Origin of the sequence: Pseudarthrobacter sp. PS3-L1 (assembly GCF_030063285.1) — a bacterium.
GTDB lineage: Bacteria > Actinomycetota > Actinomycetes > Actinomycetales > Micrococcaceae > Arthrobacter.
This window is the reverse complement of sequence record NZ_JASISU010000009.1, coordinates 1-47,835: the sequence shown is the minus strand read 5'-3', so window position 1 is coordinate 47,835 and position 47,835 is coordinate 1. Positions and strand designations below refer to the sequence as shown.

Genomic DNA, 47,835 nt, shown 5'->3' with positions numbered 1-47,835 from the left:
ACCAATTCATATAAAAAATTGGTATCAATAAACTTGGCACACTATTGAGTTCTCAAACAACAGACACACCCGGCACCACCCAAACAAACGTTCAGGATCGCTCCGGAGCAACTTTTCAAACTTACCCGCTGGACTCTCCGGTGTCAAACCGAGATTCTCAACCCGATTCAGTACAGAACTGGCGGATCTTTTTCTCTTCTGACTCCGTGGAGCAGCGCGGAAATAAACTGTACCACCGGTTTTGCCAGATGCCAACTCAGCCTGTTGGTGCACCCTTCCCCAGGCATCAGCTCCAGCCAAACAGCAAGGCCCCAACCACAAGAATGCGGTTGGGGCCTTGCCTGGAAACGGGTTCGCCTAGGACTTCGTCGGCCGGAAGTAAGCTCCGCCCAGTGGCGGCAGCGAAACTGTCACGGACGCTGGCTGCCCGTTGATGCCCTTGCCTTCAGCAGTCAATTCCGCTGGATTTAGCACACCTGAGCCGCCATAATCCGGGTGGTCCGTGTTGAGTACTTCCTCCCAGGCACCGGATGTTGGAACACCAAGCTCGAAGCCGTGGTGTGGGGAGCCAGAGAAATTGATCGCACAGACCAGGGGACTGCCATCTGTTCCCCACCGGATGAAAGTGAAGACGTTGCGGTCAGCGTCTCCTCCGTTGATCCATTCGAATCCCTTGGAGTCATTGTCCTGCGTATACAGGGCGGGCGTCTCTTTGTAGGCCGCATTAAGATCTTTGGTAAGCAGCTGAATTCCACGGTGCGCAGGGATGTCGGCAAGCCACCAGTCCAGCCCATACTGCTCCGACCATTCGGCTTCCTGCCCAAACTCCGTGCCCATGAAGATGAGCTGCTTGCCTGGGTGCGCCCACTGGTAGGCAAAATACGCACGCAGGTTAGCAAGCTGCTGCCACCTGTCACCAGGCATTTTGCGCAGTAGCGAACCCTTGCCGTGCACTACCTCATCGTGGCTGATGGGAAGCAGGAAACTTTCGGTGAATGCATACACCAGGGAAAAGGTCAGCGAACCGTGATGCCACTTGCGGTTGATGGATTCCTCGGCGGCATACGCCAGGGAATCGTGCATCCAGCCCATATTCCACTTGATGCCAAAGCCCAGTCCGCCCTGGTCCGTGGGAGCGGTGACCCCGGGGAAGGCCGTCGACTCCTCGGCGATCATGACAGCGCCTGGATGTGACTTGTACACAGTGGCATTGACTTCCTGAAGGAAGGAAATAGCTTCCAGATTCTCCCGGCCGCCAAATCGGTTGGGGCTCCACTCCCCCTCATTGCGTGAATAGTCCAGGTACAGCATGGACGCCACCGCATCCACACGAAGTCCATCGATGTGGAATTCCTCGAACCAGTACAGCGCATTGGCCACCAGGAAGTTACGCACCTCGCGACGGCCAAAGTCGAAGATCAGCGTTCCCCAGTCCGGGTGTTCGCCAAGGTTCGGGTCACCGTGTTCGTAGAGTGTTTCACCATCGAAGCGGGCCAGCGCCCACTCATCCTTGGGGAAGTGCGCCGGAACCCAGTCCAGCAGCACACCAATCCCGGCCTGGTGCAGTGCATCTACCAGGTAGCGAAACTCGTCAGGGTGGCCGAATCGCGAGGTTGGCGCAAAGTAGGACGTGACCTGGTAGCCCCATGAGCCACCAAATGGGTGTTCGGCCACCGGCATGAACTCAACGTGGGTGAAGCCGAGCCACTGCGCATACTCCACCAGCTCCTTGGCAAGTTCCCGGTAGCCAAGGCCTAGCCGCCACGATCCCAGGTGGACCTCATAGACGCTCATGGCCGAGTTGTGCGGATCCCGGCCGGCCCGGGCCGTCATCCATTCCTTGTCCTTGAAGGCATACCGTGGATCCACCACGCGCGAGGCAGTCAGCGGTGGAACCTCTGTCCCAAAGGCCATGGGGTCAGCTTTCTGCACCCATTCCCCGGATTTAGTCCGGATCTCAAATTTGTAGCACGCACCTGCCACAACTCCGGGCAGGAATACTTCCCAGACCCCGGAAGAGCCCAATGAACGCATCGAGTTGGCACGGCCATCCCAGCCATTGAAGTCGCCAATAATGCGCACGGATTCCGCGTTGGGAGCCCACACTGCGAAAGAGACACCATCAACATTGCCCAGGGACGACGCATAGTGCTGCATGTGCGCACCCAGGACAGTCCAGAGTTTTTCGTGCCGGCCCTCTCCGATGAGGTGCAGGTCCATTTCGCGCACAGTCGGAAGGTAGCGGTAGGGGTCATCCACGGTTACCGGGTCCGACTCCGGGTATGTGACCTCCAGGCGATAGTCCGGGACATGGCCAGCATCCAGCGCCTTCGCGACCCCTGTCCACACGCCGTGCGCCTCATGGGCAAGCGGGTATGAATGCTCTGCTGTCACAACATTCACTGCCGAAGCAAGGTGCTTCACTGTCCGGAAGGTCACGTAGCCGTCATCATCCAGGTGTGCGCCAAGGATGGAGTGCGGCGCGTGATGCTCACCGTTGGCCACTCGGCCCAGTACGTCGGGATCCACCTTGATGGGTGCGGGCACATTGTCCGCCGAAACTGAGCTGGTCATATCTTCACCTTCCACTGCCGCTGCCGGCTGGGCGCCGGAGCGGGTACTGCTGAGAATATTTCGGGCCGCGTTGACCGGGATGTCCAGCCAACTAGGCCTGTTGCGCAGCTCATAGACAACCTCGTAGAGGGCCTTATCAAGCCATAGGGCTGCAAAGAGGGGCGATTTCCTGTCCACCGTATCCGGGCTGAGAGAGGCATATCCGTCCAGGAATGCCTCGGCGCACTGGTTTACCCAGCCGTCCGGAACCACGGTCCCGGGGTTTTCGCGGATTGCAGCTCCCGCGGCGTAGTCGAAGGAGCGGAGCATTCCGACGACATCCCGCAGTGGCGCATCCGGGACGTTGCGCTCGGCAACGGGACGCAGTGGCTCTCCCTCAAAGTCAAGGATTGCCCAACGTCCGCCTGGGTTCGCTGGGCTTGCGACCCAGAGGATCTGGCCGAGGTGCAGGTCGCCATGGATACGCTGAAGCGGGCCGGCTGCCTGGCCAACAAGATGAACCAGGAGCTCATCAAGTTCATCCTGGAACGGACCCACGGCATCTGCCGCTTCCGTCCATGCCTGCCGGACACGCTGGCCGACTGCTGGAGCAACATCGGCACCGGGCCGGCTTTCCTCTGACCGGCCAAGGGCCTTAGCCAGCAGGTGGTGGACAGTTGCCGTGGCAGCTCCGAGCGCCCTGGCTTCCTCGCTGAAATCTGTTCCGGCAACAGCCGCGGCAACGGCCAGCCGCCAAGCGTCACGCCCACCCGCCAGGAACTCATGGGCCACTGCCAGTTCACCGTTGACGACGCCGGACGCAGCGGTAGCCCCGGAGTTCCACTCCGCACGCACCCAACCTAGGGTCGCGGGAACCTCGGTGCTGCCGGCGAAGGTAAGTGCGGCGCCGATTTCAACCTCGGGATTCTCGCCAGCAGAGAGCACCCGGAAGAATTTTACGATCGCTGGCAACCCGCCGTCGTCCACTATTACTGAACTGTTGGACTGCTCGCTGGTGAGGACCCGCACGGTGCCACTTGCCGATGGCAGGCGGTGCCCGCCAGGACCGGGGTGGCCCGTCATTCCGGAAGGGACCGCGGAGCCCGGCCGCATCAGGTCCAGCCAGGCGCTGACAAACTCCGGATCGTGGACTGCGTCATACATCCACAGGGGGCCACCGTCCGGAGCAATTGCCTCGCCCACCAATGCCCGTTCCAGGCCAGGGACCGCAATCTGGTGGAAGCTCAGCGGAACCTGGAGGACATCCGTGCGCTCCGCACCATCGGTGCCCCTTGAGGTGATGGCGAGGATGGATACCGAAAGCGTGACTCCCGGTGCGTTGCCGGCCAACGTGAATCCACCGGCCTCCACCAGATCAAAACCACCCGATTTCACGGGGAACCAGCGTTGCCTAGGAAGCCACTCGCGCAGAAGGTCGGTTGCCACCGCTGTCAGTGAGAAGGTCATGTCAGCCCTCGATGGACAGGACAGGCATGGCCTGCGTGTAGGGCGAGGACGGATTGGAGGCGGCATTACGGACCCGCAGCCAGAAGAAATCGTGGCTGCCCAGCGTCAGGGTGAGTGTGCCGTCCTCCTTGATGCTGGGGAACGGCTGGCCACCAAAGACGTCGCGCAGTCCACGGCCCGCAAACTCGGGAATCTGCAGCGTTGCCGCAACCGGGTGCTGCGAGAGGTTGAAGGCGCAGAGGATTGTTTCGCCGTCTTCACCGGCAATATTGTCCTCGGGCAGGTCGCGCAGGTAGGACAGCACAGCGTCATGGTCCGCGGGGACGTGTCGGAATGCGCCCAGCCCGAATGCGGGGTGGTTCTTGCGGACGCTGAGGATCTGGCGCGTCCACCTGAGGAGAGATCCTGAGTGCGCCGCCTCTGACTCAACATTGGCCATGTTGTAGTTGTAGACAAGCGACTGGATCACCGGCAGGTACAGCTTGCCAGGATCAGCACTGGAGAACCCGGCGTTGCGGTCCGGATTCCACTGCATGGGCGTCCGGACAGCGTCACGATCGTCAAGCCAGATGTTGTCTCCCATGCCGATTTCATCCCCGTAGTACAGGAACGGACTCCCGGGCAGGGACAGGAGCAGGGCGTTGATGAGCTCGATTTCCGCGCGGGAGTTATCCAGCAGCGTCGCCAGCCGACGGCGGATGCCAATGTTGGCACGCATGCGGGGGTCCGGGGCGTACCAGCCCAGCATGGCGGCCCTTTCGTCGGGGGTCACCATCTCCAGCGTCAGTTCGTCGTGGTTACGAAGAAAGGTCCCCCACTGCGCCCCGGCCGGGATCTCTGGGGTTTCCTTCATGGTTTCAATGATCGGCGCTGCTTTCTGGTCGCGCAGTGCGTAGTAGAGGCGCGGCATGATCGGAAAGTGGAACGCCATGTGGCATTCGGGTTCCTCTTCGGTGCCGAAGTACTCGACCACTTCCTCCGGCGGCTGGTTTGCCTCGGCGATGATGACGCGGCCCGGGTAGTTGTCATCCACCATTTTGCGAAGGTCGCGCAGGAAGCCGTGCGTCGCGGGAAGGTTCTCGCAGTTGGTCCCCTCCTCCTCGAAAAGGTACGGGATGGCATCCGCGCGGAAGCCGTCAATACCCTGGTCCAGCCAGAACTTCACGACGTCGAAGATTGCGTCAACAACCTTGGGGTTTTCGAAGTTCAGGTCCGGCTGGTGTCCAAAGAACCGGTGCCAGAAGAACTGCCGGCGGATGGGATCGAAGGTCCAGTTGGACTCTTCGGTGTCCACGAAGATGATTCTCGCGTCGTCATACTTCTCATCGGTATCGCTCCACACGTAGAAGTCTCCGTAGGGACCCTCTGGGTCCTTGCGGGATTCCTGGAACCAGGGGTGCTGGTCCGAAGTATGGTTAAGCGGCAGGTCGATGATGACGCGCATGCCGCGGGCATGGGCCTCTGCGACCAGGCGCCGGAAGTCACTGATGGTGCCAAATTCGTCGAGGACGGAGTTGTAGTCCGAGATGTCGTAGCCACCATCGCGCAGCGGCGACTGGAAGAAGGGCGGCAGCCACAGGCAATCGATGCCAAGCCACTGCAGGTAGTCCAGCTTGCCGATCAGGCCGCTGAAGTCACCGGATCCATCGCCGTTGGCATCGGAGAAGGCACGGACCAGGACTTCGTAGAACACGGCCTTCCGGTACCAGTGTGGATCGTGCTGCAACCCGGGACCATTGAGGTCAAAGTTGTTCTGCGTGGAGTAGTGGTGGCTTGCGCCTTGGGTGTTGAAGCTCACGGGCGGCTTCTCCTCACGCTCAGGATATGGGCAGGTTCATAGTGCGGGTCGAGGCGGACGTAGTTGCTGTCCCCCCACTCCCAGCTGTCACCGGTGATCAGGTCATCAACCCTGAAGCCACCGCTGGCAGTGAGATCCTGCGGATCGAGGTCCAGTGCGGCCAGGTCAAGGCCTACTGTGCTCTCGCGGGTGCCGTGCGGGTCCACGTTCACCACAACGATGATGGTGTCCTTTGACCCGTCGGCGAGGGTCTTGTGTTTTGAGTAGACCACTGTGGAGTTATCGGTACTGGTATGCACTGTCAGGTTCTGCAGGTCCAGGAGCGCCGGGTGGTCCCGGCGGATCTCATTAAGGCGCTTCAGGTAGGGGGCCAAAGTGCGGCCAGACTGCGCTGCCGCCTCCCAGTTGCGGGACTTGTACTCGAACTTTTCGTTGTCGATGTTCTCCTCGGCACCAGGCCGGGCAACGTGTTCGTAGAGCTCGAATCCCGCGTAGACGCCCCACAGCGGGCTGGCAGTAGCTGCGAGTGCGGCACGGATGCGGAAGGCGGCCGGTCCACCAAACTGCAGATATTGACTGAGGATGTCCGGGGTGTTGACAAAGAAGTTGGGCCGGAAGAACGCCGGTGACTCGTGGCTGACCTCCTGGAAGTACTCCTCCAGTTCTTCCTTGGTGTTCCGCCAGGTGAAGTAGCTATAGGACTGCTGGAAACCGGCTCGTCCGAGGGCATGCATCATGGCTGGGCGGGTAAAGGCCTCGGCCAGGAACACGACGCCCGGGGTAGCCGCCTCAACCTTGGCAATCAGCCACTCCCAGAACCACACAGGCTTTGTGTGCGGGTTGTCCACACGGAAAATCCTGACCCCGTGACTGACCCACAGCTGCACAATGCGCAGGATCTCCTCGGAGATGCCAGCCGGATCGTTGTCGAAGTTCAGCGGGTAGATGTCCTGGTATTTCTTGGGCGGGTTCTCGGCATAGGCAATGCTGCCGTCCACGCGGGTGGTGAACCATTCCGGGTTGGTCTGCACCCAGGGGTGGTCCGGGGCTGCCTGCAGGGCAAGGTCCAGGGCTACTTCCAGGCCGAGTTCATTGGCCCGGGACACGAAGGCATCGAAGTCCTCAAACGTGCCCAGGTCCGGGTGGATAGCGTCGTGGCCGCCTTCTTTGGCCCCAATCGCCCAGGGCGAACCGGGATCGTGCGGGCCCGCTACCAGGGTGTTGTTGGGTCCCTTCCGGTGCTGCACGCCGATGGGATGAATGGGCGGCATGTACAGGACGTCGAAGCCCATGTCGGCAACGGCATCGAGCCTGAGTGCCGCCGTACGGAAGTTTCCGGACGTCCAGGCGCCGGTCTCAGGGTCACGGGTTGCGCCCTCGGAGCGCGGGAAGAACTCGTACCAGGAGCCGCGTCCGGCGCGTTCACGCTCCACCAGCAGCGGATAGGGCTGGGACGTAGTGGCCAGTTCGCTGATGGGCTGGCGGACGACGGCGGCACGGACGTCTGCGCCGAACCCGGCGGTCAGACGTGCCTCAACAGTGAGGGAGGTATTGGAGAGCGTCTCTGCGGCCTCTCCGAAAATGCTGCGGTCGGAATCAGTTCGCGTCACATCAGCGGCGGCATCCCACAGGAGGGCCGCGCCCTCTGCAAGCATGAGCTCCTCGTCGATGCCCGCAGCGATCTTTACCTCGGCGTTGTGGTGCCAGGTACCGTACCTGTCGTGCCAGGCCTCAATCACGAAGGTCCAGTTGCCAGGTTCGCCAGGGGTCAGGATTCCTTCCCAGCGGTCGGTGCCCATCCCGCGCTCTCCACGCGGTGGTTCAAGGCGTACGCGCTGGGTTTGCCTGCCCTGGGGATCAAGCAGGATGGCACTGACGCCTAGCTGGTCGTGGCCCTCGCGAAAGGACGTGGCTCCCACCACTATCCCTTCACCCGTTACAGCTTTGGCGGGGAACCTTCCACCCTCCACCACTGGCTCTACGGCGGTGATCGGGAACCGGCCAAAACGCAGCCCGTCCGTGATGTGGCCTTTCGGCGCCGGCTTGGGGGTGGCTTTGCTCACTCGATTTTTGGTCACATGCTCGACGTTAGCGAGAATCTGGGCAGAATGCTAAGCCTGCGATCTTTTTCCTGCTCTACGACGCCGCATTCATCCATTTTGGGCACTGGGCCAGCGCTGCAGTTGAACTGCGCCTGTCATTTAGCACAAAGATCGGTAAACCTGTTCCGGCGCTCAATGTTGTCCGTTATTGTGGCGCTGGTGAAGGCAATCCGAAGGTTTACAGTCCGCAGTGTCCTCCCCGAGCCCCTCAGGCCGCTGGCCGGAATTGCGGCCAACCTCCGCTGGTCCTGGCATCATCCCACGCGTGAGCTGTTCGCGAGCCTGCACCCCGGTGTGTGGTCTGAGTCGGGGCACGATCCCATTAAGTTCCTGGGCCAGATCGGCCGCGGGGACCTCCACGCGCTAGCTGCGGACCCTGAGGTAGTTGCTCGAATCACCACTGCAGCCGATGACCTGAAGCGCTATCTGGAGAATCCGCGCTGGTATCAGGGGCTTGGCGACGATGCACCACAGGCCATTGCCTATTTTTCTCCGGAATTCGGCATCACAGAGGTTCTGCCGCAGTACTCTGGTGGACTCGGCATCCTGGCTGGCGACCACCTCAAGGCAGCTTCTGACCTGGGAGTACCGCTGATCGGGGTAGGACTTCTCTACCAGGCTGGCTACTTCAAGCAGTCGCTCTCCCGCGATGCCTGGCAGCAGGAGACCTATCCCGTCCTTGATCCCGACGGCCTGCCCCTGACGCTGCTGCGTGAACCGTCTGGGGACGGCAACGGCGCGGAAGTGCAGATCGCGCTGCCACTGCCCAACGGCAGGCGGCTGCTGGCGCGGATCTGGCGAGCCGACGTCGGACGCGTTCCCCTGTTGCTGCTCGATTCCAACGTTCCAGGCAACGACGACGCCGCACGCGGCATCACGGACAGGCTTTACGGTGGCGGTGGTGACCACCGCCTGCAGCAGGAATTGCTCCTGGGCATGGGTGGGGTAAAGGCACTGCGGGTCTACCAGCGCCTTACCGGTTCCCCCGCGCCCGAGGTCTTCCACACCAACGAGGGACACGCTGGTTTCCTGGGGGTGGAAAGGATCCAGGAACTCATGGCCGGCGAGTCCCTAAGCTTTGAGGAGGCCTTGGCCGCGGGCCGTGCGTCTACCGTTTTCACCACCCATACCCCGGTACCTGCCGGGATTGACAGATTCGAGATCGCCCAGATCCAGCACTTCTTCCAGGCTGGGCTGGCACCTGCGGTCCCGGTGGACAGGATCCTGGGACTGGGCCGGGAAAATTTCCAGGACGGCAACCCCTCCGTGTTTAACATGGCAGTCATGGGGTTGCGGCTGGCCCAGCGGGCCAATGGTGTGGCCAAGCTGCATGGTGAAGTATCGCGCGGCATGTTTGCAGCACTCTGGCCAGGCTTTGACCACGCCGACGTGCCCATCACGTCCGTGACCAACGGCGTGCATGTGCCCAGTTGGGTGGATGGCAGGGTCTCTGCCCTGGCGCGCCAGCAGTTTGGCAGCGACGCGGAGAGCCAGGGCCGCTGGGACCTGGCGTACAACGTCAGCGACGAGGACCTCTGGGCAGTCAGAAGGGAAATGCGCTCGGCTCTTGTGGATGACGTCCGACGGCGGCTACGCGCGTCGTGGAAAAAGCGCGGCGCTGCGGACGCCGAATTGGCCTGGACGGACAGCGTCCTGGACCCCGATGTCCTGACAATCGGATTCGCACGGCGGGTGCCCACGTATAAGCGGCTCACCCTGATGCTGCGCGACCCCGCGCGGCTGAAAGCACTGCTGCTTCACCCGAACCATCCGCTGCAGCTGGTGATTGCCGGAAAGTCCCATCCGGCAGATGACGCTGGCAAGAAGATGATCCAGGAGCTGGTGCGCTTTACCGATGATCCAGAGGTCCGCCACCGGATTGTTTTCCTGCCCAACTACGACATCGCCATGGCCCGGACGCTGTTCCCGGGGTGTGACGTGTGGCTGAACAACCCGCTGCGTCCGCTGGAAGCCTGCGGTACCTCTGGAATGAAGGCCGCCATCAACGGCTCCCTCAACCTCTCGGTCATGGATGGCTGGTGGGACGAAATGTATGACGGCGAAAACGGCTGGGCCATTCCAACAGCAAACAATGACGCCTCCACGGAGGAGCGCGACAACATCGAGGCCGCAGCACTCTATGAGCTGTTGGAAAACCAGGTAGCACCAAAATTCTACGGAACCACGGTATCCAGTGGTGCTGGTGCTGCAGGGCCTTCGGAGCCAGGCGCGGAGCAGGTTCCCACACACTGGGTGTCGATGATCAAGCACACGCTCGCCACCCTCGGACCAGCTGTATCGGCCGAGAGAATGCTGCACGACTACGTCAATACGCTGTACCGGCCAGCAGCAGTGGCTGGCCGTGACGCCGTCGCCGATTCCTTCGCCCAGGCCAAAGGTTTGGCTGCGTGGATCTCGAAAGTCCGGAGCTCGTGGCCCGGAGTCCATGTGGAGCATGTGGATTCCATGGGCGTTTCCGAGGAACCGCAGATTGGCGACGTCCTGCGTGTTAATGCCTACGTGTCACTGCAGGCCCTGGGCTCGGCGGATGTCTCTGTTGACGTTGCGTTTGGGCGAGCTGGCGAGTCCGACGAGCTCAGCGACGTAACAATCCTGGAGCTCGCCCCGGCCGAGGATCTGGGCAGCGGCAGGCATCTGTTCAGCGGAGACCTGGTGATCGACCGTTCGGGCCCCTTCGGCTACACAGTGCGGATCCTGCCACAACACCAGGCTTTGGCATCCAAGGCTGAATTGGGCCTCATAGTTAATGCCTGACCACCGGGTGTGAAGGGTGGTGCCGTGGCACCATCCAAGCACCACCCTTGTGAAGCGTTCCGGCGTCCGGCTGCGGTGGTCTTGCCTACAGGCAGACGGCAATGATGGCCAGGTCCTGGCCGGCGTATGACTCGGCGTCCTGGAGCGTTTCGCAAACCAGGCCGAAGGCACGGCGGGTCCGGAACTCTGCGGAGACCTCCCAGATGATGGTCACTGGCGCATCCTCAGCAGCGTCACCGAGGTCATGCAGGGCATCATTCAAGCCATCCAAATCTGCCTCAGCATCAGCTGGGAACTCCAGTACGGTGCCAAAGGCGGCGATGACCTCACTCTTCGAATCGGCTGCGGACACCACCAAGCTCCGGCGATCCGCACCGTGGATCTGCTCTTTGAGTTCATCGTGGGTCCAGGTCTCGGCGGCAAAAATTCTCATGGGCTGGTTCCTTTGGATTGGGGAAAGTCGTGCTCACAGTTTGCCCTGTGACTGCACTTGGGTATGAATCGGCGTGATCCTCAGGCCATGGACGTGGGCGGACTCCATGAATTAGCGCAATCCAGTCCACCGGGCTAATTTGAAGCATGACCAACAGCAGTGACACCACGTTCTTCGCAGAGCTCGACGATCTTGTGCTGGGTGCTGACACGGTTGCTGACTTCCTCACCGAACTTTCAATTGTCGCGGCACGGGCGCTCAGCGCGGACGTCGGATCAGAGGTTTCCTGCGGCGTGACCCTCAAGCGCGTGCGCTCCACGCGGACTGTTGGCGGCAGCAGTCCGCGCGCTGTACACCTGGACAGGATTGAGCATCGCATTGGCGACGGTCCATGCATTGCCGCTATCCGGGTTGGTGAAACTATCCTGATGGATGACGTCGAAACGGACTCCCGCTGGCCCGAATACCAGAAGGCCTTGGTCTCCGAAAACTGCCTTAGTGCGCTGGGGGTTCCGCTTTACCTCGACGGCGAGGCCTCTGCAGCGCTCAACTTCTTTGCTGAACCACGGCGTGCATTCACGCCTGACGTTATTTCCGCAGCAGAAGGTTTTGGCATCATCGCCTCACGGGCGCTGCGCCTCATGGTGAAGATTGGCACGTCACAAGATGCCGCAGCCAATCTTTCAGCAGCCATGGCCAACCGCACGGCCATTGACCTGGCCTGCGGAATCGTTGTGGCACAAAACAACTGCACCCAGGCGGAAGCCATGGAAATCCTTCGCAAGGCCTCCAGTAACCGCAATCAAAAACTCCGTGACCTCGCGGAAGAAATGGTTTTTACCGTGACAGGCGAGAAACCGGTCACGCACTTCACCTGATTTTTTGATCTGGAACTTACTGAAGAGTAAAGTTCTGTCCCTAGGGTTTCCCTTCGCGCCTCCCGGCTTCCTGGCCAAGTCCCTCCGGATGTTTCCAGGAATTGCGGGCCGTGACGTGCGCGCTGCTGTAGCAAAACGGCAGTATTTTTCCCGCATGTAGAGAAAGCTGGCCTCCGTGCAAGCTGCAGATTTTGATCTCTTCCTCCGAGAATCCACCATTGAAAGCCCCCAGGCCCAGACAACCCTTGGCCGCGAGTCCCTGTACGGGCTGTACCTGAGCTGGTGCTCCATCACGGGAAATATCGCTGGAAGCGAGCGGACGTTCTGGGCAGCCATGAAGACCAGGATCAGCTCCACCCGGAACAACAATCTGCGCATGACGGGCCCCGCGGCCATTGACTACCTCTTGATGTCCCGGAGCGCACTCGTCTGAAAAATCCGGGCCCTGTGGGTGCGCTGGCCCTTGTCGCCCCGCCCGGGCTGGCCGAAGCCGGGCTCCAAGCTGGCCCGTATCCGGTCCACCCACTCCATCAGTCATTCAGTGAGTCAGGAGCGTCCTTGAGACCCCATATACCGAACACCATCGATAAAAAATTGCTGGGCATTTATCTTGCCGATCACGCAGCAGGAGCCACAGCTGGCCGGAATCGAACCCGCAGCATGGCAAAGGCACTTGCCGGAAGCCCCGTAGGACCGCAACTCATGGTCATTGCCGAGGAAATCCACAATGAACTCCGGAACCTCGAATTCCTGATGAGTGATCTTGGGCTCCCCCGCAAACTGTCCCTTTCGTTGGGTGCGGCACTTGGGGAACGTCTTGGCCGGCTGAAGCTCAACGGACGTGTCACCGAGGCATCGCCCCTGACGCCAGTGGTGGAAAGCGAATTCATGCGCTCGGCAGTCCTGGGCAAGATCGGGCTATGGCGGACCCTTCGCGACCTGTCGCCCTACCTGGGCCTGGAACCCGCGAACTTCGAGAACCTGGAAGCACAGGCAGAGGCTCAGTTGGCGGTGTTCAATGACCTGCACGCCATATCCACAGTGAACGGTTTCCTCCGTGAAGAGACTGTGTCCCCCCGCAAAGATTAACACCATAACGATCAGTATGCTTATCATTATGGAGTGTGATTCGTCCGTACCTGCACGGCAGATGCGTTCGTTTCGCCATCGGGGATTGCCGGTGTGACCATCCGCTGCACAACCATCAGGGCTGCAGGGTCACGCGGACCTAAGGAGTGTCATGAAGGCCGTAGTTTACGAAGGAACCAAGAGCGTCAGCGTCAAGGATGTCCCTGATGCAAAAATCGAGCGCCCCACAGACATTTTGGTCAGGGTGACCACCACCAACATTTGTGGGTCCGACCTTCACATGTATGAGGGACGCACCGACTTTGAAGTAGGACGGACCTTTGGCCACGAGAACATGGGCGAGGTCGTGGAGGTGGGCAACGGCGTGGACAAGGTGAAGATCGGTGACCGCGTTGTCCTGCCCTTTAACATCTCCTGCGGCTTCTGCCAGAACTGCGAGCGTGGGTTCACAAGTTACTGCCTGACCAACCAACCTGATCCCCAGAAGGCTGGGGCCGCCTATGGCTTCGCCGGTATGGGCGACTTTGGTGGCGGCCAGGCAGAACTGCTCCGTGTTCCATATGGCGACCACAATGCCCTACGCCTGGGCGAGGATGCCGTGGAGAAGGAAAATGACTATGTCATGCTTTCTGACATCTTCCCCACCGGATACCACGCCACAGAAATGGCAGGGGTCCTTCCCGGCGAGACAGTCGTCATTTATGGAGCCGGCCCAGTGGGCTTGATGGCCGCTCTTTCAGCGCAAATCAAGGGTGCCGCAAAAATCATGGTGGTGGACAGGCATCCAGACCGCCTCCGCCTGGCAGAACAAATTGGCGCCATCGCCATTGATGACTCAAAGGTCGATCCTGTGGAATTTGTCCTGCAGGAAACCAAGGGACTAGGGGCGGACCGGGGCTGTGAGTGCGTGGGCTACCAAGCTCATGACCACCAGGGTGTCGAGGACCCTGCCCTGACCATGAATCGATTGATTCAATCCGTGAAGTTCACTGGCGGCATCGGCTCCGTGGGTGTTTTCCTACCTGCTGACCCCGGCGGCCCCACCGAGGACGCCAAGCAGGGCAGGATCGCATTGGACTACGGTATGCACTGGCTCAAAGGTCAGACGCTCGGTAGCGGCCAGGCTCCGGTCAAGAAATACAACCGCCAGCTCCGGGACCTGATCTCAGCTGGCAAGGCCAATCCGTCCTGGATCATTTCCCATGAAATCTCGCTGGACGAGGCCGCCGACGCGTACCGCCACTTTGACGATCGTGATAACGGCTGGACAAAGGTTGTTATCAAGCCAGGCATGACCAAGAAGTAAGGAACTTCCCAGCCAAGCCCGCTGCCATCCCCGAAGCCCCTGCCGATTCATCAGCAGGGGCTTTGGTTTTGACGGCAACTATCGGTGTGTCGCTATGCACCTCACCTGCATCAGCTACCTTGCCCGCGGCCTTCTTCCGCGTGGACCGCCGACGCCGGAGCGCCGTCGTCAATGTCTTGGTCTGCAGGTGCTTCTGCAGGGTGTTCAGCCTCTTGGGACTCCTTGAGGTGTTGGGCGAGTTTTGATTCGGCGTCGGCCCGGCGCGACCCCATGGCCCGGACCTGCGTTGCCGTTGGGTGGCGGTGCTCGCATTCCCATACATGGTCATTGCCGCCTGTGCGCAGGCTCTCGCTGGTGCTTCCGTCTGACGTGGTGTTGCCCATAGTGGACATCCCCTCTCCATCGATTCGAGCTTCAAGGCGCTCGAGGTCACCAAACGGCAAGGATACGTTGAACAGTGCAGTGCCGTACAGGGCCGGGCGGTCTCTCCGACGCGGAACAAGTTATGGCGCGGTGGCCGAGTGGCCCCTCGACCCTGCAGATCAGGAAAGGGAGAGCAACACCCTGAGCGTCTGGCCCAGAGGTTCCACCAGGTCTGCGTAGACGGCTGAGCCGATGGCGTCGCAGAAGCGTCCCGGCCCACGCGAATCCCCTCGACGGACGCAGCGGCGCCAGTGCCGCCGTCGGACTCTTCTCTTGCTTCACAGGTGTGCACTTGAACCTCTCCAGCGTCCACCCTCAGTCACCACTGAACACTCCGGGCACCCCTCCGGTGCACCGTTGATCGCCAGCAGCGATGCCAGCTGGGTCCTAACGGCATACCTCCTGGCGGCAGCCGTCCTCACCCCCCTCCTTGGGCCCCTGGGGGACAGGGTGGGCAAGCGGAAGATCCTGATCGTTGTCCTCGTTCTGCTGCTGGCTGGCACCGTCTCCGCCGCTCTGCCACCGAACCTCATCGTGCTGATTATTGCCCGCGTACTCCATGGCGCCGCCGGCTGGTGGATGTCCGGCTGTTCCGTTGTCGGGCGGTCTGGACCTCACACACGGTGGCCTTCGCTTTCGGGTTTGCCATGTTCGGCACTTTCATCCTCATTCCTACGCTCCTGTAACTGCCATCGGCTCTTGGCTACGGCTTTGGTAGATCTGTCTCCAAGTCAGGACTCTTCCTCCTGCCGACCATTGGCGCCATGGTCGTTTCAGGTCTGGTCGCTGGGGCGCTCATCCGCAAAATGGGTCCCAGAATTCCCTTGATTGTCGGCGCCGCGGCCGTCGCTGCATCCTTCACTATCCTGGACCTGGGTCATTCGGAAGGGTGGCAGATCATTGTTTCCGGGCTGCTGACCGGTGTGGGTATCGGCATGGCACTGGCAGCAACGCGTCCAACGCCATTGTTGAAAACGTTCCGGCAGCACAGACAGGCGAGGCAATCGGCGCCAATACCGTCCTGACGGCGGGCCCACACCTCGTTCGGTGGGACCGCCGTCGGGAACAACTCCGTGCAGACAACCGTTGGCATAGCCACACACTACTTCGGGCGCACGATGCCGGAACTGACAGGACGGATGATCATGGTCAAGGCAATCTGGAATGGAAAAGTCATTGCTGACTCCACAGACACGGTCATGGTGGAGGGCAACCACTACTTCCCGCGCAACTCGGTCAATGCCGATTACCTGCGTGACGGTGACATGCACACCACGTGCCCGTGGAAGGGAAAAGCGGATTACCACACCCTGGAAGTCGACGGGAAGGTGAATCCGGATGCAGCCTGGTACTACCCCACTCCCAAAGAGAAGGCCCTGAACATCACGGACCGGATCGCATTCTGGCGCGGGGTAACCATCGAGGAGTAACGGCGACGCAAGCCATCATGCCGGGGCCTCCCGTGCGGCGGCCAGCACCATCAATCTGCCAGACGGCCGTAGGCTTGCAGGGACTGCACCAGGCTGTGGTGTGGTCCCTGACTCAGGGGGACATTCGTGGACGTGTTGGGAATTGACATTGCTCCGGACCTGCTCCGACAACAAGCATCCTGGTTTGCACCTCCCCGCCAGCCGTTCCTGGTCCCACGGGAGTCCGCAATCACGTTTCCCCGGATCACTGCCGAACACCTCCCGCCAGAATCGCGGGATACCTTCGAGATCTACCGTCTTCCAGATCACCTGGACTGCGTTGTGCTCTCCGAAGCCGAGTTCGCCGCGCTGGAAGGGCCTGAACGTTCGGCGCTGGTCCGCGACCAGGTAACACTAGGCCGAGCGAACGTACCCTCGGTCCGCAGCGCACCTCCCACACTGCGTCCCCATGCCGCGGCACAGGCCGATGGGCACCGCTTTGTCTGGTGGCCTTCACTCCTGGATGGCTGTGGGGACCTGGTCCTGAACGAGTATCTTCGCCTGGGCCGCCGCGCCAGTAGGCATGCCCAGGTGCCAGAACATGTCTGGGCCAGGGCGCATGCCCTGGTACCAGACGCCCGCGAACTCGCTGGCGCTTTTCCCCATGCCAGCGGCCCCAATTGTTTCGGTACCGTCATGGCAGCAGCCGGGGTGACAGACGCTGCCGGAGTGTGGATGCAACAGGCGCCCTTTGAGTCATGGGTGGCGGCCTCGGCCACTACGGGCGGCGACGACGGCCTTCCGGGGACGGTGATGGTTTGGCGGACTCCGGACGGACTCGCCCAGCACGCCGCCATCACCATTGGTGGTGGCTACGCGCTGCACAAACCGTCTCAGGGGTGGATGAGTCCGCAAAAAATCCTCACTGTCCAGGAGGTTATCGCCAGCGCCCGTCAACCCGGCAGGCGTCTTCACCGCTATACGCTGGCACGCTGACTAGCCCTCGAGGGCATTATTCGCAGTGCGGTCGGTGGCAGATTCCGAGCCCGCAGGCGCGGCCTCGGCTGGAGCCTTGGCCTTGGGCGTCGCAGGCATAGCGAGTACCGCAACAACAGTAAGTGCTGCACCGATCAGGACCGCGATGAACACCGCGCCCGACGCCGCCACAACAGTCTGCGGATCGGTATTGCCGCCTGGTGTACCGGCGTAGATGGCATTGGCGACTGCCCCAAAGATGGCAACGCCTATGGCGCTGCCGATCGAGCGGGCAAACAGGTTGGTACCAGTGACAACCCCGCGCTCATTCCACTCCACGCTTGACTGGGCGGCAATCAGGCTTGGGGTCGCCACGAGCCCCAAACCGAGGCCGACAATGAAACAACTGACAGCTGTCAGCGCAATGTTGGGCGTCGAGGAGGTAAGGGCCAATACCGCCGTGCCCAGAACGGTGATGGAGATGCCGATCATGGCGGTCCTCCGGAACCCGATTCGCAGATAGATCCGACCGGACTGCGATGCTGAGATGGGCCAGCCAATGGTCAGGGCCGCCAACGCCAGTCCCGCGAGGATCGGCGACGTGGACAGGGCCCCCTCGAGGAACGTGGGTACGTAGGACGTCAGTCCCAGCATGATGGCGCCCACCCCAAAAGAAACCAGTGCCGTTGTCGCCAGCAACCGGCGCGACACCACCCACGGCGGCAGGACAGGCTCCACTGCCCGACGTTCCACAAGGACAAACGCCGCGAACAGAACGGCGCCCGCAGCAAACACGCCGATACTGATACCCGAACCCCAAGCCCAGGCCTGGCCACCCTCCAGGGCCCCGAGGATAATCAGGCTGAGCGAAAGCGTCAGGAGCCCCGCACCGACATAATCCACCTTGTGCTTTACGCGCTCTATGTCTTCGTGGAAGGACCGGAGCAACATCCACCCGGCCAGGAGGCACAGCGGAATGTTGACCAGGAAGATCCCACGCCAGATGCCGAGGGAAGAAAAGACGCCACCCAGTGTGGGCCCCACCACTGAGGAAATAGCCCAAACACTGGCCAGATAGCCCTGGACCTTGGCCCTTTCCTTCAATGTATAGATGTCCCCGGCGATGGTGATTGCCATGGGCTGCACGGCCCCGGCGCCCAGGCCCTGCAGGACACGGAACGCAATGAGGGCGGGCATGCTCCACGCAATGCCGCACAGGATGGAGCCGAGCAGGAACAGCCCGATACCGATCAGGATAAGTGGTTTGCGGCCCACGATGTCGGAGAGCTTGGCATATACCGGTACCGAGACCGCTTGAGCCAGCAGGTAGGCGGAAAACAGCCACGGGAAGGATGAGAATCCGCCCACGTCGTTCACAATCGACGGCACCGCGGTGGCAACAATCGTCGAATCGATGGCTACCAGGCCAGTTGAGAGCATCAGGGCGATCAGGATGGGTCCGCGTTTTGAGCGGAAGCCCACTCCTTCTGCAATTGTTGTGGTCACGTAGTTGTCTTTTCCCGTCCGCGCTGCAGCGCGTAGCACCCGGAACCGGTTGCGGCTCCTGCTCCATAACTCCTTCGGAGCCAGAAATAGTCCCTGGCGCAGGAGCGTGCAGGGATCAGGCCTGGCGGTACACCCGGCGTGTGACGATCAGGCTGCCCGCAGCGATGATTGCGATAGTCACCAAATAGAACCCCGGTACAAGCAGCGAGCCCGTGCTGCCGATCAGCCAGGTCAGGACAAAGGGCGCGAACCCACCAAACACTGTCACGCCAATGTTGTAGCCCAGGGACAGTCCCGTGGACCGGATCCGAGCCGGGAACATGGAAGCCATGATGGCTGGGAGGGGCGCAAAGTAAGTGGTGGCCAGAACGGAAAGCACCAGCTCCACCAGAATCATGGTGGGTAGCACCGGTGCTGCAATCAGCAGCATGAATGCTGGAAGGCCGACGACGATAGTTCCAGCGGCGGCCCAACTCATCACCCGCGCAGGGCCCACTTTGTCCGCCAATTTTCCGATAAAGGGGGAACCTACACTCATCACAATGCCGAAGATTAGGGTGGACAGGAAGGCGACAGTCTTGGGCATGCCCAGGTTCACGATCGCATAAGTGGGCATGAAGAGAGCGATATAGACACCTACGGAGCCCAGGGAAACCACTCCCACGATTGCCCAGAGCCGGCCGCCGTTGCCGATGAAAGTTTCCCGGAGCGGCGACGCGGAACGCTCCGTAGCCAAGAATTCTGGCGTTTCTTCCATTTTGGAGCGGATGTACCAGCCGACTGGTCCGATCGCCAGGGCAAAGATGAACGGCAGTCGCCAGCCCCACGATTCAAGGGACTGGGTACTGAGGTAGGAGTTGAGTACGAAGCCAAAGATCCCGGCCAGCAGGATACCGCCCCCCTGGGTCGCAACCTGCCAGCTACCGTAAAATGCTTTCCGATTGGGCGCGTATTCGATCAGATATGCGGTTGCGGTGCCAAATTCCCCTCCGGTGGCGAAACCCTGCAGCAACCTGGCAACCAGCACCAAGATGCTCGCTGTCACGCCAATCATCGCTGCCGTGGGTGAGACAACAATCAACAGGGTGCCAACAAACATCACCAGAATGGAAACCAGCATGCCCGCTTTGCGGCCCGCCCTGTCGGCGTAGCGGCCAATAATGATGCCGCCCAGCGGACGCATGATGAACGAAACGCCAAAGGAGGCGAAAGTCAACAGCAGGGAAGCTGCTTCATTGCTGGTGGGGAAAAAAAGTTTGGAGATGGTGACGGCGAAGGTGCCGTACACAATCAGGTCAAACCACTCAAGTCCGTTGCCGATTGATGCGGCAACAACAGCCTTGCGGGCGTTCTTTTCTTCCTCTGCCGAGGCGATTTGTGGCCCGTGGTCAGCAACCTTGCTATCCGGGCCGCGGCTGGGGGCTGTTGGTTGGCTCATGGCTGCATGGTCCGTTCTGTCGTGGAAAGGTGGCTGGAAAGTGCCCGCAAGAAGCGTTCGCAGGCGGCAATCTGGGACAGTTCTATGTATTCGTTGGCGGTATGCCCCTGGTCCATGTTTCCGGGGCCGCACACCACAGTGTCGATGCCGGCTTGCTGGAAGAGACCGGCCTCAGTGGCATACACAACCGTTTCTTCCGCTCTGTTGCCGGTGAGTTTCTGGGCTAGGTCCAGGGCGGCACCCGGACCAGCTGGGCTCAGACCTGGGACAGTGCCCAGCTGGATCATCGCAATATCAGCCACCGGATTTTCCTGCTGGATCTCGGCCCGAAGTTGCGCCAGGTGGGCACGGATGCTGGAGATCACCACTGCAGGGTCCTCGCCTGGAATGGTCCGGAATTCAAAATCGAAGTCACACCTTTCGGCCACAGTGTTCACGGCTGCTCCGCCGGCGACCAGGCCTACATTGGCAGTGGTGTACGGGACCACAAAAGTCTCATCGAAAGGACCAGACAGCCTGCGTTCATCAGCAAGGGACCGGATGAAGGCGATGGAACGGGCGGCATACTCGATGGCGTTTACACCAGTTGTGGTCATGGAGGAATGAGCCGCAACGCCGCTGACACTAACTCGGAACAGCTGGCTACTCTTGTGCGCAGAGACAGCCCGCATACTGGTTGGCTCACCAACAAATGCGATCCTGGGGTGAATGCCACGGCCAGCGAGAGCAGCAAGGAGAACCACTGCACCGTGGCAGCCGACTTCCTCGTCGTAGGTCCACGCGAAGTGCAGAGGTTCGCTCATTGTCGTGGACAGAAAGTCAGGCACAAGGCCAAGAATCGCACCACTGAAGGCTTTCATGTCCGTTGTGCCTCGACCATAGAGCCGGTCGTCCCGAATCTCGGGAGTGAACGGATCGCTGTGCCAGTCTTGGCCGTCCACAGGCACAACATCGGTGTGGCCCGCAAGCATGATGCCGCCAGTGATGGTGCCGTCGGCGGCGGGAATCGTGGCAAAAAGGTTCGCTTTGGTGCCGTCTGGGCTGGGAACCAGTTCGCAGGCGACGCCGTGGGCCGCGAGCTCATCCGCCATGCACTGGATCATTGCAAGGTTGGAATTGCGACTCGTTGTGTCGAACGAGATGAGCTTCTGGGTCCATGCCAGTCCAGCAGCGCTGGGTGCAGCAGCCTCAAGAATGGAATCGTTAAGTGCCTGGGCAGCGGTGGATGTCATGCGCATAGTCCTCGCAGTGGGTGACAGGAAGGGTGCAGTGGGTGACTTCGGCCGCTAATCCCCGGCCGGCCGTCTCCACTTTCTTCCCCAAGCTTTGACCCACATGACTGTCATGTCAACACTTTGAGTGTCATTTATTCATTAAATTGAATGAATTCCCATGCTGAGGGCCTGCTTCCGCTAGAAGGATGGCGGTGTCATGGCTCCTATCAACGCCGCATCTTCGGACGTAGAGTTGCGGTACCAATGCGGTAGCGAGGAGTCGTAGGTCAATGAATCACCTTCCTCAAGGTGATAGCCGACACCGTTGACAGAAACAAACAATTGCCCCTGAACCATGGTGACGCACTCTTCCCCAGCATGTTTGAAAGGTGCATCCTCGTTGTTCCAGCCGGGTGCGATCTGTGCGCGAAGCATGCCCAACTGGCCGTTCATGTGTGGAGTGAGAAGTTCATAGATGAGATTGTCCTCGGCGACTTCGAGCCGCCGTCGGTCCTGCCGCTTGACCAGAGCGCCTGCCTGATCCTTGACATCGAAGAAACGGCTTACCGGCACCCGAAGGGCCTGGGAGAGTTTGATCAGCGTAGTGAGGGACGGGTTGCCCTGGCCGCGCTCAATCTGGCTGAGTAGCCCGGGGCTGAGTGCTGCTGCAGCAGCAAGGCTACCGAGGCTTTGGCCAGCCTCGCGTCGCAACTGCAGGACGAGGGCCCCCACGGCAGTCATGGCCCGTTCCGCTTGATCCTCCACGCCGATAAGTTCCTGGACCGCTGCGGGGTGGACGCCGTGATTCTCCATTCAACGATCGTCCGTCATAGTGAAAGTATCGTCAAGATAATGAATCAGGCCGCCAGCTGAAGATCTCCTACTGAGCCCAGTCCGAGTCCCCATAGGGCCGGCCGCGGAAATGCGCACGCAGGTACTCACCCACGACGGCGGCACCCAGGTCATCGGTTTCCGGTGACACCACCCGACCGTCAATCCGCTTGGCCATCCGTTCCACAAAGCGTTCAAGGCCCGGGTCGTCTCCCAGGCGGAAGAACGTCGACTGCGCATGTGCGCGGCCCACCTTGTCCAGCTCATCAACAGTGCGGCGGATAGTCTGCGGGTGTGGCGGCCAGGAGAACACCGATTCGCCGTCGGGGAGCAGGTGTGCGGTTGGTTCGCCGTCGGTTACCACCAGCAGGACTGGCTGCATGGAGGAGTGTTTGCGGAAAAACCGGCTGGCCAACATGAGCCCGTGATGCAGGTTGGTACCTTGCTCCCGCACGGCTGGCATGGACGTGAGCTGCCCAATGTCCATGGATTGGGCATAGCGCCCAAACGTGATCAGTGCCAGCCTGTCACCGCGAAACCTGGTGGAGATCAGGTGGTGCAGTGCCAGCGCTGTACGTTTCATGGGAACCCAGCGGCCCTCTGCCGCCATGGAGTAGGACACGTCCACGAGAAGGACGACGGCGGCCTGGGTCCTGGCCTCGGTCTCCGTCACCTCAATATCATCCACAGCCAGCCGGATTCCGTGGGAGGTATCCCCGCCATCGGCGATGGTCCTGCTGATCGCGTTGGTGATGGTCCGGGTGACGTCCCAGGGGGCAGCGTCACCGAACTCCCACGGGCGGCTGGAGCCGGTGGGCTCCCCCGCGGCCCCCGACTCCCTGGTTTCCCGGCGGCCCTGTCGGCCAGAGAGCTGCTTGGCTGCGTCACGCAACAGCGACCTGCCCAGCCGCCGCATGGCCTGGGGCGAGAGCTGAAGTGTGCCGTCGTCGCCGCGCGTGAGGTAGCCGCCGTCATGCATGGCCTTTTCAATAGCGGCAAGCGTGCGAGCTGAGACTGCCGCATCATCGCCGAGCTGGCGCGCCAGTGCCTTGAGATCAAGGTCATCCATGTGGGTACTGTCGAAGTCCTGCTCCAGCTGCGCGGCCAGGTCATCAAGTTCCGCGAGGTCCTGCAAGACGCCCGTGCCATCGCCCAGGCCCATACCCTCCTGGCCCTCAAACTGTTCAGAACCATCCCAGTCCTCACCGGGACGCAGCGCCTGCAGTGTTTCGTCGAGTTGCCCTAGCTGTGCCATGAGATCAGGCGATCCGAAGGCCTGCGCGGAGAGCTGCATCAGTTCCTCACGCTGTTCCGGCGACATGGACGCCATCAGTCGCTGGGCAGCGGCGGCACGCTTGGCAAGCGCATCCACCAGTTCCGCCACGGTCTGTGGGTTCTCAGGGAAGTGCTGGCCATGCTTGGCCATGAACTGAGCAAAGTCTTCCTGGGTGTCCACACGGCGCCGGTACTTGTCCAGCAGGGTGTTCAGGTCACCCAGCATCTCGCTGATGGCGGCGCGGTCTTCCTCCGTGGCACTCTCCAGCGCCTGTTTCATGCCGGCAAAACGCTGATCAAGGACCTCGCGGCCCAGGAGGTCCTTGATGTGATCGTAGGTTTGCTTGGCAGTGCTCGACTGCCAGTCGTAGGTGGAAAGTTCCTTGACTGCGGCTGCTGTGGACTTGGGCAGGTTCTGCATCTGCATCTCACGGAACGCCCGGTCCGTGTTGTCCATCAAGGCGTCCCGAGCTAGCTGCTTGCGTTCTTCGAGCACAGCCTCATTGAGGAGTTTTTTGACCTCGTTGAGGGTGCCGTCCAGGTTGTGTTTGCCCAGCAGGTCCTTGCGGCGCTGCTGGATGCGGCCGGCAAGGTCATCCAGGCCCTGCTGATCGGGACCGCCGCGCCGCAGGAATTCCTGCAGCGCGCGGCGCGGCGAGTAGCCGGCCATAACGTCCTCAGCAACAGCATCCAGCGCCTCCGTAAGGTCCACCGGCGGTGCCATCGGGTCCGGTCCGCCGGCGTAGCGGCCGTACCTGGACCGGTTGTGAAGGCTCATGGCAAAACCTGTTCCTTAGCCGTAGATGGTGGCTTCATCGTCGGACTCCTTGGAGATCCGGCGGCTGAGGTAGAGCCCTTCAAGGGCCAACTCGACGGCCGCGGCACGCTGGCCGTCGTTTTCGGCACCCAATCGGGCGGCAATGTCGTCGTAAAGGGTGGATTCTTCCAACGCCGGGAGGTTCTCAAGGAACTCCTTCGCCGTAACCAGCTCACCCGTGGTGACAGTGGAGCTGCCATCCAGTGCGGTGACCAGAGGATCCAGGTTCAGGCCGAGGAAGTGCTCGCGGACCGCATCAAACACTGCGGTGCGCAGAAGGTGGTCCAGGATGTCCTGTTCGCGGCCTTCCTCGCCGGATTCGAATTCGATCTTGCCACTGAGGACTTCAACGGCGGCGTCGAGGTCAATGATCCGTGCCACAGCACTGTCCTCCGCACGGATACTCGCCCTGCGACGGGCCGCGGCGGCCACTGTTTCGGCGCCGGCAATCGCAAACCGCGCTGACACTCCGGAGGTCTGATTAATGGCGGGCGATTCGCGCAACGCACGGGTATAACGGGCCAGAATCTCCAGGATGACCGGCGGCACGCTGGCCACCAGGTCTCCCTCCTGGGCAATCACTGCCACCTCGTCCTCAAGTTCCAGAGGGTAGTGCGTGCGGATCTCGGCGCCAAAGCGGTCCTTGAGCGGGGTGATAATCCGGCCACGGTTCGTGTAATCCTCCGGGTTGGCCGAGGCTACCACCAGCACATCCAAGGGCAGGCGCAGCACATAGCCGCGGATCTGGATGTCACGTTCTTCCATGACATTGAGCATTGAGACCTGAATGCGCTCGGCAAGGTCGGGGAGTTCATTGATAGCAACAATTCCGCGGTTTGAACGTGGAATCAGGCCATAGTGAATAGTTTCTGGATCGCCCAGGCGGCGGCCCTCGGCAACGCGCATGGGGTCGACGTCGCCAATCAGGTCAGCTACTGACGTATCTGGTGTTGCGAGCTTCTCCACATAGCGTTCGGCACGGTGCCGCCAGGCCACACGCAGCCTGTCGCCCTCGGCCTGGACCAAGGCGCGGGAGTGTGCGGTGATGGGTTCGAATGGGTGCTCGTTAAGCTCGGAACCTTCGATGATCGGCGACCATTCGTCCAGCAATCCAGCCAGGGTGCGCAGCAGGCGGGTCTTGCCCTGGCCGCGCTCACCCAGAAGCACAATGTCATGCCCGGCAATGAGTGCGCGTTCGAGTTGGGGCAGCACGGTGCGGCCAAAGCCGAAGATTCCGGGCCACGGATCGCGACCCTCTGCCAGCGCTTCCAGCAGATTGTCACGGAGTTCCTGGCGCAAGTCCTTGAGGACATGGCCGGAGGCACGCAGTTCACCAACAGTAAAGATCTCAGGGCGTTCAGTCACTTCTCCACCGTAGACCTGTTCGGTCTGCTGGTCAGCGCTTTAATTCAGCTTCAAGCGGACCGGCTAAAGTCCGGGACAATTGCCAGGTGATGGGCCTAGGCTGGTACTGATGACTGCTGCAGCCCAGCCGGCACCGCCGGCTTCCCCGTCAGAATCCGCCCCGATGCCGCCCAGCACGCTCCTGCTCCTGGTGCGCCACGGTGAGACTCCCACCACTGGTACAGTGCTGCCGGGCCGTGCCCCGGACCTGCACCTCTCGGACCGTGGCCGCACACAGGCCGAGCGCGTTGCCGAGCGGCTCACCGGGCTGCCCGTGACTGCCATCTATTCCTCCCCACTGGAGCGCGCGTGCGAAACGGCGGGTCCGACGTCGGCCGCCACGGGACTGGAGATCATCCGGGAACCGGGACTGCTGGAGTGCGATTTTGGCGAGTGGACCGGGCGGCGGATCGCTGATCTGGCGGCGCTCCCAGAGTGGAAGACAGTGCAGTCCAGCCCGTCGACGTTCCGTTTTCCGGGCGGGGAGAGTTTCACCGAGATGCAGGACCGCATGGTAGGCGCCCTCCAGGGGCTCTGCGCAGCGCATCCGGGTGGCGTTGTGGTGTGCTTCTCCCACGCAGACACCATCAAGGCTGCGGTGGCACATGCGCTGGGGACCACGCTGGACCTGTTTCAGCGGATCATGATCAGCCCCGGATCAGTATCTGCTGTGACGTTTGTGGACGGTCAGGCCGCATCGGTACCGATGGTGAACTCGCATTCGGAGCCGCTGAGCAAGCTGAAGCCATAGTGAGCTCATCGCGTGGGTAGCACGCCTGAGCGTGAGTTGCGGCTGTTGACTGAGGGCGGTCTAGAGTTGGTTGGCCAGATTGTGCGCAGCAGCAATGAAACGTTCCTGGTGAACCTGAGCCTCGGCGAGCAAACAGGGCAGGCTGTGTACAAGCCGGTTGCTGGCGAGCGTCCGCTCTCTGATTTTCCGCCGGGCCTGCACCGGCGTGAACGCGCGGCATACCTGCTGAGCGAGGAATTGGGGTGGGGCCTGGTGCCACCTACAGTAATTCGGGAGGATGCGCCGCTGGGTGAGGGCTCGCTGCAGTGGTTTGTGGACTGCGACTTCCGGGAACATTACTTCACCATCTCCTCCGAGGATCCGTCAACGCATCCGGACATGGCCCGGATGGCGCTCTTTGACTACCTTGCCAACAACACCGACCGCAAAAGTGGGCATGTGCTGCGCGGAAATGACAAACGGATCTGGGGCATTGACCACGGGCTGTGCTTCTCCGCAATTTTTAAGCTGCGGACCGTGATCTGGGACTTTGCTGGAGAGCCAATCCCTGAGGCCCTGCTGGCTGACATTGCGCCCCTGGCTTCTGCCGTTCCGGCCGCCCTCGCGGAATTGCTAGACGGGGACGAGGTGTCCGCTTTACAGCGGAGAACCCAACGGATGCTGGACGGGGCGATCCTGCCAGTGGATCTGACAGGGTCGCGGTACCCGTGGCCGCTCGTTTAGCATCCGCACCGACGTGAGGAGCCACAGCGATTCGATGAGCACCCGACGCCGCGGCTAAACCTGCCCCAGCTCTGCCCCACCGGTAACGGCTACCGCCTTTCGATCAGCGTTTAACCAGGTCCGCGTGGTGCGCTGCAACAACGTTGGGGTGCGCGCGGAAACGGTACCGCAGGGCGTTATCACCGTAGGTCTGCAGGATGGGGCTGTTGGTCGGATCGACCGACAGGCCCCGGGCCTTGGCGGAAAATTGCGGGGCCACGGCAAGCTGCGGCATCGTCGCGTCCAGAGCCGGGTTAAAGAAGAACGGCAGCGAAATCCGGTCCGTCCCGCGCAGCGGCGAGATCACGCGGTGGAGCGTTGCTTTCAGGTACCCATCCGTAGCCAGTTCGAGCATCTCGCCGATATTGACCACAAACGTTCCCGGAACCTGGGGGGCGTCGATCCACTCCCCCTTGTAATCCACCTGCAGTCCACCCTTTTCCGGTTCGACCAGCAGGAGCGTCAATACCCCGCCGTCACGGTGTGATCCCACGCCCTGTACCGGATCGGGGTCCGACTCCCCCGGATAGCGCACCACCTTGAGCAACGGGAACGCCTGAGCAGCAAACGCCTCATCAAACGTATCTTCCGGCGCACCAAGGGACACGGCAAGGGCTCGCAGGAGCGTCAAGGAAATCTCGCTCAATTTCGCAGTCCACTCCGCTGCGATCTTCTGCATTTCCGGGAGCTCGGCGGGAAAAAGGTTAGGGCCCTCCAGGCGCCAATAGTCAGCAACACCGGCTCCAGGCTCTACGGCAGGACGTTCGACGCCAATATCGATCTGTTCACGCCAGTCAACGGCATTGTCTGTAAGTTCGCCACCCACGCGCGTGTAGCCGCGAAACTGGGGACTATGGATGTTTTCTACAGCAAGTTTCTGTTCCTCGGGGAGGTCGAAGAACCGGCGCGACACGCCAAGCATGGAATCTGTGAGCTCCGGCGGAATTCCGTGCCCGGCCAAGTACAAAAACCCAACCTCGTGCATCGCATCACGCAGGTCGTTCCGGAACTGGGCAGCTTCATCCGGACCTGCACTCAGGCGGGAGAAGTCCAGGATAGGAAGCGATTCGAGTGACATGTTCTATAGCCCTTCATTGCGATCCAAGCAAGCCGAAGCCTGTACTTTCTCCAATGTTACGTACGCAGGGTTCAAGAGGGATCATTTTCATGACGTAGTAAGACGGCCCCGCCGGGGTTGTGCGCGCCGACACCGAGGTGCCGGGCTAGACCTCGGCCACGGGGGCTGCGAACTGCGCCGCGTAAAGAGCCGCATAGGCTCCGCCCGACGAGAGCAGCCCAGCATGATTACCCTGTTCCACGATCCGCCCGGCCTCCATGACCAGGATGAGGTCTGCATCGCGGATGGTGGAAAGGCGGTGCGCAATGACAAACGAGGTCCGGTCGGAGCGCAGCGCGCTCATGGCCTTCTGTACCAAAACCTCGGTCCGCGTGTCCACCGAGGACGTCGCCTCATCCAGGATCAGCACCGACGGCCGCGCCAGGAACGCCCGCGCAATGGTCAGCAACTGCTTCTCACCCGTGGAAACGTTGGCCCCCTCATCATCAAGGACTGTGTCGTAGCCTTCCGGAAGGGACCGTACGAACCGATCCACGTAGGTGGCTTTCGCTGCCTCCATGATCTCGGATTCAGACGCTGAGGGCCGCCCGTAGGCAATGTTGTCCCGGATGGTCCCGCCAAAGAGCCACGTGTCCTGAAGTACCATCCCCATCCGCGAGCGCAGTCCATCCCTGGTCATCGCTGTGATGTCCACCCCGTCCAGGGTGATCCTGCCGCCATCGAGCTCGTAGAAGCGCATCATCAGGTTCACGAGCGTTGTCTTGCCCGCGCCTGTGGGCCCAACAATCGCCACAGTCTGCCCTGGTTCGGCCACCAGATTCAGGTTGGCAATGAGGGGCTTATCCGCCGAGTATGCGAAGGACACATCCTCAAAGACCAGCTTCCCCCGCGTAGACTCCGGCTCCAGCGCGACATCAGGATCAGCCAGCTGTTCCTCCGTATCCAGCAATTCGAAGACCCGCTCGGCAGAAGCCACGCCTGACTGCAGGAGGTTTGCCATGGATCCCAGCTGGGCCAGCGGCTGCGTGAACTGCCGCGAATACTGGATGAAAGCCTGCACGTCGCCAAGCTGCATGGCTCCGGAAGCAACTTGCAACCCACCCACCACAGCGATCCCCACGTAGACCAGGTTCCCAATAAACGTCATGGCCGGCATGATCAGTCCGGAAATGAACTGTGCACCGAAACTGGCCTGGTACAGCTCCGCATTTTTCTCCCGGAACCGGCCCTCCACCTCGCGCTGCCTACCGAAGACCTTCACCAGCGCGTGCCCGGTGTATGTTTCTTCGATCTGCCCGTTCAGCTCCCCCGTGTGCTTCCACTGCGCCACAAAGAGACGCTGCGAACGCTTGGCAATAAGCGCCGTTGTCACCAGCGTCAGCGGGACGGTGACCAGCGCAATCAACGCCAGGGTGGGCGAGAGGATGAACATCATCACCAGCACACCCACCAGTGTCAGTAGCGAGGTGACCGCCTGGCTGATGGATTGTTGCAGGCTCTGCGAAATATTGTCGACGTCGTTTGTCACCCGGCTGAGCAGCTCACCACGCTGCACAGAATCAAAGTAGCGCAGGGGCAGCCTGTTGATTTTGGCTTCGATCCGTCGCCGCAGCCGGAACACGGTGCGCTGCACAATCCCGTTGAGCACATAGGCCTGAACCCAGCTGAACGCCGAGGCCAGCACATAGAGCGCCAGTGCCCACAGCAGCACATAGGAGAGGGCTGCAAAGTCGATCCCCATGCCCGGGGTCAGCGACATGGCACTGAGCATGTCCGCTTTCTGGTTGTCCCCCGCTGCCCTGAGCTGGGCAATGAGCTGCGCCTGGCTTACCCCCGCAGGCAAATCCTTGGACACCACGCCGGCGAATATCAGGTTGGTCCCTTCGCCGAGCAGCCGCGGCCCAATGACGGAAAAGGCAACACTTACGACGGCGAGACCAAGGACCAGCATCAGCCAGGACCGCTCGGGGCGCAGCTGGCCCACCAGCCGTTTGGCCGAGGGCCAGAAATTCAGCGCTTTCTCCGCAGGTACGTTCATTCCTGCAAAAGGACCACCGCGGCCGGGGCCGCCTTGCGGCCTGGGGATACGGGCACCTTCGACTGGTTCTCCCGGTGCGCCGGGTCCTGCGGCTGACGTTTCTGCGCCTGCCAGCCCCCGGCCGCCGCCATCGGCCGCCCGGCTGCCCTTCATGTCGCTCATGCTGATTCCGCTGCTGCGAGTTGGGAGTTTACAATTTCCTGGTACGTCCCAGAACTTTCCAGCAGTTGCTCATGCGTGCCGTCGGCGACGATCCTGCCGTCGTCGAGCACCAGGATCTGGTCCGCATCCACAATGCTGGAGACCCGCTGGGCGATGATCACCAGAGTGGCGCCAGCGGTGTGTTCCTTGAGCGCCTGGCGCAGCCGGGCATCGGTGGCTGTGTCCAGGGATGAGAACGAATCGTCAAAAATATACAGTTCGGGCCGCTTCACGAGTGCCCTGGCAATGGCGATGCGTTGACGCTGCCCACCGGAAACGTTGGTGCCGCCCTGGGAAATAGTGGCGCCGAGTCCACCGTCCATGTTCCGGACAAAGTCCTCTGCCTGCGCAATGGACAAGGCCAGCCACATCTCATCTTCCGTAGCATCCGGTTTGCCATAGAGCAGGTTGCTCCGAATAGTTCCGGAGAACAGGTAAGGCTTCTGCGGAACCAGGCCAATGTGGCCCCAGAGCAGGTCCGGATCGAGTTCGCGCACATCCACGCCGTCAATCCGTACGACGCCGGACGTGGCATCAAAAAGTCGCGGCATCAGGTTCACCAGGGTCGTTTTCCCTGACCCGGTTGCACCGATGATCGCCGTCGTAGCCCCGGCCGGGGCAGTGAAACTGATGCCTGAGAGCACTGGCCGCTCGGCACCTGGGTAGGCGAATCCGACGTCGCGCATCTGAAGCTCCCCACGCCCCTTCCTGCCGGCGTCAAAACCCACGGGGTGTTCCGGTGGCCGGACACTGGACTCGGTTCCCAGCACCTGCCCAATCCGGTCTGCGGAAACAGCGGCGCGCGGGATCATGATGGCCATGAACGTGGCCATCATGACGGACATCAGGATCTGCAGGAGGTAGCTCAGGAACGCGATCAGCGTTCCCACCTGCATAGAGCCGTCCTGGATCCGGAAAGACCCGAACCAGATCACGGCCACGGAGGAGACATTCAGGACCAGCATGACAAGGGGGAAGGCCAGCGCCATCAGGCGGCCAGCCCGCAATGCCGTATCAGTGACGTCCTCATTGGCCTTTCCGAAACGCTCGGTTTCCAGATCCTCCCGGACAAAGGCGCGGATCACCCGGATTCCGGTGAGCTGTTCGCGGAGTACCCGGTTCACAGTGTCTATGCGGGTTTGCATGAGCCGGAATAGCGGCACCATCCGGATGATGATGAGTCCCACGGCCACCAACAGCACCGGCACGCTGACGGCGATCAGCCAGGACAGCTGTAGGTCCTGGCGCATGGCCATGATCACTCCACCAATGCTGAGCATGGGCGCGGTGACCATGAGCGTGGCGGACATCAGCACCAGTTGCTGGACCTGCTGGACGTCATTGGTGGACCGCGTGATCAGGCTCGGCGCACCAAAGTGCGTGACCTCCTGCTCAGAGAACGCCGCTACCTTGCTAAAAATGGCCCCACGGACATCCCGGCCCATCCCCATCGCCGCTTTGGCACCAAAGTAGACGGCAGCCACGGCACAGACAATCTGCAGCAGCGTCACCAACAGCATCACCCCACCGATGCGCAGAATGTAGTCCGTGTCCCCCTTGGCTACGCCCTCGTCAATGATGTCCGCGTTCAGTGTCGGCAGGTACAGGGACGCGATGGACTGCGCCAGCTGGAAGACAACGACGGCAAGCAACAGCCGCTGATGCGGGCGAAGGTATTCAACAAGTAATTTCCAAAGCATCCGAGCTCCAAGCCGTGTGTCACAAAGAGTGAACCGAATGCCAGCATACGTCCGGAATCAGAGCGCGTGGACACTTCGGGGGCTGGCAGTTTCCTGGCTTAGTTTTGCTCCACGCGAATGATGGAGCTGGGCACGAAAGCCCCTTTTTGTCCGTTGGAAGGAGTGAGATGGGTCGAGTTGACGTCCATCCTCTCCAAGAACATGGGTGGAGTATCCACGTGAAAAAGAACCGCATGACAATCCTTCTGGTGGGCGGCCTCGTGGCACTGGGGACTGCATCCTGCGCGGCACCCGCCACGACGTTGGATGCCAGCGACGCCGCTCCCAACGCCGCACCTGCGGGCCAGCCGACGTCGGACGGTTCTTCCGGAAGTGCAGCCGTGGATGGCGGTAGCTCCGCTACATCCACGCCCGGCAGCTTCACGGACTACACACCCGAAGCGGTTTCCGCCGCAACCGCAGACGAGGACGTGATCCTGTTTTTCCATGCCTCCTGGTGCGCGACCTGCAAGCTCCTTGCCAGCGACATCGAGGCCAACGTCGGGGCTATTCCCGCTGGCGTTAAGATCCTCAAGGTGGACTACGACTCCCAGACTGAACTAAAGCAAAAATACGGCGTGACATTCCAGCACACCCTGGTCCAGGTCCAGCCCGACGGAACCCAGATCGCGAAGTGGAGCCTGAGCCGAGACCTTGACGCACTGGTCAAGGAAATCCGCTAAGCGCCGGCTCAGGCACAGTGGAACTCTTACCGCTTGCGTTCCTGGCGGGCATCCTCACCGTCCTTTCGCCCTGCGTGCTGCCACTTCTTCCTGTGGTCTTGGCCGGATCCGCTGCGGAACAGAACCGTAAGGCGCCGTTCATCATCATCACGAGCCTGGCAGTGTCCGTCTTCGTATTTACCCTTCTGATCAAGGCCACCACCTTGCTGCTGGGAGTTCCCAGCAACGTGTGGCTGATCATTTCCGGCTCATTGGTGGTCCTCATTGGCGCCACTCTGGCATTCCCCCGCGTGTGGGAGTGGATTTCGGACCAGACCAGGCTCCAGGCGGCATCCAGCAGGATCTCAGCAGGATCCACGAACCGGACAGGAACGTCCCGTAGTGTCCTGCTGGGTCTTTCGCTGGGGCCTGCGTTCACCAGCTGCAGTCCCACCTATGGGCTGATCCTTGCCGTGGTGCTGCCTGCAAATCTCGCTGTGGGACTGAGTAACCTGGCAGCGTACACGTTGGGCCTGTCGGCAGTGCTGCTGGTGGTGGCCCTGGGCGGGAGGCGCGTGACAAGGAAACTGGGTTGGGCCAGCAACCCGAAAGGAACGTTCCGCCGCGGGTTGGGAATTTTCCTGGTGCTCGTGGGCCTGCTCATTGCTTCAGGCCAGATACGCCACGTTGAGACATGGCTGGTGGAGCGCGGTTTCTTGGGTACCGTATCCCTGGAAGACGGATTCATCGAAGAGGTGCAGGCACCCGGCGGCCCGGCAAACAATGGGGCACCGGCAATCGAGCAGCCACGACATAAACCCGCCGCGGCACCGTCCGAGGTGGCCTCCCCGTCCGATATCACAGCGCTGCTGGCCGGGTGACTCCCACCAGCAAGACTGTGGAAAAGTAGAGCGGACTCAGGACTGCGGCGGTGCACTCACAATGGTGTCCCGACCCCTGTCCTTTGCTTCATACAGCGCAGTATCCGCGTCCTTGATCAAGTCGGGGAGCGCTACGTCCGTTCCCGTGGACCGGGAGATTCCATAGCTCACCGTCGGAAGGGCAACACCGCCGGGTTTCTCCATGGCTTTCAGGCGCACGCTGATCTCCCTGGAAATCGCCGTAGCTTGATCCGGCAGCACACCCGAAAGGAAAATGACGAACTCCTCGCCGCCGTAGCGGCCAACAAGGTCCGTCCGGCGCACAGCCGCCTGGCAAGCGTCAGCGAATGCTTTGATGGCGACATCGCCTGCAGCATGCCCGTGGGTGTCATTGATACTTTTGAAATGATCCAGGTCTGCCATGATCACCGTGGCACTGACCCTCCGGAGCTGACTTTCCTTCAGTTCCACTTCGGCCAGTTCAGTAAAAGCTGCACGGTTCAGGAGCCCCGTCAGGTCATCCCTGGTTGCTTTCTCGCGCAGCGAGCTGATGAGCTGGTCATTGCTCAGGGCCGTCATGCTGAACGCGACAATCACCAGCAGGACTGTGAGGAACGATGCGGTGATCGCTGGGCCGAGAAACATCCGGAAGAGATCGCTTCCCGGGCCTGACACGACATACACCACCGCCCGGACAGCGAAGTAACAACCAAGGCTGAGGGCCGTAAGCAGCAAGGGTACATGGGCCTTCGTATTGACTGTTTTCAGAAGGAACAGCTCCCAGGCGGCGAGTGCCATCCCGGTGCCCATCAGGAGCAGGTACAAAAGTCCAACGGGAGCTGAGGCAATTTCCGTCTGATCGAATGCCGTACCTATTGCTGCCGCAGCCCCCGCAGCCGGCGCAAACCAGGCATGCATCACCCTTCGTCGCAGGGACCTGGTGGCACCCCAGACACAAAACGAGCCAGTAACAAGAAGTGCGTTGCCCAAGGGAATTGCCCACCACTGGGCAGACGCGCCGGGCCAGGACAGTGCGAGGTTGGAGGCCAGCCAAAGGCCCAGGGCCACACACCACCAACCGTTATAGGCTGACCGGGTCTTCCGGTAGGAGCCAAGAAACAACAAGCACAGGGTCAGCGTCACTAACCCCAAAACAAATTTCACGCTGACCGGATCGAGCATTTTTCCCCTATTGACGACAATTCACCCTAAGGCAACTCGGCTCAAGTGACTCAATCGGCTACTGAGCAGGGCAAACGCCTCCAACCCGAGCCGTTCTCCGATAGATCTGAAACTACAGACCCACCCACCCTGCCGTCATGGACGTCACGCGGTTCCCAGTGACGTCGGCTAGCTTGTTCGCGACGAAGTCCCTGGCCCACTCCGAGGTCTGGATCCGGAAGTCTGGGCTGCTGTCCTCAAGGCTGCGCAGAATCGTCTCGGCAACCGGCTCGGGGGCCTGCGCGCTGGTGGTGTCGAACTGCTGCGCACTGCGGCCCAGGTACGAGGAAAGCGCAGGTCCGTAACTACCGGATTGCCTGACCATGGCCGGGGCATCGATCCCGGCGTTGGCAACAAACTCCGTGGAAACGGCGCCTGGCTCGATGATGTGCACACCTACGCCTACCGTCTTGGCCACCGGCTGCAGGCTCTCCAGGAAGCCTTCGACGGCGAACTTGGCAGCGCAGTACGCCTCGTTGAAAGGCTGACCCACGGCGCCACCCACCGAGCTAACAGTGATTACCCGGCCGCCGCTTGCCCGCAGGTGCGGCATGGCTGCGCGGGTCAGTGCCACTACCCCGAAGAAGTTGACCTCCATCGCGGAGCGGAAGTCCGCCAGGGCCAGCACCTCCACCGTTCCGACGGCCGCACTACCAGCGTTGTTCACCACGGCGTCGAGCCTGCCGTAGCGCTCCACGCAGTACTGCACCTCTCGTTCAACATCCGCTTCCTTTGTCACATCCAGTTCCCGGATTTCCAGGGCCACGCCGGCTGCTGCGGCTGCGGACTCCAGCGGGCCGGACTTGGCAAGGTCCCGCATGGTGGCGATGGTGGTCCACCCCGCACGGGCTGTGGCCACCGCGGTGGCGAGGCCAATCCCGGACGAGGTCCCGGTGATCAAAACTGTGCGCGAGTCAATGTCTGTGGTGTTCATGGGATGCCAATCAGGTCAGGCGGCTAATGGGGTGTTCCGGCGGAGCACTCTGGACTGTAGCGCACCAACCGGTGCTGGCAACCCAGGATCGCAGCAGGCTCGAGGGTGCACCCACGGCGGTCCTGCCCAATCTGTTCGCTCATGCGGTGAGACTACAAGTGCACGTTGATGGGGTAAAGGCCAGGAGCCCACCGGTTCCAGTCTGCTCTTTACCTCGGGCCCGGATCCTGGAGCGTTCCCGAGACGTACCTGCGGCATTTCCCACCCTTTGTGGACCCACCGGCCGCATTTCACGGCCTAACCTCATCGCCACCGCACCGAGGTCGCGGGAACGGGTCCTGTTCGCGGGAACGTTCCCGCGAACACGACCCGTTCCCGCGAACACGAGACAAACCAGCGAACTCGAAACCCGGAGCGGCTGGCGCGCATGGGGTTTCTACGTCCGGTAGGTGCTGATGGAGTAGCCTTCCACCAGATCCGGTCCGCCCGCCTCGATCAGCGTTCCCCGACGTTTGTCCTGCAGGTCCGCGGTGGCAAGGCGGAGTTCAAAGTCCCGGTAGCCCACGCCGTCGTCATTGGAGACCTTGGGCACGGAAATGGTGATGTCCTCAGAACTACCATTGACCACCACCAGCCCAGCCACCATCCCATTTTCTGCGCCCAGGAGAAGCTGGACTACCCGGTGCTGCGGATCGTTCCACTGCTCCATGGACATGGGCTCGCCCTGGGCGTCAAACCAGTGCATGTAGGACAGCCCTGTCCGCTGCGGATAATCGCGCGGCTGGCCTGCAAGGAATTCCTTGCGAAGCCTAATGAAACGCTTGGTATGGCGCAGCATGTGCTGGGTTTCTGGAGTGCGGGTCCAGTCCAGCCACGCAATGGCGTTGTCCTGGCAATAGGCATTGTTGTTGCCCTGCTGGGAGCGGCCCATCTCATCCCCGGCCGTAATCATGGGAACGCCCAGGGAGATCATCAGCGAAGCCATCATGTTCCGGCTGGTCCGCGCCCGGTGCCGGAGGATTTCCTCATCCTCCGTACGGCCTTCGAAGCCGTGGTTGTAGCTGTGGTTATCGCTGGATCCGTCGCGGTTCTGCTCGCCGTTGGCCTCATTGTGCTTACGGTCATAGGACACCAGATCCGCGAGCGTGAAACCATCATGGGCAGTGATCAGGTTGACGGAGGCCAACCGCGAGCGGCCAGACTCCTCAAAGAGCCCAGCGGATCCGGACAGGACGTCAGCCAGCCGCGCAACGGAGGCACCTTGGCCGCCGTTTTCAATGGCACCCCGGTCAGAAACCCAGAAATTACGCACCGCATCGCGGAAATGATCGTTCCAGTCCACCCAGCCTGAGGGGAAACGGCCCGTCTGCCACCCGCCATATCCAATGTCCCATGGCTCCGCAATCAGCTTTACGTCCGACAGCACAGGATCTGCTGCGACGGCCACCAGGAACGGATGCCGAGGGTCAAACTCGTTGTTGGCGTTGCGGGCCAGCGTCACAGCCAAGTCAAAGCGGAAGCCATCAATGTGGAATTCATCTACCCAATACCGCAGCGAGTCGAGGACCAGCTGCACCACGCGCGGCTGGCCAAAGTTCATGCTGTTTCCGCAACCGGTAGTGTCCTCGTAGCGTCCGTTGCCGTCGGTGCGGTAATACGTGTCCTCACCCAGCCCGCGGAAGCTCAATGCCGTCTGGCCCGGCCCACCCTCGGCAGTGTGGTTGTAGACCACGTCAAGGATGACCTCGAGGCCTGCAGCGTGCAGCAGCTTGACCATGCCCTTGAACTCATCCTGGACGGCATGCGGTCCCGCTTCCTGCGCTGCCTTGGTGGCGTAGTCCTGATGCAGGGCAAAGAATGCAGCCGTGTTGTAGCCCCAGTAGTTGGTGAGGCCGAGGTCCTGCAGATGGGGTTCATCAAGGTGGTAGTGCACCGGCAGCAACTGGATGGACGTGACGCCCAATGCGAGAAGGTGGTCGATGATGGCTGGGTGCGCCATGCCCGCGTACGTTCCCCGGAGTTCTTCGGGAACGTCCGGATGGAGCATGCTCTGCCCACGGACGTGGGCCTCGTAGACAATGGTGTTGCGCCAGTGCAGCCGCGGCCGGTCATCGTCGCCCCAGTCGAAGTCCCCTGCCATCCGGACGCTCGTCAGGAATCCCTCATGCTCATCCACTGCCCTGCCGTAGGGGTCCAGCAGGAGCGGTTGGCCGCCGTCGTTGTCCACATCTGCCGTGGGGGACGCAAAGGGCAGCGCGTCCTCGGCTGACGCCGCACGGAAGCCATACCTGGATCCAAACGGGAAGTCATCGACGAGTCCATGATGGACACCGTCCGTCACTGTTGCCAGTTCCTGGACTTTCCAGTCAGTACCCGGCGCACGGTAAACCACCTCGACGTTGGCCAGGCCAGGCGCGTACACGGCCACGTTGGCAAGGTGTTCAGGACCGGCATTTCGGCCAGACGGGGTTCGCGGCGCACTGACCCCCAGTGGCAGTGGCTTTGAGAAATCAGTGACGAAAGCAGTGTCGTCGACGGGCATAACCATCCTCAAATCCTATCTGCCAGTGTCCTTGTGCCCTTGCCAGCAAAAATATTACGTGCTTGTGGTGCATCACTGGGCGCGTTCCGCGGCGGCAGTTTTCGCCCGAATGAAGGACCCACGCATACTGGAGGGAGACAATTTTCTTGGAGGAACTGTGCGCATTGCCCTTGCCCAGATCATCACTGGCCCCGACGTCACAGCCAATGGCGACCTTCTGGAATCTGCCGCGCGGGAAGCGCACAAAGGCGGTGCTGACTTGGTCATTTTTCCGGAGGCGGCCATGCGCGCTTTCGGGTACTCACTGGTGGACATCGCCGAACCGCTGGATGGTCCGTGGGCCACACGGGTCCGCGAGCTTGCGGCATCACTGGACCTGGTCATTGTGGCTGGTATGTTCACGCCGGGAGCGCCCAGCAACGGACGAGCCCGCGTCCGCAATACGCTGCTGGCCACCGGTCCGGGCGTGGATGTCAGCTACGACAAGATCCATCTTTTTGATGCGTTTGGATTCCTTGAATCCAGCACTGTGGAACCAGGCGGCACGGCTGTAACGTTCGACGCCGGCGGGCTGACTTTTGGCCTGACCACCTGCTACGACCTTCGATTTCCCGCCCTCTTCACGGAAAATGCGACCCTCGGCGCGCAGGTGAACATCGTGGCTGCTTCGTGGGGCGCCGGGCCGGGCAAAGTGGAGCAGTGGAACCTTCTGGCACGTGCACGCGCACTGGATTCGACGACGTTCCTTCTCGCGTGCGGGCAGGGAGACCCCGCCTCCCAGGGCACGGAAAGTTCGCCGGGCGCACCCACGGGGGTGGGACACTCGGCTGTTATTTCCCCCTTGGGTGAGGTCCTTGACCAACTCGACGGCGCACCCGGGCTGCTCTTCGCAGACCTCGATGCCGCCGTCGTGGACGCTGCCCGGGAAACACTCCCCGTGTTGGCGAACCGCCACATTTTCTGAGACTCACGCCAGGTCAGGCCTCGTAACGGCAACCTGACCTGGCGAGGGACGTAAGAAGTGCTACTTGGACGTGGCGCGCTGCCTGGAAACCTCGTACAGCGAGATGCCCACGGCCATGGACGCGTTGAGGGACTCCATGGCCGAGTTGATCGGGATGGAGACAATCTGGTCGCAGTTTTCGCGGACCAGGCGGCTCAGGCCCTTGCCCTCGGAGCCCACCACAATACAGATCGGCTCTGATGCCAGGGACAGATCCGGCAGCGAGACGTCGCCGTCACCATCGAGCCCCAGAACGTAGATACCCATGTTCTTGAACTGCTTGAGGGCACTGTTCAGGTTTGCTGCGCGGGCCACCGGCACCCGCACTGCGGCTCCAGCGCTGGTCTTCCAGGCCGACGCCGTCACACCCACCGAGCGACGCTCCGGAACAATGACACCGTGGCCGTTGAAGGCTGAGACCGAACGGATGATCGCACCCAGGTTGCGGGGGTCCGTGATGCCATCAAGGGCAACAAACAACGGTGCGTTCGGGACGTGGCCCTTCTTCCACTTGGCCACTGTCTCCTCTGCGAGGTCGTAGGCATCCTGGTACTCATACGGCGGGATCTGCAGGACCAGGCCCTGGTGGATCGCATCGTCTGTCATCCGGTCAAGTTCCGGCTTACCCGTTTCCAGCAGCGGGATGCCACGTTCTGCGGCAAGCTTCAGGGATTCCTTGACGCGGTCATCCATTTCAATGCGGATGGCAATGTGCAGGGCCTTCGCGGGGATGCCTGCGCGCAAGGCTTCCACCACAGAGTTACGGCCGGTCACGACCTCTTCGGTGGCACGGCCCTTGGGCCCTGTGCGGGATGCCCCGGCACTGCGCGCGCCGGGAGAACGCTTGGCAGCGGAGCGCTCCGCAAGCTGCTTGCTCTTGTGCGCTTTGTGATAGGGGCGGTCCTCGGCTTTGGGTGTGGGACCCTTACCTTCGAGACCCTTGCGACCGTGGCCACCCGTTCCGATTGTGGGACCCTTCTTTGCCTTGACCGCTCGGCGACCGTTGTTGGCCATGTGTTCCACCCTTGATTGTTTCGACTGAATCTGCTTACCAGTCTACTGACTCAGGTGAAATCGGCATTTCAGTCCCGCGCCAAGCTCCAGGTAGCGCCGTCGGCACCGTCTTCAACGACGACGCCGGCCGCCTTCAGTGTGTCGCGGATGGCATCCGAAGCAGCCCAGTCCTTCGCCGCACGGGCCTCGGTGCGCGCAGCCAGTTGGGACTTGACCATGACATCCAGTGCAGCGGCCGCTTTGCCGCCAGAGACCTGCTGTTGGGTCGCATCGAGGCCCAACACTCCAGTCATCGTAAACACTGCGTTCCTGGCATGGCGGGCATTCTCGTCGTCGCCGGCAGCCAGGGCCGAGTTCCCGATACGGACTGTGTCGTGGAGCGCAGCCAACGCCCGTGGAACGTTGAGGTCGTCGTCCATGGCAGCAGCAAAGGACGCTGCGGATTCTGTTGACGTACCGAAGTCACCTGCAATAAAACCAAAGTCTGAACCGAAACGGGCAGCTGCCTTGGCCAGGAAACCGTCAATGCGTTCAAGCGCTGCTGCCGCTTCCTGCAGGGACGCTGGCTGGTAGTCAAGGATGGACCGGTAGTGCGCCTGGCCCAGGTAATAACGGACCACCCGCGCTGGAACCTGTTCCAGCATCTGGGCCGGGCTGATGGTATTCCCCAAGGATTTGGACATTTTTTCGCCCTGGTAGGTCACCATCCCGTTGTGCATCCAGAAGTTCGCGAATCCGTGGCCAGCAGCCTGCGACTGTGCCATCTCGTTCTCGTGGTGCGGGAAACGCAGGTCCAACCCGCCGCCGTGGATATCAAATTCGGTGCCCAGATACTTGGTGACCATGGCTGAGCATTCCAGGTGCCACCCCGGCCGCCCGGTCCCCCACGGTGATGCCCACCCCGCCGTCGTCGGGTCACTGTCCTTGCTGCCCTTCCACAGGGCGAAATCCCGGGGGTCCTTCTTGCCGCGCGGGTCAGCGTCGGGCGCTCCCTGCATGTCGTCAATGTTCTGCCTGGTCAGGCTGCCATAGGCGGGCCAGGAGCGGACATCGAAGTAGACATCGCCGGAATCATCGGTGGCGGGGTAGGCGTGGCCGCGGTCCATGAGCTGCTGGATCAGGGCCTGCATCTCGGGGATGTGACCCGTAGCGCGGGGCTCATACGTGGGGCGCTGGACACCCAGGGCGTCGTAGGACTTCAGGAACTCCTGCTCGAAGCGGTAGGCCAGGGCCCACCACTGTTCCTCGCGAACGGAATTCGGGCCACCCTCGAAGCCAGCCGCAAAAGAATCGGCCGATTTTGCCAGGATCTTGTCGTCGATGTCCGTGACGTTTCGAACCACCGTTACCGTGAAGTTCCGGTACCGGAGCCACCGCGTGAGCTGATCAAAGGCGATGGCGGAGCGCATGTGGCCTACGTGGGGCATGCCCTGGACGGTGGCGCCACAGTAGTAAAGGCTGGCCTTGCCCGGGGTCAGGGGGATGAAGTCGCGGACTTCGGCGGAAGCGGTGTCATAAAAGCGCAGGGTCACGGGTCAACGTTAGCCGATCCGGTTCCCCATGACGCAGCGGACGCCACGGCTGAGCTAGACCTGCGCCGGATAAACCAGGGCAGTGGCAATGGCGGAGATCCCCTCACCCCTGCCCGTGAAGCCCAAGCCGTCGCTGGTGGTGGCCGTGACACTGACGGATGCGCCTGCCGCCGCAGTCAGTACCCGCTGGGATTCCTCGCGGCGTGGCCCAAATTTAGGTTTATTGGCCACAAACTGCACGGCCACGTTGCCTATTTCGAAGCCCGCAGCCCGCACAATACGCGCCGCCTCGGACAACAGCACCACTCCTGACGCACCTGCAAGTTCGGGACGGTCGGTACCGAAGTGGGTGCCTAGATCGCCGATCCCGCAGGCGGAGAAGAGGGCATCCGCTGCGGCGTGGGCTACGGGGTCGCCGTCGGAGTGACCAGCCAGTCCCCGTTCGCCGTCCCAGAACAAACCGCCTAACCACAGCGGCTGCGGCTGATCGGCGGGAGCGTAGGCGTGGACGTCAACGCCAATACCGGTACGGGGAACAATCATGGGCAGGTTCATCCTTCGCTCCAGCGTGCGCCGAGGGGGCCCTCTAGCAACCCCTCCGCAATAACAAGGTCAAGTGGGGTAGTGATTTTCAGGGACTGGGTGGAACCCACCACAACGTGGACCGGAAGCCCCAGGAATTCCACCAGCATGGCGTCATCGGTGATCGAAGCTGCTGTCTCAACGTCAAAGTCGACGGCGGTTGCGTGGGCCCGGAGCAGGGTGTCTACGTCAAATCCCTGCGGTGTCTGGACAGCACGGAGCTGGCCACGAACCGCAGTACCCGTCACCACTTCGGGGGCCATCGTAGCGGCACTACCTTCTGTGGGCGCCACCATTTTGATGGTATCCACCACCGGGATCGCGGGAATTACGGCGACAGCGCCAGCCTTGAGGGCGCCAACCACCCTTCGGAAGACGCTGGCAGGCGTCAGTGCACGGGCGGCGTCGTGGACCAGGACCTTCTCGGTGCCCTCAAGGAGGCCAGCCAGTGCGGACTGGACGGAATCCTGGCGGGTAGCGCCGCCGTCGACGGTTGTCACAGCGGGGTGTGCAGCGGTCCCGCGCACACCGGCACTGGAGCGGGCAAGTTCCGCGACGAACGTGGCACAGATGTCTGCTAGCTGCCGGTCACCCGCGGGCAGGGCCACGCAGATCTGACGGGCTACGCCAGCGGCAGCTACTCCGCGCAGGGCGTGCAGCAGGATGCTCTCTCCGCTGAGCGGAACTGCGGCCTTGGGAATACCAAAGCCGAGGCGTTGCCCGGAGCCGGCCGCGACAACAATCACCGCAAGGGATGGCGTGGGGGGCTGGGTATTCATGGAAGCAAGCCTACGTGCCTCCCCCACCGGGCAAAAAGAAACCCCGGCTGCACCTGTGTGCGGCCGGGGTTCGATTTTCAGGAAGCTAGGACCTCGTCCAGAACAGTTGCTGCCTGTTCTTCGTCGGTCTTCTCTGCCAGTGCCAACTCTGAGATCAGAATCTGCCGCGCCTTGGCCAGCATTCTCTTCTCGCCTGCGGAAAGGCCCCGGTCGTGATCCCGGCGCCAGAGGTCGCGGACAACCTCGGCTACCTTGATGACGTCACCGGATGCAAGCTTCTCCAGGTTGGCCTTGTAACGACGTGACCAGTTGGTGGGCTCTTCTGTGAACTCGGCACGGAGAACGTCAAAAACGTGTTCCAGGCCTTCTTTGCCCACTACATCGCGCACACCCACCAGATCAACATTCTCTGCTGGAACTTCAATGGTCAGATCACCCTGGGCCACCTTGAGCTTGAGATACATTTTCTCTTCGCCCTTGACGGTGCGCATTTTGATTTCTTCAATCTTCGCAGCGCCGTGGTGAGGGTAAACTACTGTCTCGCCGACCTCAAATACCATGTGAACATAACCCCTTTCCCGGAGATAAGTTTATCACGTTTAAGGCATATGACCGTCCGCTTTGTAGCGTCAGAACCGCTTGAAACCGGGGAAAACAGGGGTGATCCAGCTCCTGCGACCCCTTGACGAACGCAGATAATAGTGCATTGGTGGACCTCTGCCAAGGCCAATCCGACAGTCCCGAATCCGCGTTTAAGCTGGTTTGCCGATAGGCTAGGGGCGAATAATGTTTCAAGACTCTCAAGGAGTACGTGACGTGCGTTTCACTGCAAACAAAAGGGCTGGACGCGGCAAAGTTGTGCTGGCATCCGCTGCCCTGGCCATCAGCCTCCTGACCGTGAGCGGCTGCGGCTACATCACACCCCAGCAGACCACTGCCAGGTACGCCGCTTCTGATGGAATCCAGGCCGACCTCGGACCACTGCAGCTCCGGAACATGCTTATCGTCTCCGCGGGCGAGAACGAGCCTGGCCGCGTACTCGGTGCCGTGTACAACTCCTCCTCCAAGGACATCACGCTTACCATCAGCGGCGCAGAGGGCTCGGAGACCCAGATCCCGGTCAAGGCGCAGTCCTCGACAATGCTCACCGATATGACCGATCCGGCAATCCTGAGCACCACCGGCGCACCCGCTGGTTCTGTCCTGAATGCCCGGATCTTCGAAAATGGAACCAACCTGGCGAATGACCTGACGCTCCCTGTCCTGGACTCCACCCTTGCGGAGTACCGGAAGTACATCCCGGAGGGGGCAGAGTCCGCCAATCCCACCGAGTCTGCCGGGTCCTCCAGTTCGCCGACGCCTTCTGCCACTTCGACACCAACGACTGGCGGCTGACCAGCCAAGCTTGCAACAACAGATTTTCAAGCTACAAAAGAGGGGCTCCCACGGGAGCCCCTCTTTTTTCTATCCACAATCATCATTCCCGGCCACTGACCCGGGCGAAACTTTCGGCTCAGGGTTCGAACTTGTAGCCCAGTCCGCGCACAGTAACCAGGTACCGCGGCAGGGACGGGTCCGGCTCAATTTTGCTGCGCAGCCGCTTGACGTGTACATCAAGGGTTTTGGTGTCTCCCACATAATCGGAGCCCCACACCCTGTCGATGAGTTGACCGCGCGTGAGGACCCTGCCTGAATTACGGAGCAGCATTTCGAGCAGCTCAAATTCCTTCAGCGGAAGCGAGACTTGCTGCCCATCTACGCTGACGACATGCCGCTCGATGTCCATCCGGACAGGGCCTGCCTGGACGGTGGCGGAAATGAGCTCTTCGGGTTCGCCCTGGCGCCGCAGCACTGCGCGTACGCGGGCCACCAGTTCGCGGGAAGAGTATGGCTTGGTGACGTAGTCATCGGCGCCAAGCTCCAGGCCCACCACCTTGTCGATTTCCGAGTCCTTGGCCGTCAGCATGATCACCGGGACGCTGGAGCGCTGGCGCAGTTGCCGGCAGACTTCCGTTCCCGACTGGCCAGGCAGCTGCAGGTCCAGGAGGACAAGGTCAGCGCCGTTCCTGTCGAACTCGGTAATGGCATCCAATCCGTTGTCCACCACCTCGACGTCGAATCCTTCCTTACCCAGCAGGTAAGACAGCGGATCACTGAACGATTCTTCGTCTTCGACAATGAGAATCCTGCTCAAGCGGTGGCTCCTTGTTCATGGACGCCAGGGGCGTCGGGTCGGATACTGGCCCCGGCAAGGCGGGGAAGGGACGTTGGATCGCTGTCTTCGACTTCCAGTTCGGGTAGCCGGAGCGTGAAGGTTGAACCCTGGCCAGGCTGGGACCAGAGGGTCACCTCGCCACCATGGTTGGAGGCGACATGTTTGACAATGCTCAGGCCCAGGCCGGTGCCACCGGTCTGTCGGGAACGTGCGGCGTCCACGCGGTAAAACCGTTCAAAGACGCGCTCCTGGTCCTCTGCAGTAAGGCCGTCGCCCTGGTCAGTGACCGAAACGGAGATGAGGCCCTCGCGGGAACGTACTCCGATTCCTACAGTGGTGTTTTCCGGCGAGTAGCGAATGGCGTTGTCGATCAGGTTCCGCAGGGCGGTAACCAACAGATCTTGATCACCGTAGACCTGCGCTGCGACCCGGCTGCCAATCATGATCTCAATGTTTTTGGTCTCCGCAGTGAGCAGCGACCTGTCCACGGCCTCGGAAATCACCGTGTTGATGTCAACCGGGTGCGCCTTTTGGTTGATGCTGGCGCCCTGCAGTCGGGAGAGCTCAATGATGTCCTGCACCAGAGCCGCCAACCGTCCTGATTCCTTGTGCATCCGCTTCGCGAACCGGCGGACCGCCTCTTCGTCATCCGCCGAGGATTCGAGTGCCTCGGCCAGCAGGGAGATGGCACCCACTGGCGTTTTGAGCTCGTGGGAAACGTTGGCCACAAAGTCGTTGCGGATTTCCTCGGTGCGGGTGATCTCTGTCCTGTCATCGGCCAGGAGGACAATATATTCCTCACCCAGCATGGCTGCACGGACCTGGACGATGATGGTTCCCTGCCCCAGCGGTCCCCGTGGGAGTTCGAGCTGGCGTTCCAGGATCACACCGTCCCGGCGCACTTTGGCCGTCATGTCGAGAAGTTCGCTGTGGACCACCGTGTGCCCGCGGACCAGGCCGAAGGCATAGGCGGCGGGACTGGCCCGGACCACGCCATCGATCGCGTCCACCACAACAAAGGCGCGGCCTACAACGGCCAGGACCTCGGCAGAGCCGGCCGGCAGGACAGGCTCGTCGCTGGCAATGTCGACAATGCTGCGCTGCCTTTCACTGGTCCGGAACGCGAGCACGCCAAAGGTGCCTAGCGCCAGGCCAACAAGGCCGGCTATGACACCGATAAGCATGGGATCCACGGGACCAGCTTATGCTCTTGCCCGCGCCGTCTTGGCCCATTCGGCGCAATACTGTGCCGGTTCAGCTAACGTTCATGTTCCGATGCCCAGACGTTCACCAGCGGCTGGAAGTATATGGAGTTGGACTGCCGAAGGGCGAGATTGAAATCCGGCGCTGCGCCAAGGGTTTCCAAAGAAAGGACGCCTCCGTGCGTAAGGTTTTTCAGGAAGAGCTCACCCAGGTGGGCGAAGATCTCATCGAAATTTCACAGCTGGTCACCGAAGCCATCAAGAAGGCAACTACCTCCTTTGATGGCGCCGACGTGGACCTCGCCCAAGACGTCATTGCCGCTGATGCCCGGATCGATTTCCTGCAGAACAGCCTGGACGAACGCGCCATCGATATCCTTGCACTGCAGGGCCCCGTGGCCAGTGATCTGCGCATGATTGTGGGGTCGCTGCGGATGAGCGCTTCGCTGGAACGCATGGGTGACCTGGCCCGGCACATTGCCCAGCTGGCCCGCCTGCGTTTCCCTGCCACCGTCATTCCCGTCCAGCTGGCCGCAACGTTCCACAGTTTCGCGGAACAGGACATCATCATTGCCACCAAGCTCACCGAACTCCTGGAAACCCGTGACCTGGAAGTTGCACGGGATATTTTCAAGGCAAACTCAGTGGTGAACGACCTTCACCTGAGCGTTTTTAAGGCTATTGCCCACAGTGACTGGAAAGAAGCGCCAGCGACCACCGTGGACGTGGCTCTGGCGAGCCGCTACTTCGAACGCTTCGCCGACCATGGCGTGTCCGTGGCCCAGAAGGTCACCTACCTGGTCACCGGCGACTGGCAGCCGAACACCTCCCAGCCCGTCTGACCTGCACGCCAGCGAGCACGGCGGCACCACGGAACGTACGACGGCGGCTGCAGTTCACGACGACGCTAGGCTTAAGCGGTGGTACAGAAAGCGGAGCGGGTGGCGGGAGTCACGGGAGAGGCCCAGGCGATGGCCGGGCCAGCGGGTCCGCTCCGCGCTACCCG

The 47,835-nt window shown here is 61.5% G+C and carries 40 protein-coding genes; 16 read left to right on the top strand and 24 right to left on the bottom strand.

Features of this window, described 5'->3' with window-relative positions; all coding sequences use genetic code 11:
* Positions 1 to 357 precede the first annotated feature (357 nt).
* The 3 genes from glgB to QMG79_RS16285 are packed head-to-tail and all read right to left on the bottom strand — an operon-like array spanning position 358 to position 7,896.
* A complete protein-coding gene (gene glgB, locus QMG79_RS16295; protein ID WP_283539678.1) occupies positions 358 to 4,020 on the bottom strand; it encodes a 1,4-alpha-glucan branching protein GlgB in 3,663 nt (1,220 codons plus the stop codon).
* Position 4,021: 1 nt separating this feature from the next.
* Positions 4,022 to 5,818 (bottom strand): maltose alpha-D-glucosyltransferase, encoded by a 1,797-nt coding sequence (gene treS / locus QMG79_RS16290; RefSeq protein ID WP_283539677.1) that lies wholly within the window; start codon positions 5,816 to 5,818, stop codon positions 4,022 to 4,024.
* On the bottom strand, positions 5,815 to 7,896 hold the full coding sequence (locus tag QMG79_RS16285; protein WP_283539676.1) for an alpha-1,4-glucan--maltose-1-phosphate maltosyltransferase: 2,082 nt from the start codon (positions 7,894 to 7,896) through the stop codon (positions 5,815 to 5,817). Before QMG79_RS16285 ends, treS begins: the two co-directional genes overlap by 4 nt.
* A 183-nt stretch (positions 7,897 to 8,079) precedes the next feature.
* Here QMG79_RS16285 and glgP point away from each other — a divergent pair, with 183 nt between their 5' ends.
* Entirely contained in the window at positions 8,080 to 10,695 is a 2,616-nt protein-coding gene (gene glgP / locus QMG79_RS16280) for an alpha-glucan family phosphorylase (protein ID WP_283539682.1), read from the top strand.
* A gap of 85 nt (positions 10,696 to 10,780) precedes the next feature.
* Here glgP and QMG79_RS16275 read toward each other — a convergent pair whose 3' ends face one another.
* A complete protein-coding gene (locus QMG79_RS16275; protein ID WP_283539675.1) occupies positions 10,781 to 11,128 on the bottom strand; it encodes a barstar family protein in 348 nt (115 codons plus the stop codon).
* 146 nt (positions 11,129 to 11,274) lie between these two features.
* On the opposite strand from QMG79_RS16275, the gene QMG79_RS16270 reads away from it, so the two are divergent.
* The 4 genes from QMG79_RS16270 to QMG79_RS16255 all read left to right on the top strand — a co-directional run bounded on the left by QMG79_RS16270 (position 11,275) and on the right by QMG79_RS16255 (position 14,401).
* Positions 11,275 to 12,006 carry a GAF and ANTAR domain-containing protein gene (locus QMG79_RS16270; RefSeq protein WP_283539674.1) on the top strand — a complete coding sequence of 244 codons (732 nt, stop codon included), beginning with the start codon at positions 11,275 to 11,277 and terminating at the stop codon, positions 12,004 to 12,006.
* A 175-nt stretch (positions 12,007 to 12,181) separates the two neighbouring features.
* A complete protein-coding gene (locus tag QMG79_RS16265) occupies positions 12,182 to 12,439 on the top strand; it encodes a hypothetical protein (RefSeq protein WP_283539673.1) in 258 nt (85 codons plus the stop codon).
* 125 nt (positions 12,440 to 12,564) lie between these two features.
* Positions 12,565 to 13,095 carry a hypothetical protein gene (locus QMG79_RS16260; protein WP_283539672.1) on the top strand — a complete coding sequence of 177 codons (531 nt, stop codon included), beginning with the start codon at positions 12,565 to 12,567 and terminating at the stop codon, positions 13,093 to 13,095.
* Positions 13,096 to 13,246: 151 nt separating this feature from the next.
* On the top strand, positions 13,247 to 14,401 hold the full coding sequence (locus QMG79_RS16255; protein ID WP_283539671.1) for a glutathione-independent formaldehyde dehydrogenase: 1,155 nt from the start codon (positions 13,247 to 13,249) through the stop codon (positions 14,399 to 14,401).
* 110 nt (positions 14,402 to 14,511) lie between these two features.
* Here QMG79_RS16255 and QMG79_RS16250 read toward each other — a convergent pair whose 3' ends face one another.
* Positions 14,512 to 14,793, bottom strand: coding sequence for a hypothetical protein (locus tag QMG79_RS16250; protein ID WP_283539670.1), 282 nt, complete (start codon positions 14,791 to 14,793; stop codon positions 14,512 to 14,514).
* A gap of 223 nt (positions 14,794 to 15,016) precedes the next feature.
* Between QMG79_RS16250 and QMG79_RS16675 the strand changes: the two genes are divergently transcribed.
* The 4 genes from QMG79_RS16675 to QMG79_RS16230 all read left to right on the top strand — a co-directional run bounded on the left by QMG79_RS16675 (position 15,017) and on the right by QMG79_RS16230 (position 17,229).
* Positions 15,017 to 15,652, top strand: a complete 636-nt coding sequence (locus tag QMG79_RS16675) for an MFS transporter (RefSeq protein WP_502934765.1) — start codon at positions 15,017 to 15,019, stop codon at positions 15,650 to 15,652.
* The gene (locus QMG79_RS16240; protein WP_283539668.1) at positions 15,589 to 15,849 is read left to right on the top strand and encodes a hypothetical protein; all 261 of its coding nucleotides are present in this window, start codon (positions 15,589 to 15,591) and stop codon (positions 15,847 to 15,849) included. The genes QMG79_RS16675 and QMG79_RS16240 overlap by 64 nt, the downstream gene beginning before the upstream one ends.
* A 48-nt stretch (positions 15,850 to 15,897) precedes the next feature.
* On the top strand, positions 15,898 to 16,254 hold the full coding sequence (locus QMG79_RS16235) for a DUF427 domain-containing protein (RefSeq protein WP_283539667.1): 357 nt from the start codon (positions 15,898 to 15,900) through the stop codon (positions 16,252 to 16,254).
* Between the two features lie 126 nt (positions 16,255 to 16,380).
* Entirely contained in the window at positions 16,381 to 17,229 is an 849-nt protein-coding gene (locus QMG79_RS16230) for a hypothetical protein (RefSeq protein ID WP_283539666.1), read from the top strand.
* Here the strand turns inward: QMG79_RS16230 and QMG79_RS16225 are convergent, their stop codons facing one another.
* The 6 genes from QMG79_RS16225 to QMG79_RS16200 all read right to left on the bottom strand — a co-directional run bounded on the left by QMG79_RS16225 (position 17,230) and on the right by QMG79_RS16200 (position 25,654).
* Positions 17,230 to 18,714 (bottom strand): MFS transporter, encoded by a 1,485-nt coding sequence (locus QMG79_RS16225; RefSeq protein ID WP_283539665.1) that lies wholly within the window; start codon positions 18,712 to 18,714, stop codon positions 17,230 to 17,232.
* 115 nt (positions 18,715 to 18,829) lie between these two features.
* On the bottom strand, positions 18,830 to 20,152 hold the full coding sequence (locus QMG79_RS16220) for an MFS transporter (protein WP_283539664.1): 1,323 nt from the start codon (positions 20,150 to 20,152) through the stop codon (positions 18,830 to 18,832).
* Positions 20,149 to 21,384 carry an acetylornithine deacetylase gene (gene argE, locus QMG79_RS16215; protein WP_283539663.1) on the bottom strand — a complete coding sequence of 412 codons (1,236 nt, stop codon included), beginning with the start codon at positions 21,382 to 21,384 and terminating at the stop codon, positions 20,149 to 20,151. Before argE ends, QMG79_RS16220 begins: the two co-directional genes overlap by 4 nt.
* A 180-nt stretch (positions 21,385 to 21,564) precedes the next feature.
* Positions 21,565 to 22,179 (bottom strand): helix-turn-helix domain-containing protein, encoded by a 615-nt coding sequence (locus tag QMG79_RS16210; RefSeq protein WP_283539662.1) that lies wholly within the window; start codon positions 22,177 to 22,179, stop codon positions 21,565 to 21,567.
* A gap of 67 nt (positions 22,180 to 22,246) precedes the next feature.
* Complete coding sequence (locus QMG79_RS16205) at positions 22,247 to 24,250, bottom strand: vWA domain-containing protein (protein WP_283539661.1); 2,004 nt, start codon at positions 24,248 to 24,250, stop codon at positions 22,247 to 22,249.
* Positions 24,251 to 24,265: 15 nt separating this feature from the next.
* Entirely contained in the window at positions 24,266 to 25,654 is a 1,389-nt protein-coding gene (locus QMG79_RS16200) for a sigma 54-interacting transcriptional regulator (protein ID WP_283539660.1), read from the bottom strand.
* Between the two features lie 109 nt (positions 25,655 to 25,763).
* Between QMG79_RS16200 and QMG79_RS16195 the strand changes: the two genes are divergently transcribed.
* Together QMG79_RS16195 and QMG79_RS16190 are read left to right on the top strand one after the other, a co-directional pair.
* The gene (locus QMG79_RS16195; protein ID WP_502934764.1) at positions 25,764 to 26,444 is read left to right on the top strand and encodes a histidine phosphatase family protein; all 681 of its coding nucleotides are present in this window, start codon (positions 25,764 to 25,766) and stop codon (positions 26,442 to 26,444) included.
* A 12-nt stretch (positions 26,445 to 26,456) separates the two neighbouring features.
* The gene (locus QMG79_RS16190; RefSeq protein WP_283539659.1) at positions 26,457 to 27,167 is read left to right on the top strand and encodes an SCO1664 family protein; all 711 of its coding nucleotides are present in this window, start codon (positions 26,457 to 26,459) and stop codon (positions 27,165 to 27,167) included.
* A 103-nt stretch (positions 27,168 to 27,270) separates the two neighbouring features.
* Here QMG79_RS16190 and QMG79_RS16185 read toward each other — a convergent pair whose 3' ends face one another.
* From QMG79_RS16185 to QMG79_RS16175, 3 genes are all read right to left on the bottom strand, one after another.
* Positions 27,271 to 28,284 carry an isopenicillin N synthase family dioxygenase gene (locus QMG79_RS16185; protein ID WP_283539658.1) on the bottom strand — a complete coding sequence of 338 codons (1,014 nt, stop codon included), beginning with the start codon at positions 28,282 to 28,284 and terminating at the stop codon, positions 27,271 to 27,273.
* 145 nt (positions 28,285 to 28,429) lie between these two features.
* Positions 28,430 to 30,475 carry an ABC transporter ATP-binding protein gene (locus QMG79_RS16180; RefSeq protein WP_502934766.1) on the bottom strand — a complete coding sequence of 682 codons (2,046 nt, stop codon included), beginning with the start codon at positions 30,473 to 30,475 and terminating at the stop codon, positions 28,430 to 28,432.
* 5 nt (positions 30,476 to 30,480) lie between these two features.
* A complete protein-coding gene (locus QMG79_RS16175; protein WP_283539657.1) occupies positions 30,481 to 32,223 on the bottom strand; it encodes an ABC transporter ATP-binding protein in 1,743 nt (580 codons plus the stop codon).
* A 218-nt stretch (positions 32,224 to 32,441) separates the two neighbouring features.
* Here QMG79_RS16175 and QMG79_RS16170 point away from each other — a divergent pair, with 218 nt between their 5' ends.
* The gene (locus QMG79_RS16170; RefSeq protein WP_283539656.1) at positions 32,442 to 32,945 is read left to right on the top strand and encodes a thioredoxin domain-containing protein; all 504 of its coding nucleotides are present in this window, start codon (positions 32,442 to 32,444) and stop codon (positions 32,943 to 32,945) included.
* A 17-nt stretch (positions 32,946 to 32,962) separates the two neighbouring features.
* Positions 32,963 to 33,805: a cytochrome c biogenesis CcdA family protein gene (locus QMG79_RS16165; protein WP_283539655.1), complete on the top strand. Its 843-nt coding sequence runs from the start codon at positions 32,963 to 32,965 to the stop codon at positions 33,803 to 33,805.
* Positions 33,806 to 33,841: 36 nt separating this feature from the next.
* On the opposite strand, the gene QMG79_RS16160 is transcribed toward QMG79_RS16165, so the two are convergent.
* The 3 genes from QMG79_RS16160 to glgX form a co-directional block, all read right to left on the bottom strand.
* Positions 33,842 to 34,987, bottom strand: coding sequence for a GGDEF domain-containing protein (locus QMG79_RS16160; protein ID WP_283539654.1), 1,146 nt, complete (start codon positions 34,985 to 34,987; stop codon positions 33,842 to 33,844).
* Between the two features lie 112 nt (positions 34,988 to 35,099).
* Positions 35,100 to 35,960: an SDR family oxidoreductase gene (locus QMG79_RS16155; RefSeq protein ID WP_283539653.1), complete on the bottom strand. Its 861-nt coding sequence runs from the start codon at positions 35,958 to 35,960 to the stop codon at positions 35,100 to 35,102.
* Between the two features lie 436 nt (positions 35,961 to 36,396).
* On the bottom strand, positions 36,397 to 38,508 hold the full coding sequence (gene glgX / locus QMG79_RS16150) for a glycogen debranching protein GlgX (RefSeq protein ID WP_283539652.1): 2,112 nt from the start codon (positions 38,506 to 38,508) through the stop codon (positions 36,397 to 36,399).
* Positions 38,509 to 38,659: 151 nt separating this feature from the next.
* On the opposite strand from glgX, the gene QMG79_RS16145 reads away from it, so the two are divergent.
* On the top strand, positions 38,660 to 39,466 hold the full coding sequence (locus QMG79_RS16145; protein WP_283539651.1) for a carbon-nitrogen hydrolase family protein: 807 nt from the start codon (positions 38,660 to 38,662) through the stop codon (positions 39,464 to 39,466).
* A gap of 60 nt (positions 39,467 to 39,526) precedes the next feature.
* Here the strand turns inward: QMG79_RS16145 and rlmB are convergent, their stop codons facing one another.
* The 5 genes from rlmB to QMG79_RS16120 form a co-directional block, all read right to left on the bottom strand.
* Positions 39,527 to 40,519: a 23S rRNA (guanosine(2251)-2'-O)-methyltransferase RlmB gene (gene rlmB, locus QMG79_RS16140; protein WP_283539650.1), complete on the bottom strand. Its 993-nt coding sequence runs from the start codon at positions 40,517 to 40,519 to the stop codon at positions 39,527 to 39,529.
* Between the two features lie 68 nt (positions 40,520 to 40,587).
* Positions 40,588 to 42,051, bottom strand: coding sequence for a cysteine--tRNA ligase (gene cysS, locus QMG79_RS16135; protein WP_283539649.1), 1,464 nt, complete (start codon positions 42,049 to 42,051; stop codon positions 40,588 to 40,590).
* Between the two features lie 54 nt (positions 42,052 to 42,105).
* Positions 42,106 to 42,594: a 2-C-methyl-D-erythritol 2,4-cyclodiphosphate synthase gene (gene ispF / locus QMG79_RS16130; protein ID WP_283539648.1), complete on the bottom strand. Its 489-nt coding sequence runs from the start codon at positions 42,592 to 42,594 to the stop codon at positions 42,106 to 42,108.
* Positions 42,595 to 42,602: 8 nt separating this feature from the next.
* Positions 42,603 to 43,412, bottom strand: a complete 810-nt coding sequence (locus tag QMG79_RS16125; RefSeq protein ID WP_283539647.1) for an IspD/TarI family cytidylyltransferase — start codon at positions 43,410 to 43,412, stop codon at positions 42,603 to 42,605.
* Positions 43,413 to 43,489: 77 nt separating this feature from the next.
* Positions 43,490 to 43,972 (bottom strand): CarD family transcriptional regulator, encoded by a 483-nt coding sequence (locus QMG79_RS16120; RefSeq protein WP_283539646.1) that lies wholly within the window; start codon positions 43,970 to 43,972, stop codon positions 43,490 to 43,492.
* A 256-nt stretch (positions 43,973 to 44,228) separates the two neighbouring features.
* On the opposite strand from QMG79_RS16120, the gene QMG79_RS16115 reads away from it, so the two are divergent.
* Complete coding sequence (locus QMG79_RS16115) at positions 44,229 to 44,807, top strand: hypothetical protein (protein ID WP_283539645.1); 579 nt, start codon at positions 44,229 to 44,231, stop codon at positions 44,805 to 44,807.
* A 118-nt stretch (positions 44,808 to 44,925) separates the two neighbouring features.
* On the opposite strand, the gene QMG79_RS16110 is transcribed toward QMG79_RS16115, so the two are convergent.
* Together QMG79_RS16110 and QMG79_RS16105 are read right to left on the bottom strand one after the other, a co-directional pair.
* Complete coding sequence (locus tag QMG79_RS16110; protein ID WP_283539644.1) at positions 44,926 to 45,606, bottom strand: winged helix-turn-helix domain-containing protein; 681 nt, start codon at positions 45,604 to 45,606, stop codon at positions 44,926 to 44,928.
* Positions 45,603 to 46,811, bottom strand: coding sequence for a sensor histidine kinase (locus QMG79_RS16105; RefSeq protein WP_283539679.1), 1,209 nt, complete (start codon positions 46,809 to 46,811; stop codon positions 45,603 to 45,605). Before QMG79_RS16105 ends, QMG79_RS16110 begins: the two co-directional genes overlap by 4 nt.
* Before the next feature lie 197 nt (positions 46,812 to 47,008).
* Here QMG79_RS16105 and phoU point away from each other — a divergent pair, with 197 nt between their 5' ends.
* Positions 47,009 to 47,671, top strand: a complete 663-nt coding sequence (gene phoU, locus QMG79_RS16100) for a phosphate signaling complex protein PhoU (RefSeq protein ID WP_283539643.1) — start codon at positions 47,009 to 47,011, stop codon at positions 47,669 to 47,671.
* The last annotated feature ends 164 nt before the right edge of the window (positions 47,672 to 47,835 follow it).

Coding starts and splice junctions, on each gene's coding strand:
- glgB (WP_283539678.1), bottom strand. CDS start 4,020: ATGACCTTCTCACTGACAGCGGTGGCAACCGACCTTCTGCGCGAGTGG.
- QMG79_RS16275 (WP_283539675.1), bottom strand. CDS start 11,128: ATGAGAATTTTTGCCGCCGAGACCTGGACCCACGATGAACTCAAAGAG.
- QMG79_RS16270 (WP_283539674.1), top strand. CDS start 11,275: ATGACCAACAGCAGTGACACCACGTTCTTCGCAGAGCTCGACGATCTT.
- QMG79_RS16255 (WP_283539671.1), top strand. CDS start 13,247: ATGAAGGCCGTAGTTTACGAAGGAACCAAGAGCGTCAGCGTCAAGGAT.
- QMG79_RS16250 (WP_283539670.1), bottom strand. CDS start 14,793: ATGTCCACTATGGGCAACACCACGTCAGACGGAAGCACCAGCGAGAGC.
- QMG79_RS16675 (WP_502934765.1), top strand. CDS start 15,017: ATGGCGTCGCAGAAGCGTCCCGGCCCACGCGAATCCCCTCGACGGACG.
- QMG79_RS16240 (WP_283539668.1), top strand. CDS start 15,589: ATGGTCGTTTCAGGTCTGGTCGCTGGGGCGCTCATCCGCAAAATGGGT.
- QMG79_RS16220 (WP_283539664.1), bottom strand. CDS start 20,152: ATGAGCCAACCAACAGCCCCCAGCCGCGGCCCGGATAGCAAGGTTGCT.
- argE (WP_283539663.1), bottom strand. CDS start 21,384: ATGACATCCACCGCTGCCCAGGCACTTAACGATTCCATTCTTGAGGCT.
- QMG79_RS16210 (WP_283539662.1), bottom strand. CDS start 22,179: ATGGAGAATCACGGCGTCCACCCCGCAGCGGTCCAGGAACTTATCGGC.
- QMG79_RS16205 (WP_283539661.1), bottom strand. CDS start 24,250: ATGAGCCTTCACAACCGGTCCAGGTACGGCCGCTACGCCGGCGGACCG.
- QMG79_RS16195 (WP_502934764.1), top strand. CDS start 25,764: ATGACTGCTGCAGCCCAGCCGGCACCGCCGGCTTCCCCGTCAGAATCC.
- QMG79_RS16185 (WP_283539658.1), bottom strand. CDS start 28,284: ATGTCACTCGAATCGCTTCCTATCCTGGACTTCTCCCGCCTGAGTGCA.
- QMG79_RS16180 (WP_502934766.1), bottom strand. CDS start 30,475: ATGAAGGGCAGCCGGGCGGCCGATGGCGGCGGCCGGGGGCTGGCAGGC.
- QMG79_RS16175 (WP_283539657.1), bottom strand. CDS start 32,223: ATGCTTTGGAAATTACTTGTTGAATACCTTCGCCCGCATCAGCGGCTG.
- QMG79_RS16160 (WP_283539654.1), bottom strand. CDS start 34,987: ATGCTCGATCCGGTCAGCGTGAAATTTGTTTTGGGGTTAGTGACGCTG.
- QMG79_RS16155 (WP_283539653.1), bottom strand. CDS start 35,960: ATGAACACCACAGACATTGACTCGCGCACAGTTTTGATCACCGGGACC.
- glgX (WP_283539652.1), bottom strand. CDS start 38,508: ATGGTTATGCCCGTCGACGACACTGCTTTCGTCACTGATTTCTCAAAG.
- rlmB (WP_283539650.1), bottom strand. CDS start 40,519: ATGGCCAACAACGGTCGCCGAGCGGTCAAGGCAAAGAAGGGTCCCACA.
- ispF (WP_283539648.1), bottom strand. CDS start 42,594: ATGATTGTTCCCCGTACCGGTATTGGCGTTGACGTCCACGCCTACGCT.
- QMG79_RS16125 (WP_283539647.1), bottom strand. CDS start 43,412: ATGAATACCCAGCCCCCCACGCCATCCCTTGCGGTGATTGTTGTCGCG.
- QMG79_RS16120 (WP_283539646.1), bottom strand. CDS start 43,972: ATGGTATTTGAGGTCGGCGAGACAGTAGTTTACCCTCACCACGGCGCT.
- QMG79_RS16105 (WP_283539679.1), bottom strand. CDS start 46,811: ATGCTTATCGGTGTCATAGCCGGCCTTGTTGGCCTGGCGCTAGGCACC.